The sequence below is a fragment of the Azospirillum agricola genome (genome assembly GCF_017876095.1).
Classification (GTDB): Bacteria; Pseudomonadota; Alphaproteobacteria; order Azospirillales; family Azospirillaceae; genus Azospirillum; species Azospirillum agricola.
Map to the genome: position 1 here is coordinate 1 of NZ_JAGINM010000021.1, position 56,738 is coordinate 56,738.

The following is a 56,738-nucleotide window of genomic DNA, read 5'->3' on the forward strand; positions in this document are numbered from 1 at the left end:
ACGCCTGGAACGCGCTCATCGCCGAAACCGGCCGCATCAAATCCCTCTGCTTCCCGCCTTGGCTCCAGAAGGTCATTTCATAGGAGAGGCGGTATAAGCACCTGAAATAAGCAGCCTTTAGCTCTCGGTGACTAGGCCGTGCGCCGGGCCACCGGCTTCACGGAAGCAGGCGATCGAACTCCGCCTTGATGACGCCGTAACAGGGGCAGGCCGCCGCCTCCAGCCCGTCGCGTCCGAGGATGGCGACGGTCCCGCGCGTGTAGCGGATGAACCCGGCCTTCCGGAGCATACCGGCCGCCACGGACACGCTGGGCCGCCGCACGCCGAGCATCTGCGCCGGGAATTCCTGGAGAATTCCTGGGTGAGCGGGAAATGCCTAGCCTGGACCCGGTCGTGCGTCATCAGCAGCCAGCGCGCGCACCACTCCTCGCTCGGGTGCAGGCGGGTGCACGAGGCCGAGCGGGCGACCAGATTCAACAGGGCCTGCGTGTAGCGCAGCAGCAGCGCATGGAACGCCGGCGTGTCCGGCAGCACCGTCGAAAGGGAGTATCCGGAATTTCGTGCTCGGCGGGGTTATCCTGAAGCAGAAGGAGACCCTGAATGGCCCGCCGCAAAGAGCCCGTTATCCCCGACGCGATCCTCGACCAGCTGCTGGCTGGGGCGGATGCCAAGACGGCGTTCGACCAGAACGGCTTGCTCGACCAGTTGAAGAAGGCGCTGACGGAACGGGCGCTGAAAGCGGAACTGGATCATCACCTGGCCGGTGACGAGAGTGGCAACCGGCGCAACGGCTACGGCCGCAAGACGGTGCTGACCGAGGGTGGGTCGATGGACCTGTCCATTCCACGCGACCGGACGGGAACGTTCGACCCGGCGCTGATCGCCAAGTACCAACGGCGCTTCCCCGGCTTCGACGAGAAGATCATCTCGATGTACGCGCGAGGCATGTCGACGCGGGAGATCACCGGGCATCTGCGGGAACTCTATGGCATCGAGGTCTCGGCCGACCTGATCTCCACGGTGACGGACGCGGTGATCGAGGAGGTGACGACGTGGCAGAACCGGCCCCTGGAGGCGATCTACCCGCTGGTGTTCCTGGATGCCATCCGGGTCAAGATCCGCGACGAAGGCCTGGTGCGCAACAAGGCCATCCATGTGGCCATCGGCGTGCGCGCCGACGGCGCCAAGGAGGTGCTGGGCCTGTGGATCGAGCAGAACGAAGGCGCCAAGTTCTGGCTGCGCGTGCTGAACGAGCTGAGGAACCGGGGCGTCGAGGACATCCTGCTGGCCGTGGTCGACGGGCTGAAGGGCTTTCCCGAGGCGATCGCCGCCGCCTATCCCGAAACCATCGTCCAGACCTGCATCGTCCACCTGTTGCGCCACAGCATGGAGTTCGCGTCCTGGAAGGACCGCAAGGCCATCGCCGCCGCGCTGAAGACGGTCTACGACGCCGTCGACGACAAGGCTGCCGAGGCAGCCCTGACCGCCTTCGAGGACGGACCCTGGGGTGAAAAGTACGCGGCCATCGGCAAGGCGTGGCGGCGGGCGTGGCAGGAGGTCATTCCCTTCTTCGCCTTCCCCCGCGAGGTCCGGCGCATCCTCTACACCACCAACGCCATCGAGGCCCTGAATTCGAAGCTGCGCCGGGCGGTGCGGACCAGGGGGCATTTCCCCAATGACGAGGCGGCCCTGAAGCTCCTGTTTCTCGTCTTGAACCGCGCCGAGAAAGACTGGAAGATGCCGCCGCGCGAATGGACGGCCGCCAAGGCGCAGATGGCCGTCATCTTCGGCGAGCGGTTCGCAAAGGCGATGAACGCCTGATACTCAACCCGCCCCGCCGAGCACGAAATTCCGGATACTCCCCTTTCCCTCCGCGGTGATGCCATGAACCTGGAAGACATTCTTCGCCAGATCCAGACCGATCGTCGCCAGCGTGGTCATCAGCCGCTCCTGTAAGGTGGTTTCTTCAACGACCTCAGCTTGACACCGTTTCCCGGTGAAAGGGCCGTCCACCACATCACCTCAATCTGGTGGAGGCCTACAACGGTCTGTCGCCGACGCTGCGCGGCTTCGTCGACGACCTGCGCGGCGTGCACCGCTTCACGCCGCCGGAAGGCCAGGACGCGACCGAAATCTTCGACAAGCGGAACGCCGACCGGCCGCTCGTCAGCGAACACCCGCTGGTGCGCGTCATCCCGGAAACCGGCGAGCGCGCCCTGTTCGTCAGCCCGTCCTTCCTGAAGCGGATCACCGGTCTCGCGCCGCGCGAAAGCCAGCAGATCCTCGAGTTGCTGTTCGAGCACGTCACCCGGCCGGAGTACACGGTGCGCTTCCGCTGGCAGCCGGGCAGCATCGCCTTCTGGGACAACCGCACGCCGGCCCATCTGGCCTCCCGCGACATCTTCAGCCTCGACTTCGACCGGCAACTCTACCACATCACACTGCGCGACGATGTCCCGGTGGGGGTCGACGGCCGGCCTTCCACCGCCCTCAGAGGCGATCCCATCGACGCCTACACCCCCTGACGACGCCCGCGCTCCGGCGTCCCGGCAACCAGCCAAGCCATAAAATCCGTTCAGCGGCGGTCCGTCCAACGGCGGCTGGCTGGCCGCCACCGCCCCGTTCCACGGAGTCCGCATTCCATGACCAGCCTTGCTCTACCCTCCCCGCCCGCTTCGCCCAGCCCGATCGGCGTGGCGGAGTTGCGCGCCCTTCTGACCAGCGGCGAGGAGTTCGCGCTCATCGACGCCCGGGAAACCGGCGTCTACGCCGCCGGGCACATCCTGTGGGCGGTGTCGATGCCGCTGAGCCTTCTGGAGTTCCGCATCGCCACGCTGGTGCCACGCCGGGGCACACGGATCGTCGTGACCGACGCCGATGGCAGCGGCCTCGCCACCCGCGCCGCGCGGCGCCTCGGCGAACTCGGCTACGGCGACACCGCCGTGCTGAAGGGTGGCAACGCCGCCTGGGAAGCGGAGGGGAATCTCCTCTACAGCGGCATCAACGTCGTCAGCAAGGCGTTCGGCGAGTTCGTCGAGCATGCCTACGACACCCCCCGCCTCACGGTGGCGGCGCTGCGGACGAAGCTTGCCGCCGGCGAGGATGTGGTGATCCTGGACGGCCGGACGCCACAGGAGTTCGCGAATTTCAGCCTGCCCGGCGCGCTGTCCTGCCCGAACGCCGAGCTGCCCTACCGCATCCACGACCTGCTGCGGACGCCGGAGGCCCAGGTGGTGGTCAATTACGCCGGGCGCCCCCGCAGCATCATCGGCGCCCAGACCCTGATCAACGCCGGGCTGCCCAACCCGGTGCTGGCGTTGGAGAACGGCACCATGGCGTGGCTGCTCGACGGCCATGATCTGGAGCACGGGCGCACCGACCACGCTCCTGCCCCCTCCCCGGCCGGGCTGGCGAAGGCGCGGGAGTCGGTCGCCCGGCTGACCGAACGCTTCGGCATCCGGCGGATCGACGCGGCGACGCTGGACCGTTTCGTCGCGGAGTCCGGGACACGCTCGCTGCACCTTCTCGACGTGCGGACCCTGGAGGAGTACAAGGCCGGGCACATCCCGGGTTCGCTCCCGGCGCCCGGCGGGCAGGCGGTGCAGGCGACCGACGAGTATGTCGGCACCCGCAACGGCCGCATCGTCCTGCTCGACGGACCGGACGCGGTGCGCGCCACCATCACCGCCTCCTGGCTCATCCAGATCGGCTGGGGCGAGGTGCATGTGCTGGCGGACGCCTTCGCCGACCGGCCGTTGGAAAGCGGCAAGCCGCATCCCGTCATCCTTGGCGATCCCGGTCCGGTCGCGAGCGTCACCGCCACCGAACTGCGCGGCCTGCTCGACCGTGGCGAGGCCCAGGGGGAGGTGACAATCGCCGATCTCGCGTCCAGCCTCGTCCATGGGGAGGGGCATATCCCCGGCGCGTGGTTCGCCGTCCGCGCCAACCTCGCGGCGACGGCCGGGCGGTTGCCGGGGAATGGGACCGTCGTGCTGACCTCGCCCGACGGCGAACTCGCCCGCTTCGCCGTGCGCGAACTGGCCGGGGCCACCGCGCGGCCGGTGCGGACGCTGGAGGGCGGCACCGTGGCCTGGGCGGCGGCCGGGCTGCCGCTGGAGACGGGGGAGGCGAACCGGCTCGACGACACCAACGACGTCTGGCGTTCGCCCTACAAGCTGCAGGAACGCGGCGACCGCGAGGCCGCCTTCCGCGAGTATATGCGCTGGGAGACCGACCTGATCCGCCAGCTCGGCCGCGACGACACCGTGTCCTTCAAGCGTTACGCGTGACGGACCGCCCCGCCCCTTCCGGCGCGCCGGGAAGGGGCGGCGGCGTGTCCGCTCAGAGGCGTGCGGTGGTGTCGAAGCTCTGGCCGAGATAGGCTTGGCCGATGGTGCTCGACGTCCGGTCCGAGTTCTCGTGCAGGGTCTGGAAGCGCAGGTCGCGGACGATGCGGGCGAAGGGCGAACCCTCCAGATAGGCGCTCGACCCGGCGATCTGCGAGGCGCGGTCCATCGCGATGGTGGCGTTCTCGATCGCCTGGTGCTTGGCCTCCATCGCCGCCAGTTCGGCCCGCGTCTCGTCGCCCTGCGTCCACAGCCAGGCCGCCCGGTAGATGATCCAGCGGGTCGCCTCGATGCCGACGCGCAGTTCGCCCATGCGGAGCTGGGCGTAGGGGTCCTTGGCGGTGCCGCGTTCCGGCAGATAGGCCTTGAGATAGTCGAACAGCGCCTCGGTCGCGCCGAGGAACTGGGCGGCGAATCCCAGATGGCACTTGGCCTGATAGCGGATCGACGGGTTGGCGCCCGGCGGGCCCAGCACATAGCGGTCGGCGACGAACAGGTCGCGCAGCTCCAGATGCGGGCTCACCGCGCCGCGCATGCCGATCGGGTTCCAGGTGCCCTCGACGATGTGGAAGCCCTCGGCCCCCTGCGGGACGGCGACGCCGAGATGCCCCTCGGGCGAAGGCACGTCGCGCAGGCGCAGGAACACGATGTTGTAGGCGGCGATGTCGGCCAGCGTCGCGTAGTTCTTGGTGCCGCTGATCCGGTAGCCGCCATCGACCCGGTCGGCGGTGGTCAGCAGCCCGTAAAGGCCGCGCGCCGAGCGTCCCGGCTCGCTGCCGGTGCCGTTGAGGATGGCGCCCTCCGCAACGACACGGCCGAGGATCTCGTCCTTCTGCGCCGCGCTGCCGACCAGCGACACGTAATGCGCGCCGTGGGAATGCACCTGGAGACAGTGGGCGGTCGAGTGGCAGTAGCGCGCGAGCTGCTCGATCGCCAGCAGGTAGAGCAGCGGGTCGCTGCCCTTGGCGCCGCTGTCCAGCCCGCCATAGGCGGCCGGCACGGTCAGCTTCAGGAATCCTTCGTCGGCGAGGATCTTGAGAGCGTCCAGCGGCAGGCTCGCCTCCTCGTCATGGCGCCGGGCGTTGGGCGCCAGCACCTCGCGACCGATGCGGCCGGCGGTCTCGTAAATGTCCCTCTGCGCCTTCGTGAAATTGAAATCCATCGCTTTTTCTTCCCACGGTTGAGATGCGGATTGGCCGCTCCTTGTCGCACATACTACACATCGAATCCAAAAATGAATGTCTATAAATCTAGTTGACATATGGATTAAAGGACGGAAAACTGAACGCACACAAAAAGACCGGAGAGCGAACGTGACCATTGGCTGGCCCCCGAACAGGCGCGATGTTCTTTCTGCAATGGCAACTTTTGGGGCGATTCCTTTTCTGCCGTCGTCTATAGCGTTCGCGCAAGCGCAACCAAAGGACGCATCCCTGCAGGGCACGCCGGTGCGCGGCGGGACGCTGCGGGTGGTCGTCGATCCCGATCCGCCGACGATCCTGACCGTCGACAACTCCTTCGGCGCCAGCCAGAAGGTCGGCCCCAAGATCGTCGAGGGGCTGTTCGCGCATGATTTCCAGTATGGGCTGAAGCCGCAGCTCGCGACCTCCTACAGCCTGACCCCGGACGGGCTGCGCTACACCTTCCAGCTCCGCAAGGGGGTGAAGTGGCACGACGGCGCCGACTTCACCTCGGCCGACGTCGCCTTCTCGATCTCGCTGCTGAAGGAGTTGCAGACCTTCGGTCGCATGATGTTCGCCAACCTCGTGGAGACCCGCACGCCCGATCCCCACACCGTCGAGCTGGTGCTGTCGAAACCGGCGCCCTTCCTGCTGCGCGGCCTGTCGGCGGCGGTGTCGCCGATCATCCCGCGCCACATCTACGACGACGGCACGCCCTTCGCCCGCCACCCCCGGCGCGACACGCCGATCGGCACCGGCCCCTTCGTCTTCAAGGAGTGGGTGCGCGGCAGCCACATCATCCTGGAGCGCAACCCGAACTACTGGGATCCGGGCAAGCCCTACCTCGACCGCATCATCTTCCGCTACATCGCCGACGCGGCGGCACGCACCGCCGCCATCGAGACCGGCGAGGTCGACATCGTCCCCGACAACCGCATTCCCCTGTCGGAGATCGAGCGGCTGAAGGCGCTGCCGCACCTGCAGGTCAGCAGCCTCGGCTACGATTACCTCGGCAACCACACGCAGCTCGAACTCAACCTCGACAACCCGGTCCTCCAGGATCTGCGGGTGCGCCAAGCGCTCGCCCACGCCATCGACCTCAAGGTGCTGCTGAACACCGTCTGGTACGGCTACGGCCAGATCTCGCCGACGCCGATCAACCCGCACATGGCGCCCTACCACGACCCCAGCATCAAGCCGCTGCCCTTCGACCTGAAGAAGGCGGCGGCGCTGCTCGACGAGGCCGGGCACAAGGCGGACGCCAAGGGCCGGCGCTTCGGGCTGAAGATCGTCCACAACCCCGGCGTCGGCGACCTGCGCCGCGTCTCCGACTATGTCCAGCAGGCGCTCGGCAAGATCGGCATCGAGGTGACCATTCAGGCCCAGGACTTCGCCAGCTACGTCAAGGCGGTCTACACCGACCGCAACTTCGACCTCAACGCCGGCACGCTGGCCAATCTGTTCGACCCGACGGTCGGGGTGCAGCGAATCTACTGGTCGCAGAACATCAAGAAGGGCGTCGCCTTCTCCAACGGCAGCCACTATTCCAACCCGGAGGTCGACCGGCTGCTGGAGGCGGCGAGCGTCGCCACCGACGACGCCGAGCGGATCCGGCTGTTCCACGCCTTCCAGAAGATCGCGGTCGCCGACCTGCCGCTGATCAACTTCATCGCCGTCGACCAGTTCACCGTCGCCAACACCAAGCTGCGGAACTTCGCCATCGGCGCCTACGGCGCCAGCGACACCTTCGCGGACACCTACTTCCAGTCCTGACCTCAAGACGGCCCACGGCCACGCAACGGGGTGCCCGCGCGATGAAGATCACCAAGGTCGAGACCATTCTGCTCGCCGTTCCCTGCTCCTCGAACGGCGCCATCCGGCCGAGCACCGGCCGCAGTTGGTCGGCGTTCGACGTGCTGCTGGTGCGGATCGACACCGACGCGGGCATCAGCGGCTGGGGCGAGGCCTTCGGGCGCGCCCGCGACCTGCCGCTGAAGGCGGTGATCGACGCCCACATCGCGCCCAAGCTGATCGGCCAGGACCCGACGCGGATCGAGGCGATCAAGCACGACCTCGAATTCCGCCTGCACAACACCGGGCGGATCGGCGGCATCGCCTACGGCATCGCCGCCGTCGACATCGCTCTGTGGGACATCCTCGGCAAGCGCGCCGGTCTTCCGCTGCACCAGCTGATCGGCGGGCTGGTGACGCCGGAGCTGCCCGTCTACGCCAGCTTCCTGCGTTACGGCTCGGTGGAGGGGGTGCGGGGTGCCGTGCGCAAGGCGCTGGCCGAGGGCTACCGCCACATCAAGCTCCACGAGATCGGCATCGCCGAGAACCTCGCCGCGCGGGAGGAGGCCGGGCCGGACGTCGCCATCATGCTGGACGTCAACTGCCCCTGGACCGTGTCGCAGTCGATCGACGCCGCGCGGCGGCTGGCGCCCGGCAACTTCGACTGGCTGGAGGAGCCGGTGTGGCCACCGGAGAATTATGGCGGCCTCGGCGAGATCCGCCGCAAAGGGTCATTGCGTATCGCTGCCGGCGAGAACGCCGGCAGCTTGCACGACTTCAAGGCGATGTTCGACGCTGGAGCCATCGACGTGGCGCAGCCCGACCTCGCCAAGGCCGGCGGGATCAGCGAGGCATTGCGCATTGACGCGCTGGCCGAGGCCCATGGCGTCGACGTCGTGCCACACTGCGCCACCTTCGGGCCGGGGCTGCTGGCGACCATCCATTTCAACGCCTCGCGCCGCCGCCCGCCGTTGCTGGAGCGGCTCTACTTTGCCTTCGACGAGCACCCGATCGGCGCCGTCGCCGAACCGGTCGACGGCTTCGTCAAGGTGCCGACCGGGCCGGGGCTCGGCTACGACCCCGACCCCCGCGTGATCGAGCGCTACCGTGTGGAGCCGGCGGAGTTCGCCTGGACATGAGGATGATGGGTCAAATGGCGTCGGTGCGGGGAGCCGGACTTGTACAATCCCGCGAAAGGGGCCGGCCATGACGACGCCCGGCCGTCTGACGCGGCGGTTCCTGCGCACCGCCCTCCAGGCGATTCCGACCGTGCTCGGGATCGTGATCCTGAACTTCCTGCTGCTGCAGCTGGCGCCTGGCGACGCCGCCGACGTGATGGCGGCGGAATCGGGAACCGCCACGGAGGAGACGCTGGCGGCGCTCCGCGCCCGCTTCGGGCTGGACCAGCCGCTGCTGCTCCAGCTGCTCGGTTACCTGTCCAACCTCGCCCATTTCAGCCTGGGCTATTCGCCGCGCTACAACATGCCGGTCGCCGAGCTGATCGGCCAGCGGCTGCCGGGCACGCTGCTGCTGATGGCGACCGCGTTGGCGCTCGCCTTCGTCGTCGGGCTGCTGCTCGGGCTGGTGATGGCGGCCACCGCCGGGCGCTGGCCGGACCGCGTCGTTTCGGTGCTGGCGCTGCTGTTCTACTCGATCCCCGGCTTCTGGATCGGGCTGATGCTGATCGTCCTGTTCTCGGTGACGCTCGGCTGGTTGCCCAGCGGCGGCTACCAGACCATTGGTGGACCCTCTGGCGGCGGCCCCGCCGAAGGGCTCGCGGCGCTGCTCGACCGGCTGCGCTACATGGTGCTGCCGGCGACCTCGCTCGCCCTCTTCTACGTCGCCATCTACGCCCGGCTGGCCCGCGCGGCGTTGCTGGAGGCGCAGACCCACGATTATGTGCGCACCGCGCGCGCCAAGGGACTGCCGGCCTGGACGGTGATGACCCGCCACGTTCTGCGCAACGCCCTGCTGCCGGTGACGACGATGGCCGGCATCCATCTCGGCGGCATCCTCGGCGGTGCGGTGGTGGTGGAGACGGTCTACAGCTGGCCCGGCCTCGGCCGGCTGGCCTACGAGGCGGTGATGGCCCGCGACTTCAGCATCCTGCTGGGGGTGCTGCTTCTGTCCTCCCTGCTGGTGATCGCCGCCAACCTGCTGGTGGACGTCCTCCAGGCCTGGCTCGACCCACGGATCGAGGCGTCGTGATGCCCAAGACCTCCTCCCCGGCGCTGGCCGCCGCACCGCCGCTTCCCGCAACAGCCAATCCCGCCGCCGGCACGCCCGCCGCCGCGCCGCGCTACGGACGGCGGGCCCTGCGCGCCTTCCTGCGCAACCCGACGGCGATCGCCGGGCTGGTCCTCCTCGCCCTGGTCATGCTCGGAGCGTCGCTGGCGCCCCTGTTCTACCCCGACGACCCGCTCGGCATGGTGGGGCGCCCGCTGCTGTGGCCCGGCAGGCAATGGTCTCACCCGCTCGGCACCGATTCGCTGGGCCGCGACGTCGCCGCCGGGCTGATGCACGGCGCCCGAATCTCGCTGCTGGTCGGCTTCGCCGCCACCTGCGTCGGCCTGTCGCTCGGCATCCTGGTCGGGGCCGTCGCCGGCTACCGCGGCGGCTGGCTCGACGACGCGCTGGTCCGGCTGATCGAGATCTTCCAGGCGGTGCCGAGCTTCATCCTGCTGGTCGTGCTGGTCGCCATCGCCCAGCCGTCGGTCGCGACGATCGTCGGCGCCATCGGCATCGTCACCTGGCCGACCATCGCCCGGCTGGTCCGCGCCGAGGTCCGCGCCCTGCGGAGCAAGGACTTCGTCGTCGCCGCGCGCGGCATGGGCTACGGCCACGGCCGCATCATCCTGCGCGAGATCCTGCCGAACGCCATGCCGCCGGTCATCGTCACCTCCTCGGTGATGGTCGCCTCGGCGATCCTGATGGAGGCGGCGCTGTCCTTCATGGGGCTGGGCGACCCGAACACGGTGAGCTGGGGCAGCATGATCGGCGCGGGCCGCGAGCTGCTGCGCACCGCCTGGTATCTGACCGCCCTGCCCGGCCTGCTGATCGTGGTGACGGTGCTGGCGCTCAATCTGATCGGCGACGGGCTGAACGACGCGCTGAACCCGCGCCTTGAGAAGGACTCCTGATGGACCCGCTGCTCAGCGTCCGCGACCTCTCCATCGGCTTCCGGAACGGCGCAGGTGGCCATTGGTGGCCGGTCCGCGGCTTCGATCTCACGGTGGAGGCCGGCGAGACCGTCGCCCTGGTCGGCGAATCCGGGTCCGGCAAGTCGCTGACCGCGCTCGCCCTGATGGGGTTGCTGCCGCGCTCCGCCCGCGTCGAGGCCGCCGGCATCCGTTTCGCCGGCCAGGAGCTGACGGGCCTGCCGGAGCGCGCGAAGCGGCGGCTGCGCGGCCGCGACCTCGCGATGATCTTCCAGGAGCCGATGACCTCGTTGAACCCGGTGCTGACCATCGGCCGGCAGATCGCCGAGGTGCTCCGCCTCCACCAGGGTCTGTCGGCCAAGGCGGCGCGGGCGCAGGCGATCGAGCTGCTCGACCTCGTCCGCATCCCCGAGCCGCAGCGGCGGGTCGACGACCACCCGCACCGGCTGTCCGGCGGCATGCGCCAGCGGGCGATGATCGCCATGGCCGTCGCCTGCCGCCCCAAGCTGCTGATCGCCGACGAGCCGACCACGGCGCTCGACGTCACCATCCAGGCCCAGGTCCTCGAACTGCTCGACCGGCTGCGCCGCGAGCTGTCGCTGGCCTTGCTGCTGATCACCCACGACCTCGGCGTCGTCGCGCAATGGGCCGACCGCGTCGTCGTGCTCTACGCCGGCCGCAAGGTCGAGGAGGCCGACGCCGGACCGCTGTTCTCCGACCCGCTGCATCCGTACACCCGCGGGCTGCTGGCGGCGTCGCCGCGCATGAACGCCGGCCGGCACTACCGCGACGGGCCGCTGGACGAGATCCCCGGCAGCATCGCCTCGGCCGCCGGCCAGGCGGGCTGCCCCTTCGTTCCGCGCTGCCCCGCGGCGGTGGCCGCCTGCGCCGAGGCGATGCCGCCGCTCCTCGTCCCGGCCGCGCGGCGGGCGGTCGCCTGCCCGGTCGCCGTCGGTCTCCCCCTTCCCGGCTCCCCCCTCAACTCCCCTAGCGCCGCCTCGCCGGAGTTCCACCCATGACGCTGCTGTCCGTGACCGACCTGCACGTCCATTACCCCTCGCAGGGAGCATCGTTGCGCGCGGTGGACGGCGTCTCGCTGGACGTCGCGGCGGGCGAGACCGTCGGGCTGGTCGGCGAGTCCGGCTGTGGGAAATCCTCGCTGGGCCGGGCGGTGTTGCGGCTGGGCGACCGGACCTCGGGCCGCATCCTGTTCGCCGGCGAGGATTTCGGCGCAGCCCCCGAAGGCCGCCTGCGCGCCTTCCGGCGGCGGCTTCAGATGATCTTCCAGGATCCCTACGGCTCGCTGAACCCGCGCCACAGCGTCGGCGACATCCTGCTGGCACCGCTGACCGTCCACGGGATCGGCAAGCGGGAGGAGCGGCGGCGGCGGGTCCACGACATGCTCGACCGGGTGGGGCTGCCGCGCGACGCGGCGCACCGCTTCCCGCACGAGTTCTCCGGCGGCCAGCGCCAGCGCATCGGCATCGCCCGCGCGCTGATCCTGGAGCCGGAACTGGTCGTCTGCGACGAGCCGGTGTCGGCGCTCGACCTGTCGATCCAGGCGCAGATCATCAACCTGCTGGCAGCGATGAAGCGCGAGATGAACCTGTCGCTGCTGTTCATCTCGCACGACCTGTCGGTGGTGCGCTACGTCGCCGACCGGGTGCTGGTGATGTATCTGGGTCGCGTGGTCGAATCCGGCCCCCACGACCGCCTCTGGGACCACCCACAGCACCCCTACACCCGCGCGCTGATCGACGCCGTTCCCGATCCGGCCCGCCGGCGCCACGCCAGCCCGTTGCCGGGGGATTTGCCGAGCGCCCGCAACATCCCGGCCGGCTGCCGCTTCCACGCCCGTTGCCCGATCGCGACCGACCTCTGCCGGTCGGTCGATCCGCCCCTGCGCAGCGTGGCGCCCGGCCACCAGACCGCCTGCCATCACGCCGGGCACTGACGCCCCCCCCCTCGACCGCGTGATGGAGATAAAGGCCGGCCGGCTCCTGGCTCCGGAGGGAACGTCATAGGAACGGACGCTGTTGCCGGGAAGTGCCGATGTCGGCCCCCTTACACCGGGTCCCAGGAGAAGACGTCCGACACGCGGTCGAGCGGCACCAGAGACGGGCGCAGAGCCGGCAGCAGATGGTCGGTCAGCGTCTCCACCGACCATCCCTCCGCCCGATGCAGGGCGCGCGCGGGGCGGGGCTGGCTCATCAGGAAGATCTCGTTGCGGCGGACGGCGAAAATCTGGCCGGTCACCTCGCGGGCCGCATCGCTCGCCAGGAAGACGGCGAGCGGGGCGATGCGGTCGGCGGTCATGCTGCGGCGACGCTCGGCGCGCAGGCGCTGCTCCTCCGTCGCCACCGGCACGGTGTCGCCCATGCGGGTCGCGGCGCTGGGCGAGACGCAGTTGGAGCGCACGCCGAACGCCTTCATGTCCAGCGCGATGGCCTTGGACAGCCCGACGATCCCGAGCTTCGCCGCCATGTAGTTGGCTTGGCCGAGGTTGCCGATCAGCGCCGAGTTCGAGGTCATGTGGACGAAGGCGCCGGACTGCTGCCGACGGAAATGCGGGGCGGCGGCGCGGGCGACGTTGAAGGCGCCCTTCAGATGCACCCCCAGCACCGCGTCGAAATCCGCCTCGGTCATCTTGTGGAACATGCCGTCGCGCAGGATGCCGGCGTTGTTGACCACCGCGTCGATGCGGCCGAACCGGTCCAGCGCCGTCTCGACGATGCGGTGGGCCCCGGCCCAGTCGGCGACGCTGTCGGCGCTGGCGACCGCCTCGCCGCCGGCCTCGCGGATCAGGCGGACCACCTCGTCGGCCGGGGTCTCGCCGCCGGCCTCGCCGCCCTCCGCCCCATTCACCGACACGCCGAGGTCGTTCACCACCACCCGGGCACCCCGGCGGGCGAATTCCAGCGCGATCTCGCGCCCGATGCCGCGCCCGGCCCCCGTCACCACCACCGCCTTGCCGGCCAGCATGCCCGTGTCTCCGTCCGTCGTCATTCGCCGAGCCTTCCGATGATGGCGACGCTGCACACGTTCTGGTGCGGCGCGCCGCCGAGATTGTGCGTCAGGCCCAGCCGCACGTCGGCGCGCTGGCGCGGCCCGGCGCGCCCCAGCAGTTGCAGATACAGCTCGTAGACCATCCGCAGGCCCGAGGCGCCGATCGGGTGGCCGAAGCATTTCAGCCCGCCGTCGATCTGGCAGGGCAGCGCACCGTCGGCGTCGAACACCCCGTCCAGCACATCACGCACCGCCCCGCCCTCGGGCGACAGCCCGAGATCCTCCATGGTCACCAGCTCGGTGACGGAGAAGCAGTCGTGCACCTCGGTCAGGCTGAGCTCGCGGCGCGGATCGGCGACCCCCGCCTCGGCGTAGGCGCGGGCGGCGGCGACCCGCGCGGTCGCGACGTGGCTGCCGTCCCAGCGGCCGAAGCCCATCTCCTCGCCGTTCGAGACGGCGAGTTGCAGCGCCTTGACGCTGACCGCCCCGCGCTTGCCGAGGCCGCGCGCGATCTCCGGCGTGGTGACGATGGCGCAGGCCGCCCCGTCGCTGACGCCGCAGCAGTCGAACAACCCGAGCGGGTCGGCCACCATCGGCGCGTCGAGCACCGCCTGCTCGGTGATGGGTTTGCGCAGATGGGCCTTGGGGTTCCTGGCCCCGTTGGCGTGGCTCTTGACCGAGACATGGGCCATGGCGCGCTTCAGATCCACGCGCGACAGGCCGTGCCTGGCCCGGTAGGCCTCGGCGAGCTGCGCGAAGGATCCGGGTGCGGTGTAGGAGGGCCACCACAGCGCGTTCAACGCCCCGCGCGACCGCTGGGGCAGCCCGCCATAACCGGTGTCCTTCAGCTTCTCCACCCCCAACGCCAGCGCCACGTCGCAGGCCCCCGCCGCCACGGCGTAGACGGCGCCGCGCAGCGCCTCGGTGCCGCTGGCGCAGAAATTCTCCACCCGCGTCACCGGGATGCGCGGCAGCCGCAGCGTCGTCGCCAGCGGGATGCCGCTGCGCCCGACATGCAGATCCTCGTTGGCGGTGGCGAGCCACGCCGCCTGGATGTCCTTGGTCTCCAGCCCGGAATCGGCCAGCGCCTCGGCGTAGGCCTCGGCCATCAGATCCTCGGCGCCGTCGGTCCAGCGCTCGCCGAAGCGGGTGCAGCCCATGCCGACGATGGCGACCCGGTCGCGGATTCCCGTTGCCATCGCTCACAGCCCCCCGCCGCGCACCGGCGCGGCTTTCCAGAAATAGCGGCGGAAGTTGCGGCGCGGGTCGTGGTCCTTGACCCGGAACACCATGCGCAGCGGCGCCCCCACCGACAGGTCGCCCGGCTCGACGTCGGCGTAGCCCGCCAGCAGCCGGCCACCGGCCTCGAACTGGATCAGCCCGTAATGGGCCGGCGGCGACGGACAGTAGGTCAGGTGATCGGCCGTCCAGGTGACGACGCGCGCCGGGTCGTCGGCCAGCCGGACATCCTCTTGGGCGTCCCAGGCGTTGCAGTCCGGGTTGACGCAGACCCGCGCCTTGGGGAACTGACGCGTGCCGCAGGCGGCGCAGCGCCCGCCGACCAGCCCGAGCAGCATGTCCCGCTTGCGGTACAGCACCGTCAGCGGGGTTTGCAGGTCGAGTTCGGCGCGCATGCCCTCGTCGCGCTCGACGCTGCCGGTCAGGGCGGCGAAGCGGCCGTAGCCGCTCTCCACCCGCCCGCCAGCCAGCGCCGCCTCGATGCCCCCCTCCCCCCCTGCCCCCTGCCAGGGATGGCCGGTGGCGCGGAAGACCAGAGCGTCGGCCCCCTGCCCGAAGCCGACGGCGAGGATGAGGTCGCCGGCCTTCGCCTGCTCCAGCGCGTGGGCCAGCATCAGCGGCGCGTGCGCCGCGCCGCTGTCGCCGATGCGGGTGTCCAGCCCGTCGCGCACGGCCGCCGGCGGGATGCCAAGCCGCTCGGCGGCGGTCGCGGCGATGCGCGGCTGGCCGGGGGGCAGGATGAAATGCGCGACGTCGGCGGCGGCGACCCCGGCCTCCTCCAAAGCGGAGCGCGCCGCGCGCGGGACGATGGCGAGCCAGCCCTCGTCGCGGACCCAGCGGTCCTCCCAGCCATAGTCGTGCGCGGCGTCCGAGGCCCGGTAATGATCGACGAAATCGACGCTCAGCGAGACGCCGCCGAGGAACTCGGCCAGCACATCCCCAGCGCCCAGGGTGAAGGCGGCGGCCGCGTCGCCGTATTTCGCCTCCTGCGGCGAGGCGGGCTTGGTGCGCCGGCTCTCCGCCGCGACCACCAGCCCGGCCGTCCGCCCGCGCAAGGCCACCAGCAGGGCGGAGGTGCCGGCGCGCAGCGAGCCGGTGGCGTCCAACGTCGCCACCCCCTCCCCCAGCCCGAGCGCCGCCGCGACGATGCCGGCGTTCTGCCGGTCGGCGAAGGGCAGGCTGGTGGAGGCGAGCGTCACCGCCGTCACGGAGCGCCCGTTCAGCGCGCCCCGCGCGGCGGCGACCGCCATGGTTACGGAGTCCTCGTCCCAGTCAGCGAAGCTGCGCTGCCCCTTGGCCAGCGCCTTCAGCCCCGGATGACTCCAGCCATGCTGGTCGAGCAGCGCCCGGCGGTCGAGCCGCAGGCGCGGCACATGCACGCCGAATCCGGTGATTCCGAACATCACAGCGCCCCCAGATGCACGGCCACCCGCCGGTTGGTGAAGACCGGCGCCCCGTCCGCGTCATGGCCGTCGAGATCCTGCACCAGCAGGGTCAGCGGGCCGGAGCGGCCCTCCTTGCGCTCGACGGCGGTCAGGGTCAGCCGGCAGGTCAGACGGTCGCCGGCAAGAATGGGGCGGTGCAGGCGGAATCCCTGCTCGCCCGCGCGGATGCGGCTGCGGTCGAGCCGCGCCATCCAGGGCGGGTCGCCCGGCAGGCGGAAGCTCGCCGGGAAGGTCGGCGAAGCGACCAGCCCGCGATGGCCGGCGGCGCGCGCCGCATCCTCGTCGTGGCGGATCGGGTTGCGGTCGCCCAGCGCCTCGGCGAAGCGGCGGATGGCGCCCTTCTCGACCTCGACGGTGAAGGACGGGCAGACGTGTCCGACCAGATCGGCCAGCACGGACGGCTCAGGATGCGGGGGCATCGGCGCGCTTCCATTGGCTGATCTCGCGGCCGAGGATCTCGCTCGCCAGCATGTTGCGGTGGATCTGCAGGGTTCCGCCATAGATCGAGCCGCCGCGCGTCTCGGCGTAGCGGCGGGCCAGCGGATAGTCCTTCATGTAGCCGTTGGCCCCGGCGATCTGGATGGCGTCGTCGCAGATGCGCTTGGCGGCCTCGGCGACGAACAGCTTGGCGATGGAGGTTTCGTCGCGGCGCGGCAGGCCGGTGCCGGCCCCCGCATCGGCGTTGGCCGCCGCCCGCCAGACCAGCAGGGTCGCCGCATCGAGCCGCACCCGCATGTCGGCCAGCATCCATTGGATACCCTGGAAATCGGAGATCGGCCGGTTGAATTGCCGCCGCTGCCCGGCGTAGTCGAGCGCGAAGCGGTAGGCGAAGGTGGCGTTGCCCAGCATGCGGGCGATGCTGCCCAGCCGCTCGGCGTTGTAGACGCTGATCAGCTTGCCGAAGGCGTTGCCGTCCAGCAGCACGAGGTCGCGCGGCACCCGGCAATCGTCGAAGAACAGCTCGAACTGCAACTCGTCGGCCATGTTCAGCGTGCCGGCGCTGCGGCTGAAGCCGGGGGCGTCGTGCGGCACGATGACGGCGCCGATGTCGCGCGCCTTGCCGCTGCGGCCGAAGCGGCAATAGACCACGGTGTGTTCGGTGTGCTGCACGAAGCTGACGAACTGCTTGCGGCCGTTCAGCACGACGTGGTCGCCGTCGATCTCCGCCCGCGTGGTCATGGCGGTGGCGGCGCTGCCGGCCTCCGGCTCGGTGATGCCGATTGCCACACCCAGCTCGCCCTTGGTGACGCCGGTCAGGAAGCGGTTCTTCTGCGCCTCGGTGCCGTGGTGGCGGATGGCGCCGATCGCCCCGGTGGAGGAGCGGTGGGCCAGCGCCCCCAGCTCCGGCGCCTCCTCCTGCAGGGTCTGGATGATCAGCAGCGTGTCGAGCAGCGGCAGACCGGCCCCGCCATGCTCCTCGCCGATGTCGAGGCCGAGCAGCCCATGTTCGGCCATCGCCCGGCGCAGGCGGCGCACGCCCTCGACGCTGTGGTCGGCGGTCAGCGGCAGCAGCTTGCGCCGGGCGATGTCGCGGGCGGCGTCGATCAGCTCGGTCTGGCGGGGGGAAAGTTGGAAATCCATGGCCTTACACCGGCTCCAGCGTGGCGACGACGTCGCCGACCGAGACGACCTGCCCTTCCGTCACCGCCAGGCTCAGCCTGCCGGCGCCGGGCGCCGGGACCTCGATCTCCAGCTTCATCGATTCCAGGATCATGATGAGGTCGCCGGCGCCGACGCGCGCCCCCGGCTCGGCGGTGATCTGCCAGACGGTGCCGGCGACGGCGGATTGGATGTCGATGCGGCTCATGCCTGCTTTTCTCCGATCTCGGCCAGCAGGCCGGTGTGGGTGTGGCCGGCGCGGAAGGCGTCCGACGCCAGGACTCTCCGCAGCGCCGGGATGTTGCTGTGCAGCCCCGCCACCGCGAAGCCGGCCAGCGCCTGATCCAACCGGGCGATGGCCTCGGCCCGCGTGGCGCCGTGGGCGATGACCTTGGCGAGCAGGCTGTCGTAATGGGGCGTGACGTCATTGCCTTCGGCGAAACCGGTCTCGACCCGGATGCCCGGCCCGGACGGAGGACGGAAGACCTCCAGCACCCCCGTGGAGGGCAGGAAGCGGTCGGGATCCTCGGCACAGATCCGCGCCTCGATGGCGTGGCCGTCGGGAACGACGGTCGCCGGCAGCAGGGCGTCCAGCCGTTCCCCGGCGGCGATGCGGATCTGGGTGGCGACGAGATCGACTCCGGTGATCGCCTCGGTCACGCCATGCTCGACCTGGAGGCGGGTGTTCATCTCGATGAAGCGGACGCTGCCGTCGGCGGCGAACAGCGTCTCCACCGTGCCGATGCTGTCGTAGCCGAGGCCGCCCAGCACCGCCGCGACGCGCGAGGCCAGCGCGTCGAGCACGGCGCGGTCGAGGTTGGCGGCGGTCGCCTCCTCGATCAGCTTCTGGTGGCGGCGCTGCACCGAGCAGTCGCGCTCGAACAGGGTGCGGACGGCGCCGTGGCGGTCGGCGACCACCTGAAGCTCGATGTGGCGCGGCCGTTCGACCAGCCGTTCCAGATAGATGGAGTCGCTGCCGAAGGCCCGGCGCACGGTTGAGCGCGCGCGCCGGGCCGCGGCGGCCAGCTCGCCCGGATGACGCGCCACCACCATGCCGATGCCGCCGCCGCCGGACGCCGGCTTGACGATCAACGGAAAGCCGACCCGCTCGGCGGCGGAGAACAGCGCCGCCTCGTCGTCGGCCAACGGCCCGCTGCCGCCGCCGACGGGAATGCCGTGCTCGGCCATCAGGGCGCGGGCGCTCGGCTTGTGCCCCATGCGGGCGATCCAGCCGGGCGAGGGGCCGATGAAGCGGCCGACCTCGCGCTCGACCCGCTCGGCGAAGGTCGCGTCCTCGGCGAGGAAGCCGTAGCCGGGATGCACCGCGTCGGCCCGCACGGCCAGCGCCGCCGCGATCACCGCGTCGCGGTTCAGGTAGCTGGCGCCCGCCGGGGCGGCGCCGATGTGCACCGCCTCGTCGGCCTCGGCCAGATAGGGGGCGTCGCGGTCGGCGTCGGAATAGAGCGCCACCGAACGGATGCCGAGGTCCCGCAACGCCCGGATGACGCGGGCAGCGGCGGCCCGGCGGTTGGCGACGACGACCTTGTGAAACATGCCCGTCTGGACCATGCCTGAAACGGCCCCTCGAATTGCTTTGGGTAAATGATGCAATTGCATTCATGCACAGCCCAATTTCAAAATCAACAACGGAACTAGAGATTGACACGTCATTCTGTGAAAAGCAGATTGAGGCGATTGGTGCGAAACGAACGGACGAGCCATGGATCAGGGGACCATCGCGGAGCTTGAGGCCAGACGGGCGGCGGCCCGCGCCCTGGGGGGCGAGGCGGCCATCGCCCGCCACCATGGGCGGGGGGCGCTGACCGCGCGGGAGCGCATCGACCGGCTGCTCGACCCCGGCTCCTTTCGGGAGATCGGCGCCCTGGCACGCAGCCAGCACCCCGATCTTACCGCCCGCACCCCCGCCGACGGGGTGGTCGCCGGCTGGGGCACGGTCGAGGGCCGCGTCGTCTACGTCACCTCGGAGGACGCGACCGTGCTGGCCGGCACGCGCGGGCGGGTCGGCGACGCCAAGGTCTCGCGCGTCCGCCAGCTGGCGCTGGAGCACCGCAAGCCCTTCATCGCGCTGAGCGAGGCCGGGGCGGCGCGCTTCCAGGAGGCGAGCGGCGCGGTGGCCGCCGCCATCGGCAACCGCTTCCGCGAGCATTTCGCCCTGTCCGGCAAGGTGCCGCAGATGGCGGCGATCCTCGGCGCCTGCTTCGGCGGGCCGTCCTTCACGGCGGCGCAGTCGGACTTCGTCACCATCGCCAGGGGGCGCGGCGTGCTCGGCATGTCCGGCCCGCCCGTCGTCAAGGCCGGCATCGGCCGCGAGGTGACGGTGGACGAGATCGGCGGCGCCGCCAAATCCATCGAACGGACCGGCCAAGCCGACCACGCCGGGGAAAGCGACGCCGACTGCATCGACGCGATCCGCGCCGTCCTGTCCTACTTCCCGTCCAACGCCTGGGAGGCGCCGCCGCCGGCCCCACCCGTCCCGGCGGCGGCCGACAGCGAAGAGGGCCGGGCGCGGCTGACCGCGCTGGTCCCCGACAACCACCGGCGCGGCTACGACATGCACGCGCTGCTTGGCCTGCTGGTCGATGGCGGGAGCTATTTCCAGTACCGGCCGGGCTACGCCGACAATCTGATCACCGCCTGGACGCGGATCGAGGGGCAGCCGGTCGGCGTGCTGGCGAGCAACCCGCTGGTGCTGGCCGGCGCGCTGAACGACCGCGCCGCCATCAAGGCCCGCAAGTTCGTCGAGATCTGCGACGCCTTCCACATCCCGCTGGTCTTCCTGTCGGACTGCCCCGGCTTCATCGTCGGCCCGGACATCGAGAACCAGCGCATGGTGTCGCTGGCCGGGCGGCTGCTGAACAGCGTCATCGCCGCCAGCGTGCCGATCGTCACCATCGTGCTGCGCAAGGCGATCGGGCTGGCCTATCTGGCGCTCGGCGGCAAGACGATGGAGCCCGACGCGCTGGTCGCGTGGCCGGGCGCCCGCTTCAACGTGATGGGGCCGGCGGCGGGGGTGGAAATCATCCACGGCAAGCGCATCGCCGCCTCCCCCGACCCTGACGCGCTGCGCGCCGACCTGCTGCGCCGGGCCGAAGAGGAATCGAGCGCCTACCGCGCCGCCGAGATGGGGTTGATCGACGACATCATCGCGCCATCCGAGACACGCGCCGTAATCGCCGGGGCGCTCGCCCGCGCGCGCGGCCGGCAGGAGTACGGCTTCAAGCACCGGATCGACCCATGAGCACGGCGGACCGGGACATGTGGGACGAGGAGACCGACGTCGTCGTGGTCGGCTTCGGCGGGGCGGGCGCCGCCGCCGCCATCGCCGCGCGGCAGGCCGGGGCCGAGGTGCTGGTGCTGGAGAAGATGCCCGACCCCGGCGGCCTGACCATCGTGTCGGCCGGCGGCGTGCGGATCGCCTTCGACCGCGCTGCGGCGCTCTCCTATCTGGAGGCGACCTGCGCCGGCCGCACCCCGCGCGCGCCTCTGGAGGCGCTGGCCGACGGCATGGTCGCCGCCCCGGACTGGCTGCGGGAGCTCGCCGAGCCGCTGGGGGCCACGGTGACGGTGACGCCGTCGCCCGGCAACTACCCGTTTCCCGGCTACGAAGCACTGGGCTATGCCGCCATCACCGAGGTACCGGGGCTGGAAACGCCGCCGCACGCGGCCTCCAAGCTGACCGACGGCGGGCGCCTGTTCCACGCGCTGGAGGCCGCCGCCCGCCGCAAGGGCGCACGGATCGTCACCGACGCCCCCGTCCGCCGCCTGCTGACCGGGCCGGATCGTGCCGTGACCGGGCTGCTCGCCGAGATCGATGGGCGCACGGTCCGCGTCCGCGCCCGACGCGGCGTGGTGCTCGCCTGCGGCGGCTTCGAGACGGGGGAGGCGCTGAAGCGCGACCATTTCCAGGCAATTCCCGTGCTGGCCGGCTCCTTCCTCGGCAACAGCGGCGACGGCATCGCCATGGCGCAGGACGTCGGGGCGGCGCTCTGGCACATGTGGCACTACCACGGCCCCTACGGGCTGCGGCACAGCGACCCGGCCTATCCCTACGCCTTCTACCTCAAGGCCCTGCCGATGTGGACACCCGGCCCGGCCGGACACAGCTCGGCCCTCGGCCTGCCCGCGGGGACGAAGAAGGAGCCGGCGCGCGTCGCCTGGATCCTGGTCGACCAGACCGGACGCCGCTTCATGGACGAATACCCGCCCTACCCCGGCGACACCGGGATCCGCCCGCTCGACGCCTTCGATCCCAAGACCCAGAGTTTCCCGCGCATCCCCGCCCGGCTGATCCTCGACGAGAACGGGCGGCGGCTCTACCCGATCGGCCGCTCCATCGCCAACGGCCGCGCCCCGGTCCACGAGTGGAGCGCCGACAACCTCCGCGAGATCGAGCTGGGCATCCTGCGCCGCGCCGACAACCTCGCCGAGCTGGCCGCCCAGACCGGCATCCCGGAATCGACGCTGGCCGACACGCTGGCGCGCTGGAACGCCGCCTGCCGCGAAGGGCACGACCACGACCACGGCCGGAGGCCCGACAGCATGGTCCCGATCGACACCCCGCCCTTCTACCACGCCGAGGCGTGGCCCATCGTCATCAACACCCAGGGCGGCCCGGTCCACGACCCGCTCCAGCGCGTGTTGACGCCCTTCGGCGAGCCGATCCCCCGGCTGTTCGCCGCCGGAGAGCTGGGCAGCGTCTTCGGCCACCTCTATCTCAGCGGCGGCAACCTCGCGGAATGCCTCGTCGGCGGGCGGATCGCCGGACAGCAGGCCGCCGCCCCTATCCCCGCCAATCCCATCCTTCCCGCGTCCCCGGTGCCGGCATGAACGACTTCATCGGCAAGACCCACGGCGAGGCGCTCGATCTCGTCGCCGAGCGCTTCGCGGAGCGCGAGGCCCTCATCTTTCAGGGCCGGCGCTGGAGCTACCGCCAGATGCGGGCGGAGGTCGAGGCCGCCGCCTCCCGCCTCGCCACGCTGGGGCTGGAGCCCGGCGCCCATGTCGCGCTGTGGCTGCCCAACCGGCCGGAGTTCCTGTGGTACTGGCTGGGCGCGACGCAGAGCGGGCTGGTCGCGGTGGTGCTCAACACCCGGCTGGCGCGCGAGGAGGCCGCCTACCAGATCCGCCAATCGCGCGCCCAGGCCATCCTGGTGCCGGGCGCAGGCGCCTTCCGCGACTTCCTGGCGGAGATCGCGGCGGCCGGCCCCTTCCCCGAGCTGCGCCACGTCGTCGCCCTCGACCAACCGGGGCCGGATCATCCGGGAGCGCTCGACTGGTCGGAGCCGCCGCCGCATCCTCTGCCGCCGGCCCCGCGCGCCGGCAATCCGACGGCGCCCTGCACGCTGGCCTACAGCTCCGGCACCACCGCCCTGCCCAAGGGGATCCTGCTGACCCACGTTCTGTGGCGCAAGGGGTTCGACGGGGCGGTGCGGATGGGCGTCGGGCCGGAGGACCGGCAGTATCTCGCCGTGCCGCTGTTCGGCATCATGGCGATGGTCAACGGCATCCTGACCCTGTGGACGCAAGGCGGCGCCATTATTCTGGAGGAGCGCTTCGACGCCGGGCGGTGCCTCGCCACCTTGGTGGAGGAGCGCGTCACCGGCATCCTGCTGGTGCCCGCGATGGTCAAGGCGCTGCTCGACCACCCGGACTTCCCGGCGACCCGCCACGCCCTGCGCTTCGGCGGCGCCGTCACCCGCGACCCGGCGGAGCTTGAGACGATCATCACCCGGCTCGGCGTGCGCGAGCTGGTCAACAGCTACGGCATGACCGAGACCGCCGGCGTCGCCGTCCGCACCTGGCACCACGCGACGCTGGAGGAGCGTCTGCGGGTCCAGGGCCACCCGCTGCCGGGGGTGGAGATCCGCATCGGCGACCCCGACCAGGACGGCGCGCTTCCCGCCGGGGCGGAGGGCGAAATCCAGGCGCGCGGCTACTGCATCACGCCGGGTTATTTCGACAAGCCGGAAGAGACGCGCGCCGCCTTCACCACCGACGGCTGGTTCCGCACCGGCGACCGCGGCCGGCTGGAGGCGGACGGCAGCCTGGTCTTCCTCGGGCGGCTGAAGGACGGCTACAAACACAAGGGCTTCAACGTCTCCACCGCCGAGGTCGCGCACGCCATCGCCCAGCACCCGGCGGTGGTGGAGGTCGCGGTGGTCGGCCTGCCCCACCCGGCGGACGGTGAGGTCGGCGCCGCCTTCGTCGTGCTGCGGGCACCGCTCGACGCGGCGGAGCTGGAGGCGTTCCTGGTCCCGCGCCTCAGCGGCTACAAGCGCCCGGCGCATCTCTTCGCGCTCGACCGTCTGCCGATCACCGCCGGAACCGGGAAGATCCGGACCTCGGCCCTCAAGGCCTGGGCGCTGGAGCGGCTCGCCGGCACCAGGAGCGCCGCGCCATGAGTGCCGTCCCCGATGCGGCGGACAATATGGCGGACGACGTGGCCGACAACGCTGGGCTGACCGTCACCCCCTTCCAGCGCCATCTGGGCTGGCGCGTGCTGCGCTGGGAAACCGACCTGTGCGAGCTGGTGCTCGACCTCGAACCGCAGCATCTGAACCGCACCGGGGTCGTCCATGGCGGGGTGGTGATGGCCCTGCTCGACACCGCCAGCGGGCTGGCCGCCGGCTACGCGCCCAACGCCAGCCAGCCGCGCCCGACCGTGACCATCTCGCTGACCTGCAACTTCATTGCCCCGTCACGCGCCGGCCGGCTGACTGCGCAAGGGCGGGTCGAGGGCGGCGGCGGGCGGGTGGTTTCCACCTCCGCCAGCCTGCGGGCGGAGGACGGCAGCCTGCTGGCGACGGCGGTCGGCAGCTTCCGCCGCTTCGCCCGGCCGTCCGGCGGAAACCCGGACGTCTGAAACGGACTTACACCACGGTGAAGAGCCGGCGGCGGCGCGTGCCGGCCAGTCGGGCCAGCGTCTCCATGCTCCGGCGCAACTCGTCGGCCGTCGCGTTGCCGTTGACCGAGACCCTCACCGCGCGCGGCGTGGCGTCGCCGACGGTGAAGTTGTCGGCGGGGACGACCAGGATGCCCTCCTCCCGCGCCGCCGCCGCGAAGTCGCGGGCGCTCCAGCTTTCCGGCAAATGCAGCCACAGATGGAAGGCGGCCGGGTGCCCGCTGTGGGACTGGCCGCGCAGCGCCGCCTCGGCGATGGCGTAACGCTCCCCCATCACCGCGCGGTAGGCGGCGACGACGCGGTCGGCGGTGCCGTCCTCCACCATCACCGCCAGCAGTTCCCCGGCGAAGGGCGGGATGGCGAGGTCGGCCAGATGGGCGGTGTCCTCGATCCGCTCCAGCAGGTCGGGGGCCGCCGTCAGCACGCCGACGCGCAGCGCCGGGCTGATGCATTTCGCCGGGCTGGCGATGAAGACGCTGCGTTCCGGCGCCAGCGCGGCGATGGCGGGCGGACGGTCCGCCAGCGCCGCGGCGGCGGTGTCGTCCTCGATCACCGTCAGATCGAAGGCGCGGGCGGTGGCGGCGACGCGCTGGCGCCGTTCCGCCGGCATGCGCTGGACCGTGGGATTGTGCAGCGAGGGCTGGGTGACCAGCAGGCGGGCGCGGGTCTCGCCGGCCAGCCGCTCCAGCGCGGCGGGGTCCAGCCCCTCCCCGTCCATCGGCACGCCGACCAGCCGCAGCCCCAGCAGCTCCGCCATCGTCTTGACGCCGGAATAGGTGACCGCCTCGGTCAGCACCGCGTCGCCTGGGTTGGTCAGCGCCTTCAGCGTCAGGAAGGTCGCGTGCTGGGCCCCCATCGTCACCATCACCCGGTCGGCCGGCACCTCCAGCCCGAAGCGGCGCAGCCAGCGCGCCGCCGCCTCGCGGTGCGGCCGGTGGCCGGCGACCGGCGGGTAGCGGTGCGGCGGCAGCCGCGCCACCCGCGCCGCCGCCTCGGCGAAGACCGGGGCCAGCAGGCCGTCGAGCCCGGCCACCGGCGAGCGGAAGCAGCTGAGATCCACCGGCCGCACCGCCAGCGGTTCCGGGGCCGGGAGGCGCGGTTCGGCCATGACCGGCAGGGGTGAGGCGGGCGGCACCGTCGCGATCGACCGCTCCCCCTCGCGAATGAAGGTGCCGCGCCCGACCTCGCCGGTCACGAGGCCGCGTTCGCGGGCGATGGCGTAGCCCCGGTTGACCGTGCCGGCGGTGATGCCCAGCGCGTTGGCCAGCCAGCGCTGCGGCGGCAGCCGGAAGCCCGGCGGCAGCTCCCCGCTGGCGATGGCGGATTCGATGGCGGCGGCGAGCGCCAGATAGAGCGGCCCGTCGGTCCGTTCCAGCACCGGCACCCAGGGAGCGCCACCCGGATGGGCCTCCGGCCCGCCGTTTCCCTCAGGGTCCGCAGCGTCCGGCTGGGGGTGGCGGTGGTCCGGCTTGGGCAGCATGGATGGAGAACCTTCGGGCGGGGGCAGGCGGGGCGGGCGGGGTTGGGAACCGGCGCATCCTAGCAGCGGGCGGCGCGGCGGGCCAATGCAATTCGAGCGGGAAGATCATCGCATCGGCGCAATCCCGTCGGAAAATCGATGCAATACCCCTAGCATGGCCTTTGGATCGGGTACGATAAAAATACGCTTGCACTCATTGCATCGAATGCGACACACTCTATTCAAGAGATAGGAATTTGCAGATTTTTCTGTGAAATATGCGCGGCGCCTCCGGCCTTGCGGCCGTGCCGAGGCGCCCGCCAACCGAGCCGAGACCGGCCAACGCCAAGGATGGGCCTGAGGATGGGGATGATGTCGTTCAAGACGGGGAAGTTCAGCCGGCGCGGTTTCGCCCGGACATTGGCCGGGGCCGGTTTTGGCGCGCTGCTCGCCTGGTCCGCCCTGCCGGGCACGGCGCTGGCCGCCCCGGACAAGCCGGCGGTCGACCGCGACACGGTGGTGGTCGGGCTGGAGAAGGAGTTCCAGAATCTCGACGGGCTGGTCGCGGTCAGCGGCGAGTCCCTGCGCTACGGCTGGCAGATCTACGACACGCTCTATGGCTTCGACGTCAAGGGCACGCTGGTGCCGCGGCTGGCCACCGGGCTTGAGATTTCGCCGGACGGCCTGACCTACACCTACAAGCTGCGCAGCGGCGTCAAGTTCCACGACGGCAGCGCCTTCACCGCGGCCGACGTCAAGGCGTCGATCGACCACATCCTGAAGCCGGAGAACAAGAGCACCCGGCGCCCCTACTTCGCCCCCATCGTCGCCTCGGTGGAGACGCCCGACCCGCTGACGGCGGTGATCAGGCTGAAGGTGCCGGACGGCGCCTTCGCCAACAAGATCGCCGGCTACCTCTACATCATCCCCGGCGCCTACGTCGCCAGCCTGCCCTCGGGCGAGGCCTTCGCGCAGGCGCCGGTGTCGCTCGGGCCGTACCGCATCAAGGAGTACAAGGTCGGCCAGAACCTCGTGCTGGAGCGCTTCGAGGACTACTGGGGCGAGAAGCCGGCGATCAAGACCCTGGTCTTCAAGGTGATCCCGGAGCCGAGCAGCCGCGTCAACGCGCTGCTGACCGGCGAGATCGACCTCGCCGTCGTCGTGCCGCTGCCCGACTACGACCGGCTGAAGAAGGAGCCGGGGTTGGACGTCGTTGCCAACCCGGTGGCCTCGCCGCTCTACGTCCGCCTCTACACCAACCGCCCGGAGCTGCCGATCGCCAAGCGCGAGGTGCGCCAGGCGCTGAGCTACGCCATCGACAGCAAGGCGATCATCAAGGGCGTGCTGCACGGGGTCGGCGAGCCGCTGGCGACCTTCGTGTCGAAGCACTACCCCTACGGCTCCGACCCCGACCTGAAGCCCTACCCCTACGACCCGAAGAAGGCGAAGGAGCTGCTGGCCAAGGCCGGCTACCCCAACGGCTTCGACACGCGGCTCTACAGCGGCACCGACCAACCCAAGGAGGTCGCCGAGGCGCTGGCCGCCTATTGGGCGCAGATCGGCGTGAAGACCGACATCCAGCGCGTCGATTACGCCTCCTGGGGCCGGTTGAACAACACGCACAAGTCGGACCCGATGACGGTCTCGCAGTTCACCAACGCCATCTACGACCCGATCCACCCGGTCGGCGGCGCCTTCGCCAAGGAGGGGAGCTGGTCGGACTATTACAACGCCGACGTCGAGGCCCTGCTGGACGAGGTGAACCGCACCACCGACACCGCCAAGCGCGGCGAGCTGTTCAAGAAGGTCGGCAAGATCCTGAACGAGGACGCCGCCGCCATCTTCATCTCCGAACTCTATTACGTCTTCGGCAAGAAGAAGAGCCTGGATTGGGAAATCCAGCAGGGCTCCGGCTTCCTCAGCTTCCGCAAGGTCGGCTGGAAGTAAAACCGGCACCCCGTCGCATCAAAGCCCTCTCCCCCGCTCACGCGCAAACGACGTTTGAGCTGACGCGGCAGGCGGACCTTCGGTCCGCCGAGAGCGGGGAGAGGGTTTGTCATCGATAAGCGAGGCGCAACCCATGCAATGGCACGACAAGACCTTCGCGCAGGCGCTCGATTGGGCGGCCGGGGCGCACGGCGACCGTGTGGCGGCCAAGGTGGGCGGCGCCGCGCTGACCTACACGCAACTCGCCGAGCGGGCCAGGGATCTGGCGCGCGGGCTGCTGTCGCTCGGCATCGCCAAGGACGACAAGGTCGCGCTGTGGATGCCGGACGGGCTCGACTGGCTGGTCGCCCGCTGGGCGGTGCCGCTGACCGGCGCCGTGCTGGTGCCGATCAACACGCGCTTCCGCAACGCCGACCTCCGCTACGCGCTCGGCCAGTCGGACAGCGTGGCGCTGATCCTGGCGCCGGGCTTCCGCTCGGTCAGCTATTTCGACATTCTCGAACACTCCGTCCCCGACTGGCGCGCGCAGCCGCGCGACGGCTGGCGGACCGACGCCTTCCCGCAGCTCCGCACCGTGCTGTGCGCCGGGGACGAGGTGCCGGGCAGCACCCTGTCCCTGTCGGCCGTCGAGGCGGAGGGCGCGGCGCTGCGCAGGGCCGACGACGCGCTCGACCGTGCCATCGCGGCGGTCTCCGCCGACGACGTGGCGCAGATCCTCTACACCTCGGGCACCACCTCCTTCCCGAAGGGAGCGATGGTCGCGCACGGGCCGCTGCTGCAGAACAACTGGCACGCCATCGAGCGCTACGCCTTCACAGCGGAGGACCGCTATCTGCTGACGGTGCCGCTGTTCAGCGCGACCGGCACCTCGGTGACGCTGACGCTGTTCCTGGCCGGCGCAACGCTGGTCGTCCAGGACCATTACGAGGTCGAGGAGTTCTGCCGGACGATCGAGCGCGAGCGCATCACCGCCAGCTTCTTCGTCGAGCCGATCGTCCAGGACATCAAGGCGACCCGCGCGCACGAGCGTTACGACCTCTCCAGCCTGCGCACCGGCAGCGGCGTGCCGCTGGGGCCGCAGTCGATCCGCTGGGTGATCGAGACGCTGGGCGTGTCGCAGTGGGTCAGCGTCTACGGCCTGTCGGAGACCAGCAACGCCGCCACCCGCAACCGCTGGGACGATCCCGTCGAGACCCGCGTCGCGACGGTCGGCCCGCCCTCCCCCGGCGTGCGCCTCCGCATCGTCGACATCGACGACGGCAGCCCCCTGCCGCCCGGCAAGCCCGGCGAGATCCTGATCAAGGGCTACACCGTCACCAAGGGCTATTACCGCAAGCCGGAGGAGACCGCCAAGGCGATCGATTCCGAGGGCTGGCTGCACACCGGCGACCTTGGCGAGCTGACCGGGGACGGCCGGCTGGTCTTCCGGGGCCGCATCAAGGAGATGATCAAGCCCGGCGGCCACAACGTCGCCGCGCTGGAGATCGAGGAGTTCCTGAAGACCTTCCCCGGCGTGCGCGAGGCGGTGATCGTCGGCGTCCCCGACACCCGCTTCGGCGAGGTGCCCTACGCCTTCGTCGAGCCGGAACCGGGCGAGACGGTGGAGGCAAGCGCCCTGCTGCGCTTCTGCAAGGACAACATCGCCGGCTACAAGGTGCCGCGCCACGTCGCCTTCGTCGACGCGTGGCCGCGCACCAGCACCGGCAAGACCCAGCGGCTGGCGCTGCGCGAACGCGCCGTCGCCGCGCTTGCTTCGGAGGTCGTCGCCCCGGAGACCATCGATGGTTAGCTACATCCTGCGCCGGCTCGGCGCCGGTCTGGCGACCGTGCTGCTGATGACCATCATCATCTTCATCATCGTCCGGCTGGTCGGCGACCCCGCCCACCTGATGCTGCCGCCCGAAGCAACCGAGGCCGACCGCGACCTGTTCCGCCAGCAGCTCGGCACCGCCGACCCGCTGTTCGTGCAGTATCTGCGCTTCCTCGGCGGGCTGCTGCAGGGCGACCTCGGCACCTCCTTCCGCTACGGCGTGCCGGCGCTGGGGATCGTGCTGGAACGGCTCGGCCCCAGCTTGTACCTGACGGGCACCGCGATGGCCTTTGCCGTCGGGCTGGGGGTGCCGCTCGGCATCCTGTCGGCGGTGCGGCCGGGCGGCGTCGCCGATCAGGCCGGGCGGCTGTTCGCCGTGCTCGGCCAGTCGGCGCCGCCCTTCTTCTTCGCCCTGCTGTTCATCCGCTTCTTTTCGGTGGAGCTGCATTGGCTGCCGACCGGCGGCTATGGCGGGTTCTCCCATGTGCTGCTGCCGGCGCTGGCGCTCGGCTGGTACTCGGCGGCCGGGCTGATGCGGCTGACTCAGGCCAACATGGCCGAGGTCATGGACGCCGAATACATCAAGATGGCGCGCATCAAGGGCCTGCCCGAGCGGGTCGTCATCCTGAAGCACGCGCTGAGCAACGCCTCGCTGCCGGTCATCACCTTCGCCGCCTCGCAGTTCGGCATCCTGCTGGGCGGGGCGGTGTCGATCGAGGCGGTCTTCTCCTGGCCCGGCTTCGGCAAGCTGATCGTCGATGCGATCTCCCAGCTCGACTACACCGTCGTCCAGGCGGCGGTGGTGGTCTCGGCGGCGCTGTTCATCCTGATCAACCTCGTCGTCGACCTGCTCTACGCCTTCATCGATCCGAGGATCCGCTATGGTCGCTGACGCCCTGTCGCGGAGGGAGCCGGCCGTGGCCGCGCCCCGCCGCCGGATCTCCCTGCGCGGCGCCGTCCGCCGCGCCCGGCTGGTCCTGGCGCTGTCCATCCTGGCCCTGGTGGTCGGCAGCGCGCTGCTCGCCCCGTGGATCGCGCCCTTCGATCCCAACGCCATGGATCTCGGCAACGCGCTGCAACCGCCCTCGGCCGAGCATTGGTTCGGCACCGACCAGCTCGGCCGCGACGTGTTCAGCCGCGCCATCGTCGGCGGCCAGCTCTCGCTGCTGATCGCGGCGGCGGTGGTGGCGCTGGCGGGGACGTCGGGCACGCTGCTCGGCATCGTCGCCGGCTACCGCGGCGGCTGGATCGACGGGATCATCATGCGGGTCGCCGACATCCAGTACGCGCTGCCGCCGGTGATCCTCGCCATGGTGATGGTCGGCGCCATCGGCCCCAGCACCACCAACATCGTCGCCGTCATCACGCTGGCCAACTGGGCGCGCTTCGCCCGCGTCATCCGCGCCGAGGCGCTCAGCCTGCGCCACCGCGACTTCGTGCTGCTGGCGCGGCTGGCCGGCGCCTCGCACCTGCGGATCGTGCTGGTCCACATCCTGCCGAACGTCCGCAACACGCTGCTGGTGCTGCTGACGCTGGACCTCGGCCTGATCATCATCCTGGAGGCGACCTTGAGCTTTCTCGGCCTCGGCATCCAGCCGCCCGACCCGTCCTGGGGCACCATGATCGCCGACGGGCGCGGCTATCTGGAGCGCGCGTGGTGGACCTCGATCCTGCCGGGCTGCGTGCTGATGCTGACCGTGCTGGCCGCCAACCTGCTGGGCGATTCCTTGCGCGCCGGCAACGGCTCGGAGGAGGCCCGATGAGCGAGATCCTGCGCGTCGAGAACCTCACCACCCGCCTGTCGGCCCGCGACGGTTCGGCGGCGGCGGTGGACGGGGTCAGCTTCTCGGTCCATGCCGGGCGCACCCTGGGTCTGGTCGGCGAGTCCGGCTCGGGCAAGAGCCTGACCTGCCTGTCGATCCTGCGGCTGCTGCCGCCGGCGCTGTCGCAGGCCGGCGGGTCGGTATGGTTCAAGGGCGAGAACCTGTTCGACAAGTCACCGCGCGCCATGACCGCGATCCGCGGCGGCCAGATCGGCATGATCCTCCAGGACCCGATGACCTCGATCAACCCGCTCTTCACCATCGGCGATCAGGTCGGCGAAGTGTTCCGTTACCATCGCGGCGTGTCGGGGCGGCGCAACCTGTGGGCCCGCGCGGTGGAGACGCTGCGCCGCGTCCACATCCCGGCGGCCGAGGAGCGCGTCGGCAGCTATCCCCACCAGTTCAGCGGCGGCATGCGCCAGCGGATCGCCATCGGCATGAACGTCGGCTGCGAGCCCGACCTGCTGATCGCCGACGAACCGACCACCGCGCTCGACGTCACCATCCGCCTGCAGATCCTGTCGTTGCTGCGCGAGATCCAGGCGGCGCGCGGCATGGCGATGATCCTGGTCACCCACGACCTGCACCTCGTGTCGCGCTTCTGCGACGAGGTGGCGGTGATGTATGGCGGCCGCATCGTCGAGCAGGGTCCCGTCGCCCGCGTCTTCAACGACCCCGCCCACCCCTACACCAAGGGACTGATCGGCGCGGTGCCGAAGATCGCGCGGCACGCCGAACGGCTCGCCGTCATCCCCGGCCAGCCGCCGCTGGCCGGCGAGCATGGCGCCGGCTGCCGCTTCGCCCCGCGCTGCGCCAAGGCGCAGCCGCGCTGCTTCTCCCACTACCCCGACGACCGCCGCTTCGAGGACGACCGCCGCGCCGTCGCCTGCTGGGTCCCGGAAGGGCTGCCGTCATGACCGCCATCCCCGCCGACACTCTGGCCGACACCGACGCCTTCATCCGGATCAGCGGCCTGACCAAGACCTATCACGTCCGCCCGCGCTTCCTGGCCCGTCCTCGCCCGCTGGCGGCGGTGGCCGGCGTGTCCTTCGCGGTCGAGGAGGGCGGCACCTTCGGTCTGGTCGGCGAATCCGGGTCCGGCAAATCGACCATCGCCAAGATGCTGATCGGCGCCGAGACCCAGAGCGCCGGCGACATCCGCATCGCCGACCGCCGCTTCGGCCCCCGCCTGTCGGCCGAGGACGATGCGTGGCGCCGCCGCACGCTGCAACCGGTGCTGCAGGACCCGACCAGCGCGCTGAACCCGCGCCTGCGCGTCGCCTCCATCGTCGCCGAGCCGATGCGGGTCCAGGGCACCCAGCCCGACAACGCCGCCTACGAGCGCCGCGTCCTCGAACTGTTGGAGAAGGTCGGGCTGACCGCCGCGCACGCGAACCGCCGCCCCTCCGAACTCAGCGGCGGCCAGCGCCAGCGCGTCGCCATCGCCCGCGCGCTGGCGCTGGAGCCGCGCGTGCTGGTGCTCGACGAGCCGGTGTCGGCGCTCGACGTGTCGATCCAGGCGCAGGTGCTGAACCTGCTGAAGGACCTCCAGGCCGAGCTGAAGCTGACCTACCTGCTGATCTCGCACGATCTGGCGGTGGTCGCCTACATGAGCAGCCGGATCGGCGTGCTGTATCTCGGCCAGTTCATGGAGATCGGCGACAAGGCGGACGTCATCGCCCGCCCGGCGCACCCTTACACCCAGACCCTGATCGCCGCGTCGGAGCCGGAGAACGCCGCCAGCCTCGATCTGGTGAAGGGGGAGATCCCCTCGCCGCTGGCCCCGCCGCCCGGCTGCCCCTTCCACCCGCGCTGCGGGCAGGCCGTCGCGCGCTGCCGCACCGACAAGCCGCTTCTGCGCCCGATCGGCCCCAACCATCACGTCGCCTGCCATCTGGCCGGCCAAATCGCCGGCTGACCGCCCGTTCATCCAAAAACGCCCCGGAGATCCGCACCATGGCCGACCCACAGGCCGTCCTCGACAGCCCGACCTTCCGCGACCTCGACCGCCTCGCCACCAGCGTCTTCCGCGAGCGCGGCGCCGCCTACGAGCGCGACGACGCCATGCCGGTGGAGAACCTCAAGGATCTCCATGCGCGCGGCCTGCTGCACGTCACCGTCTCCAAGGAGAATGGCGGGCTGGGCGCCAACGTGTCGAGCGAGGACACGGCGACCTTCCCGCAGCTGGTCCGCACCATCGCGCGCGGCGACAGCTCGACCGCACACTGCTTCCAGGTCCACAACCACACGGCCTGGCTGATCGAGGGCACCGGCACGCCCGAGCAGATCGAGCGCTTCCTGAAGCCGGTGACCGCCCGCTTCGGCCTGTTCTCCTCCATCGGCAGCGAGCCGGGCCGGACCAACATGTACGTCATGCAGACCAAGGCGCGGCGGGTGTCGGGCGGCTACATCGTCAACGGCGTGAAGAACTACGCCACCAACGGCCCGCTGGCCGACGGGCTGGTCACCTTCGTGGCGCTCGACGGGGTCGAGGGCTACGCCAACAACCACCAGATGGTGATCCTGGAACCGGGCATGGACGGTCTGGTCATCGACGATTCCTGGTACCAGCCCAACGGCATGCGGGCGGCGCGCAGCTCGCTGCTGACGCTGAACGACGTCTTCGTTCCCGACAGCCATGTGCTGGGCGAGCCGGGCGCCTACCCCAACGGCCGCTGGCAGGGCCGTTTCCATCTCGGATTCGCCGCCAACTATCTCGGCACGGCGGAGGGGCTGTACACGTGGTATCTCGATTACATCCGCAAGAAGGGCAAGGCCGGCGACGGCATCACCCAGCTGCGCACCGGCGAGATGCGGATCGCGCTCGACGGCGCCCGCGCCCTGTTCCATCACGCCTTGCAGTCCTGGCGGACCCGGCCGGTGGTCGAGGCCGAGCTGATCTCGATGAGCGCCAAGTCGGCCGCCGCCCACGCCGCCTTCGACCTGTCGCACAAGGTCATCCACGCCGCCGGATCGACCGCGCTGTTCGACGAGTTCCCGCTCAGCCGCTTCATCCGCGACCTGGAAACCCACGTGCTGCACGCCGGCCACGACCGCACCGCCCAGATCATCGGGCAGGGCGAGCTGGGCGAGAGCTTCGACAGCACGTTGCAACGCTGACCCGGCCGCCGCGATGACGACCGCGTTTCCCCTCCCCGGCGACCGGGCGGTGCTGAGCGCCGGCCCGGTGACCACCGCCGATCTGGTGCGCTACGCCGGGGCGTCGGGCGACTTCAACCCGATCCATTACGACCATCTCCACGCGGTGGCGTCGGGGATGGACGGGGTGATCGCCCATGGCCTCTACGTCATGGGCGTCGCCGCCCGCGTCTTCGACGGCTGGCTGGGGGCGCGGGGGGAGGTCGCCGCCTACGATGCCCGCTTCACCGCCCCGGTCAAGCCGGGCGACCGGCTGGAGGTGGCGGCGACCGTGCAGTCCGTCGCGGATGGGCAGGCCCGGGTGACGGTCGAGGGCCGCGTCGGCGACCGCAAGGTGCTGGCGGCGGAGGCGACGTTGCGGTTCGCCGCCGCGTCATGATCCGGGCGCGGGCTCAACCTCCGCCCCGATCAAGGCCGTCCACCGACGCCGTCGTCTCCACCCTGGCGCTCGGGACCGTCGCCGTCGCCACGCTGGTCCGGCAGCTGGGCGGCCTGCCGGCCGCCGGGATCGTCGCCGACGGCGCTCTCGCCCTCTATCTGGCGGTGGAGGCGCCCAAGCTGCCGCGCCTGTGCAAGATCATGGTGGCGGCCGCCCTGGCGCTCGCCGCCCTGGCGGTGGCGCGGCAGCCGGACGGGGCGGCGGCGATGGCCGGGGCCTTCGGGCGGGCGACGCTGGTCGCGGCGCTGCTGGCGGCGCTGGGATTCGTCAACGAGGCGGCGCGCACCTCGCCGCTGATCCGCCGCTGCGGCACCGCGCTGATCGCGCAGCCGTCGCAGCGGCGCTACCTGATCATGACGCTCGGCGCGCATCTGTTCGCGCTGGTGCTCGGCGTCGGCGTGCTGACCCTGCTGGGCAGCATGGTCGTGCGCAGCAACACGGCGGCCTCGGCGCGCGGCGACGCGGCGCTGGTGCGGCAGCGGCTGCGCGAGCTGTCGATGGGGCTGATGCGCGGCTTCTGCACCATGCCGATGTGGTCGCCGCTGTCGATCGGGCTGGCGGTGGTGCTGGCCGTCGTTCCGGGGGTGAGCTGGGACCGGCTGATCCCCGTCGCGGCGGCGATGTCGGTCAGCTTCCTGGCGCTCGGCTGGCTGCTCGACGGCATGAAGCTGGTGCCGGCCTTCAGCGGCGGCGCCCTGCCGCGCGAGGAGGCCGCACCGCTGGACTGGCGGCCGTTGGACTGGATGCCGATGGCGCGCTTCGCCGCACTGGCGCTGCTGATCGTCGGCGGCGCGCTCGGCGTCACCGCCCTGGCGGGGGTCGCGCTGAACGAGGGCGTCATGCTCACCGTGCCGGTCGTCGGCATCGGCTGGCTGGTCGCGCAATACGCCCGCTACGGCCTGTCCAACGCGGTCGGCTTCACGGCAGGCCGGCTGCGGCGCCGGCTGTTCGGCATGTTCCCGAACTACCGCATCGAGATCTGCCTGATCGGCGCCGGCACCATCATGGGCAGCGCGCTCGGCGCGCTGGTGCCGCCCGATCTGGTGCGCGGCGCCATCCAGTCCGCCGGGCTGGCCCCGGCCCCGCTGGCGGCGGCGCTGCTGCTGGCCATCATCGTCAGCGCCCAGACCGGCATGGGGGCGGTGGTCGGCGTGACCATCCTCGGCTCCGCCATCCCCGACCCGTCGGCGTTGCAGCTGACGCCGCTGATGCTGGCGGTGACCTTCCTGTGCGCCTGGGCGCTGTCGTCGGGATCGGCGGTCTACGGTACGACGCTGGTCATCCTGTCGCGCATGACCGGGCAGCCCGGTGGCATCATGGCCTTCCGCTGGAACGGCGCCTTCACCGTGCTGGGCTATCTGCTGTCGGTGGCGTGGCTGCTGGCGCTGGCCGGTTTCCCCTGACCCGATCCTTCACCGTCAATCCGGAGAGAGTGACCATGACGAACGGAACTGCGAACGACTTTGGCGCCGATTTCGAGGGCCGCGTGGCCTGGGTGGTCGGCGCCTCGGGCGCGCTGGGCGGCGCCACGGCGCGGGGGCTGGCCCGGCGCGGCGCCACGGTGGTGCTGTCGGGCCGCAACGCCGACACGCTGGCGGCGCTGGCCGGCGAGATCGGTGGTGGAGCGGAGGCGCTGCCGATCGACATCGGCTCCGACCCCTCGGTGCGGGCGGCGGCGGACTCCATCGCGGCCAAGCACGGGCGGATCGACTATCTGGTCAACAGCAGCTCGGTGTCGGTGTTCGGCGACTTCCTGTCGCTGACCGACGAGGACTGGCTGGCCGTCTTCAACGCCAAGCATCTCGGCTATGTCCGCACGCTGCGCGCCACCATCCCGCACATGATCGCCGCCAGGTTCGGGCGGATCGTCAACGTCTCGGGGCGCGGCGGCCAGCATCCCAGCCGCATCCACCTGCCGGGCGGCAGCGCCAACGCGGCGGTCGATCTGCTGACCAAGGGCCTGTCGAAGATCTACGCGGAGCACAACATCCGCATCAACGCCGTCTCCCCCGGCCCGATCCGCTCGCCGCGGCTGGACGCCATGCAGGGGGCCGGACGCCCGGCCAAGGGGCCGGTGCTGGGCGACGGCCAGCCGGACGACGTGGCCGACGCGGTGCTCTACCTGCTGTCGGAGCGGTCCCGCTTCATCACCGGCGCCGCCCTCCAAGTGGACGGCGGCGGGCCGGGGCTGGGCTGACGGGAACGGGCGTCTGACGGAAAAGGATGGAGGCGCGGGTCAGCGGCCTAACGCCGGAACCCGCGCATCGCGATGTTGACCTCCCGCCCGGCCTCCAGCGCCTCGGCGAAGGGCAGATCGGCGACGCGGCGGAACAGCGCCTTGGTCGCCGCCATCGCCTCCGCCGGGGCGGCTGCCCAGGCGGTGGCGATCGCCAGCGCCGCGTCGCGCACGGCGTCGGGCTCCACCACCCGGTTGACGAGGCCGAGCGCCAGCGCCTCCTCCGCGCCGAGAAAGGCGCCCAGGCTCAGCAGCTCGAACGCCCGCTTGGGCCCGAGCTGGCGTTGCAGCCCGGTCATCACCAGCGCCGGCACCAGCCCGTGGCGCAGCTCGGGGTAGCCGAAGCGCAGGTCGCTCCCCGCCACCACCATGTCACAGGCGATGGCCAGCCCGGCTCCGCCGCCGACCGCCGCCCCGCGCGCGGCGGCGACCACCGGCTTCGGCATGCTGGCGAGCAGGGCGTGGACGTCACGGGTCAGGGTGGCGCGCTCGGCGACCAGCGCCTCGTTGGCCGGGGTCAGATCGGCCATCTCGCTTGTGTCGGCTCCGGCGCAGAAGGCGCGCCCTTCGCCGGTCAGCAGCACGGCGCGCACCGAGGGATCGGCCGCCGCGTCCTCCAGCGCCGTCAGCAGGGCGCGGGTCAGCGCGGTGTCGAGCGCGTTCAGCCGCTCCGACCGGTTCAGGCTGACGAGGCGGACGGCTCCCGCCGTCGCGGTCAGGACCAAAGACGCGGCCATCACACCGGCTCCGCGACGGCGTGGGCGTACTCCTCGCCGGTCAGGTCGTCGGCGGTCGGGGCGAGCATGCGCTCCAGATGCCGCTCGCGGTCGGCGAGGAACAGGTCGCGCCCGAGGGCCGACACCAGCCGGGGGACGTTGTGGCGCAGGCTGGGGATGTCGCCGACCGGCCGCCCCTGGCTGACCATGCCGGAATAGCCGTGATAGTGGATGTCGGCCAGCCAGGGCGCCTGCCCCGGCTCCGTCTCGACGAAGCGGAAGCCGGGATCGAGGTAGGGGCTGGCACCCAGCGCCGCGTCCTCGTCGCCCGGCTCCGGGGTGAAGCGGTCGCCCCAGCGGGCGATGCGGTCGGCGAAGCCGGCGAGTTCCGGCACCCGCGACAGGTCGGCGGCGTAGCCGGTTCCGGCGATGACGAAATCGACCAGCAGGCTCCGCCCGTCCTCCGTCGCGATCCGCACGGCGTCACCGCCCAGACTGTCCACCGCGCGCCAGCCGGCGCCGAGATGCAGGCGGAAGTTGGCGAAGCGCGCCGCCCGCCGCACCGTCGAGGCCGGCGGGAAGCTGGCGCGCGCCCGGTAGAGTCGCATCACCCGCCAGCGCTCGGCGTCGGACAGCGCGTGGAAATGCTCGGCCGCCGCCGGGTAGCCGAAATTCTTCATGCGGGTGCCGCGCGTCAGGTCGGCGTTGCGCCCGAACAGGTGAACCTCCGCGGCCCCCGCCTCCAGCGCCGCACCCGCCGCGTCGAAGGCCGAGGCGGCGGCCCCGAGAATGGCGACGCGGCGCCCGCGAAGGGTCTCGAAGTCGATGGCCTCGGCGGTGTGGGCGTAGAGCCTGCGCGGCAGCGCGTCGGCGATCACCGGCGGCACGAAGGGACCGCCGCCGCCGGCGAAACCGGTCGCCAGCACCAGCTTGCGCACCGTTTCCGTGCTGGCGACGCCGTCCCGCTCCAGATGCAGGCGCAAGCCCCCGTCGAGCGGCTCGACGCGGCGCAGCCGGGTGCCGTTGCGGACGGGAATCCCCGCCGCCGCGCGGAACCAGTCGAGATAATCGGCCCACAGCAGGCGCGGAACGTTGCCCAGCGCCGCGTAGGCGTCGGCGCCATACAGCGCCTCGTGCCACGCCTGGAAGGTCAGGGCCGGGATGCCGATCTCCGGCCCCGGCGGGGCCTTGGCGGTGCGCAGCGTCTCCATACGGGCGACGCTGCGCCAGACGCCCTCGCCCCCCGGTGGCGCGGCGTCGATCACCGTGGTGCGCCGGATGCCGGCGCGGCGCAGGGCGAAGGCGATGGACAGGCCGCTCTGCCCGCCACCGATCACCGCGACGTCGTGGTCGATGCCGGGCCGCGCCGGCACCCAGTTCGCCGGCTCCTCCCCGAGCAGGGCGAGCGAGCGCCGGGCCTCGGCGGCGAGCGCGGCGAGCGCGTTTGCGTGGGATCCAGTCATGTGAGTTCCGGTCATCGGGCCGCCGTCACTCCATCTTCGCGCCGGAGGCGTCGGCCACCTTCTTCCAGCGGGCGTTCTCGCTGACGATGAAGCGGCTGAACTCCTCCGGGCTGTTGGCGATCAGGTCGAGGCCGAGCGTCTTCAGCTTCTCCAGCGTTTCCGGCCGCTTGAGGATCGTGACGATCTCGCGGTTCAGCCTGTGGACGATCTCCGGCGGCGTGCCGGCCGGGGCGAGGATGCCGTGCCAGGCCGACGCCTCCAGCCCCTCCAGCCCCGGCGTCTCCGACAAGGCGGGAACGCCCGGCAGCAGGTCGGTTTTCTGGCTGACCGCGATGGCCCGCAGTTGGCCCGACCGCACATGGCCGATCGAGGAGGAGATGTTGTCGAAGGCGAAATCCACCTGCCCGCCGATCAGATCGACCAGCATCGGCCCGGCGCCCTTGTAGGGGACGTCGGTCCAGCTCGTCCTGAAGGTCAGCTTGAGCTGTTCGCCCAGCAGGTGGTGGATGGTGCCGAGCCCGCCCAGCCCGAGATTCAGCGTGCCCGGCTTCTGTTTGTCGAGCGCGATCAGGTCGGCCAGCGAGTGGACCGGCAGCTTGGGGTTGACCTCCAGGATCAGCGGCCCGCCGGCCACGGTGACGATCGGGGCGAAGTCCTTCGTCGGGTCGAAGGGCCGCTTCTCCAGCAGGTTCGGCGCCACCGCCAGCATGGCCGAGTTGCCGACCAGGATGGTGTAGCCGTCCGGCTTGGCCTTGGCGACCAGATCATGGCCGAGCAGCCCGTTGGCGCCCGGCTTGTTCTCCACCACCACCGGGCTGCCGAGCGCCTCGGCCAGCGGCTGGGCGACCAGCCGGGCGACGATGTCGGTCTGCCCGCCCGGCGGGTAGGGGGCGATCAGCTTGATCGGCTGGCTCGGGTAGTCGGCGGCCCAGGCAGAGGATGCTGCGGAGACGGCGGACAGCGCCGACAGCGCCAGCGCGCCGGCCAGGGACAGAAGGCGGTTCATGGACAGGGCTCCGGAAGGGCGGTCAGGCGGCGTGATGGGCCGCGTGATGGGCGGCCGGCTGCGAGGCCGCCGCGCGGTCGCGGAAACGGAAATCGGGGTCGATGCCGACCTGATGGATCAGGTCGATCTCCCACTCCAGATAGGCGCGCATCGCTGCCTCCGGATCGGGCTGCAGGCGGGGCGGCAGCCAGACGTCGTCGGTGTCGTCGGCGTGGCGCGCCTCGCTGTCGAGCGGCAGGCCGGCGGCGGTCCAGGCCCGCGTGCCGCCGTCGAGCGCCAGCGCCTTGACCCCCTGCGCGCGCAGCTCGGCGGCGGCGAAGCGGGCGATGGCACCGTCCGGGCTGGTCAGCACCAGGGCGTCGGCCTTGGGCAGGCGGCCGAGGCTGGCGGCCAACCGTGCCCGCGTCGCGAACCATGCGCCGGGCAGATGGCCGCGCCGGTATTCGCTGCTGAGGCCGAGATCGACCAGCGTGACGCCGCCGCGGTCGATCCATTCGGCCAGCGCCTCGGGTGCGATCAGGCTGTCCGCCGGCTCGTCGAGCGCCTCCAGCCCCAGCACCCGCGCCGGACGCGGGCCAAGCTCCAGCACGCCGTCCGGCGAAGGAGCGTCGAGCACCGCCACGTCCCAGCCCATGCGGGCCAGCCAGGAGGCGGTGAGGCGGGCACGCACGAGGCTGCCGTCGTCGGCCAGCACGATGCGGGCGCCCAGCGTCGCGACGTGCCGGTCGGTCTCCTGCACCAGCTGCCCGCCGGGAACCGAGACGAAGCCGGGCCGGTGGCCGCGCTCATACTCCTCGGGCTGGCGGATGTCGATGCGGTGCAGGGTGCGGGTGGCGTCGGCGTCCCAGGCCGCCAGCGTGGCGGCGTCGACGGTCGGCACGCCGTGCCGCTCGGCGACCGCCGCCGCCGCCGCGACGCTCCAGTCCCGCGCGGCGGCGCTGGCCGGGGCGGAGCGGCGGCGCGCGCCCTTCTCCACCGCCAGCCCGCCCAGCGTCCAGCCCATGGTGCCGTTCCGCAGCGAGACCACGCGGTTGGGCAGCCCCGCCGCGATCAGCGCCTGGGCGCCGATGATGCTGCGGGTCCGCCCGCCGCAGCTCGCCACCACCAGCGTGTCGGGCGAGGGCACGAGGTCGCGCACCGCGTCGACGATCTCCGCCCCCGGCACGCTGATGGCGCCGGGGATGGTCTGGGCGCGGAACTCCGGGAAGGAACGGGTGTCGAGCACCACCAGATCCTCGCCGGCCCGCTGCTTGGCGTGCAGCGTCGCCACGTCGATCCAGGGGGTGCCGTCGTGATGCTCGACCAGCTCGGCGAAGGCCTTGCTGGGGACATGGGCGCCGCTGTAGACCGGGAAGCCCGCCGCCACCCAGGCCTCGGTGCCGCCGGTCAGCACCGACACGTCGCCGTAGCCCAGCGCGGCCAGCCTTGCGGCGGCCCTGGGCGCCAGCGTGCCGTCGCCATCCACCACCACCAGCCGCACGGAGCGGCGCGGCAGCAGCGTGTCGGCGATCACCTCCAGCCGGCTGAGCGGCAGCGAGGCGGCGTAGAGCAGATGGCCGGAGCCGGTGAAGGCCCCCTCCTCGCGCGCGTCGACGATGGCGAGTTCCCCGCCATCGTGCAGGAGGCGGCGCAGGGCGGCGGGGTCGATGCCGGGAATGGCGGTGCCAATCGTGGTGGCGGTCGTGGCGGTGATCGTGACGGCGGTCGTGGTCATGGCGAATGGGTCCCTCAGGCGGCGCGGCGTTGGGCGAGCTTGGCCTCGACGGCGGTGCCCTTGAAGAAGTCGGGGTTGGCGTCGGTGTAGAAGCGGTGCGGGTTGGTGAAGACCAGATCCTGGAAATCGCGCTCGGTCAGCGCGCCGCGCTCGACCAGCTCCCAGGTCTCGGCCAGCACGCGGGTCAGGTCGGGCACGTCCCAATGGCCGGCGTCCGACGCCCAGAAGGCGTTCAGCCGCACGCCGCCGGGGTTGACCTTCGTGTTGAAGGCGTGGGCGACGGTGGCGTCGTCGGCCTCGGCGCCGAAATAGAAGTTCGGCACGAAGCGGTCGAGGATGTCCGGCATGCTCCCGACCCCGGCGGCGGCGAACTCGTCGAGCGGGACGTCCTGCTGCGGGTGGAGCAGGATGCCGGTCGGGCCGGACAGCGCGGTCCGCACCAGCGCCGCGTCATCATAGTCCCGGCCGCGCAGCAGGTCGCCACCATGCTCGCGGAACAGCCGGGCCAGCAGGGCGTGGTCGATGGCGGCGGGGTCGTAGTTGGCGATGGCGTCCTTGTTGCGCTTCTCCCAATGGCCGACGATGTCGGCGAGCAGCGACACCCCCCAGCCAGCCCCGCCCTCCAGGAAGCCGAAGCGCAAGGTGGGGAAACGGCGGGTGACGCCGCCGAAGAACAGCGACTTGGCGAAGGCGTGGGCGGCATCGGCGAAATGGCCGATGTGGTTGTACATGAAGTTCGACGGGGTCGAGCGCGCGGTCCAGCCCTGGCCGCTGGCGTGGGTGGTCGGCGCCACCTTCAGCTCCACCAGCTTGGCCCAGAAGGGGTCGTAGTCGTGGGCGCTGTCGAGCCCCAGCGTGTCAAGCCAGAAGGCGTGGCGGGCGATGTCGGGATGCTCCGCCGCCGGGTAGCGGCGCGCGAGATCGGCGATCGGCCGGCGGACATAGCCGGGGATCAGCGCCGCCTTCAGCCCCAGCGTGCCGACCGCGTGCTCCAACTCCTCGATGCCCTCCTCGGGCGTGTGGAGCGGAATGGCGGCGACGGGAGTCACGCGGTCGGCGTAGGGCCGGTAGACCTCGGCGTTGTAGTTGTTCATCGCGCGGGTCACGGCGCGGCGCAGGTCGCTGTCGCCGATGGCGACGGCCATCGTCACGGCGTTGGGGTAGAGCACCGCGAAGTCGGTGCCCGATTCCTCCAGCCGTTCGTGCAGCAGCTCCGGCAGGGCGACGGTGGCGAGATCGAGCGTGTTCTTCGTCGGCAGGCTCCACCAGGGCGGCCGGACGGAGCGGCGGTCGCGGCGCTCCTCCGCCGTCTGGCCGTACCAATCGGACGCGCCGAAGCCGCGCACCCCGTGCCCGCCGCCGACGATGCGGCGGAAGCCGTCCACCGCCGTCGACCCGCCGACCGCGTCGATGTGCTCCTCCAGCAGCGGCGCGAATTCCAGGGTGTGCAGATCCGTGTCGATCACGGGATGGGACAGGCCCTGCCGGATCGCGGCGGAGGCCGAGGGCTTGCGGCGGCGGTGCTCGGCGAGGAAGCCGGGGCGGGTGGAACGGTCGCTGGCGGTCATGGCGGAACACAACTCCTTTGGCGCCGGATGCGGAGGGGAATGGGCGGGGTGGCGGGCGGGACGGCGGCGATCGGGCGCGCGTCCGCCGGGCCACGCGGAAGCGGGCTAGGATTGATCCGATTGTGTTGTTTCCTATTTCCTGAGTCAATTTACAAAACATACAACTGTTTATTATTGTTCTTATCATACCCCTGTTTGCACCGAAGCGCGGTGGCGGATATGGGCGCCCGGAATTCACCATACTATTGTTTTGCAACAATTTTCCCGAAACCCACCGAAGAGCGCAGCAAAGACACTGTTTTTATGTTGTATATATTTATTGTCTATAAAATCAGTTGACTGAATCCCCGCCTCCGTGTTTGCCTGTTGAACATTGCGTCGATGCCTGCATCGGACCGCCCTGACCGCGTCCCACGGCCTTGCCGCTCCAGCCCAGTGGACCCCCATGGATTTCAATCTCACGCCCAAGCAGCGCGAGGTGTATGAACGGACCGGCCAACTGGCCCGCCGGAACTTCGCCCCGCGCGCCGCCGCCTACGACCGCGACGCCGTCTGGCCGAAGGAGAATTTCGACGATTTCCGCGCCAACAACCTGCTGACCCTGACCATTGCCGAGGAACGCGGCGGCTGGGGCAGCGGCGCGCTCGGCAGCGACCCGCTGCTCTATCTGCTGGTCATCGAGCAGACGGCGCGGGAGTGCCTGTCGACCGCGCAATGCATCCACATCCATTCGCACGGCTCGCATCTGCTGGACCGCGTCGGCACCCCCGACCAGAAACGGCGCATCCTGGGCGCGGTGGTGCGCGACGGCGCCCTGCTGAACGCCACCGGCAGCGAGCCGGGGCGCACCGGACGCGGCGTCTACAACCTGCTGACCAAGGCGCGCCGGGTCGAGGGCGGCTACATCGTCAACGGCCGCAAGAACTACGCGACGCTGGGCGACGCGGCCGACTGGAACATCGTCTTCGGCGTTCTGGAGGACGCGCCCGGCGCGCAGGGCCATCTCGGCTTCGCCATCCCCAAGGGGACGCCGGGCTTCACCGTGGTCGAGGGCTCGTGGGAGCCGCTCGGGATGCGCGGCGCCTCCAGCCCCGATCTGGTCCTGGAGGAGGTCTTCGTTCCCGACGATCTCGTGATCGGGACGCCCGGCTTCTTCCCCCGCGACCGCTGGCAGGCGAAGTTCCATCTGGGCTTCGCCGCGCAGTATCTCGGCGGCGCCCAGGGGCTGTTCGACCGTCTGGTCGAGTATCTTCCCAAGCGCGGCACGGCGGGCGACCCCTACGCGCAGCTGCGCACCGGCGAGATCCGCATCGGCATCGAGGCGACCCGCTGGCTGATCTACCGCGCGGCGTGGCTGTGGACGCAGGGCGACCCGCTCGAAGCGGAGCTGGCCTCCATCCTCGCCAAGCACAAGGCGCTGGAGAACGCGGTGGTGGCGCTGGACAAGGCGGCGCAGATCCTGGGATCGAGCGCCTTTGCCGGCGGCAGCGATTTCTCCCGCCTCTACCGTGACCTGCGCGTCCAGACCCTGCACGAGAACCCCGACCGCACGGCGGCGATCCTCGGCCAGTGCCATCTGGGCCAACCCTACGACACCACCGCGCGCCTCTGACCAGGGCGGCGCCCGACCGCGGAGCCTGCGCCATGCCACGCAACGGGACCCGATTCGACTGCAAGAACCTCCAGGCCGGCGCGCTGTTCGCCGGCGCCGGCGCCGGCTTCGCCGCCGTGGCGTCCGGCTACCCGCTGGGGACCGCCGCCCGGATGGGGCCGGGCTGGTTCCCGCTGGTGCTCGGCCTGCTGCTGGTGGCGCTCGGCGCGCTGGTGGCGCTGGCCGGCGGCGCCGGAGCGGAGCGGCCCGCCTCCGACCAGCCCGCCGCCAGCCCGCGCGATGAAGCGGCGTCCGCCATCGGCTGGCGGCCGCTGCTGCACGTGACGCTGAGCGTCACCGCCTTCGCCCTGCTGATCGAGCCGGCCGGGCTGGTCGCCGCGTCGGTGGCGCTGGTCCTGCTCAGCGCCAGCGGCGGCTGGGAGTTCCGCTGGACCGAGGCCACCGCTCTGGCCGGATCGCTGGCGGCGCTGGTGGTCGGGCTGTTCGCCTACGCGCTGCACATCCCGATCAACGTCTGGCCGGTTTGACGGAAAGTCCCTGATGGATCTCTTCGACAACCTCGTCCTGGGTTTCCAGATCTGCCTGACCTGGAGCAACCTCGGCTACTGCCTGCTCGGCGTCGTCATCGGCACGCTCATCGGCGTGCTGCCGGGCGTCGGACCGGTGATGACCATCGCGCTGCTGCTGCCGGTCACCTTCGGGCTGGCGCCGTCCTCCGCGCTGATCATGCTGGCCGGCATCTATTACGGCGCGCAGTATGGCGGCTCGACCTCGGCGATCCTGCTGAACCTGCCGGGCGAAACCTCCTCCGTCGTCACCTGCCTGGACGGCCACCAGCTGGCCCGCCGGGGCCGCGCGGGCGCGGCGCTGGGCGTCGCGGCGCTGGGCTCCTTCTTCGGCGGCTGCGCTGCGACCCTGCTGATCGTGCTGTTCGCCCCGGCGCTCGCCGCCGTGGGGCTGAAATTCGGGCCGGCCGAGTATTTCTCGCTGATGGTGCTGGGGCTGGTCGCGGCGGTGGTGCTGGCGCACGGCTCGCTCTTGAAAGCGGTGGCAATGACCGTGCTCGGCCTGCTGCTCGGGCTGGTCGGTATGGACGTGAACTCCTCCTTCGTGCGCTTCGGCTTCGGGTTGCCGGAGCTGTCGGACGGGCTGGGCTTCGTCGTGGTCGCCACCGGCCTGTTCGGCTTCGCCGAGATCGTCGCCAACCTGACCGCCCGCGAATCGCGCAGCGTCGCGACGTCGGACGTCCACCATCTGTGGCCGACGCGGGCCGACTGGCGCGCCTCGACGGCGCCGGTGCTGCGCGGGACGGCGCTGGGCTCGCTGCTCGGCATCCTGCCGGGCGGCGGGGCGGCGATGGCGTCCTTTGCCGCCTATACGTTGGAAAAGCGCCTGTCGCGCCACCCCGAACGCTTCGGCCACGGCGCCATCGAGGGCGTCGCCGGGCCGGAGACCGCCAACAACGCCGCCGCCCAGACCTCCTTCATCCCGCTGCTGACGCTGGGGCTGCCGTCCAACCCGGTGATGGCGCTGATGGTCGGCGCCATGATGATCCACGGCATCACGCCGGGGCCGCAGGTGGCGACGCAGAATCCCGACCTGTTCTGGGGCACCATCGTCAGCATGTGGATCGGCAACCTGATGCTGGTGGTGCTGAATCTGCCGCTGATCGGGCTGTGGGTGCGGTTGCTGCGCGTGCCCTACCGGCTGCTCTACCCGGCGATTCTGCTGTTCGGCGCCATCGGCGTCTACAGCCTGAACAACAGCGTCACCGACCTGCTGCTGGCGGCGGGCTTCGGCGCGCTCGGCTACCTGCTGATCCGGCTGGAGTGCGAGCCGGCGCCGCTGTTGCTCGGCCTCGTGCTCGGCCCGCTGATGGAGGAGAATCTGCGCCGCGCCCTGCTGCTGTCGCGCGGCGACGCCACGGTCTTCCTGACCAAGCCGATCAGCCTCGCCCTCCTGCTGCTGGCCGTCGCCCTGCTGGTGCTGGTGATCTCGCCCGCCATCCGGCGGACGCGCGACGTCGCCTTCCAGGAATAAGGCCACCCTCCCCCTCCCGGCCCCTCTTCCCGGACAAGGAACTGCCCTGGTGTCCCGAACCGCCCCCCTCGCCTCCACGGCACCGGCGCCGGCCGAACCGCTCAGCGCCGCCATCGCCCGCCACGCCATCGCCACCCCCTTCGACCGGCTGCCGGACTCGGCGACGTCCGCCGCGATCGCGGTGGCGCTCGACACGCTGGCGGTCGCCTGGGCCGGCACCACCGCCCCCGGCGCCGTCGAGACGCGCGACCACGCGCTCGACCAGGGCGGCAAGCCGGAGGCCGAGATCTGGGGCCACGGCGCCCGGCTGCCGGCCGCGTCCGCCGCTTTCGTCAACGGCGTCGCCGCGGCGGCGCTCGACTACGACACGGTGAACATCGCCGCCGTCGTCCATTCCGACATCGTCGTGCTGCCGGCGGTGCTGGCGGTGGCGCAGCGCGAGCACGCCTCGGGCCGCGCCTTCCTCGCCGCGCTGACACTCGGCAACGACATCGCCGGCCGGCTGGCGCGCACGACGACGGCGCATTCCGGCTGGTTCTACACCTCGATCCACGGGATCTTCGCCGCCGCCGCCGCCTCGGCCCGCCTGCTCGGCCTCGGCGAGCGGCAGACCGTCGACGCGCTGGGCATCGCACTGTCCAGCGTCGGCGGCACCCAGCAGCCGATGGCCGAGCGCAGCCTGACCAAGCGCCTGCAATCGGCCTTCGCGGCGGAGGCCGGGGTGCGCGCCGCCCTGCTCGCCCAGCGCGGCATCGGCGGCCCGGCCGGGTCGATCGACGGCCGCTTCGGCCTCTACGCGCTGTACGAGGCGGGTGACCCGGCGCCGTTCCGCGACGGGCTGGGCGAGCGCTTCGAGAACGGCGGCTTCACCTTCAAGAAGTTCCCGACCTGCGCCTGCGGCCACGCCCCGACGCAGGCGGCCCTGGATCTCGCCGCCGACCACGCCATCGACCCCGACGAGATCACGGCGATCCGCATCGCGCTGACGCCCTATTCGCACCGGCTGGTCGGCGCGCCCTTCGCGCCCGATCCCAACCCGCAGGTCACGGCCCAGTTCAGCGTGCAGTATCAGGTCGCCTCCGCCCTGCTGCGCCGCCGGCTGGGGCTGGCCGAGCTGGAGGAGACCGCCGTCCGCGATCCCCGCATCGCGGCGCTGGTCGCCCGCAGCAGCGTCGAGATCCGCGACGAGCCCGGCGTCGACCGCCTGCTGCCCGCCGAGGTCACCGTGGTCACCGCCCGGCGCGGCGCCTTCACCCGCAAGGTCGCCCTCCTGCCCGGCTCGCCCGAGGCGCCGCTGAGCGACGCCGAGCGGCGCGCGAAGTTCGCCGACGCCACCGGCCGCGGGCTGCGCCCGCTCGACCCGGCGGCGCGCGACCGGCTGCACCGGCGGCTGACCGGCATCGCCCGCCTCGGCGACGTGGCGGATCTCTTCACCGGACTTCAGGATTCGCAATTTCAGGATCCGCAGGGGGACCGCGCATGACCCTCGTCACCCGCATCGACCGGCCCGGCGCCGCCCCTCCGCCTGGTGTATCCGACGGGGAATGGGCCGCCCGGCTCGACCTCGCCGCCGCCTACCGGCTGGCCGGGCGCTTCGGCTGGCACGATCTGCTGGGCAACCATCTCTCGGTCCGCGTGCCGGGGACCGCCGACCAGTATCTCGTCAACCCCTGGGGCTTCTTCTTCGAGGAGATCACCGCCTCCACGCTGGTCAAGGTCGACATCCGGGGCAACGTACTGTCCGACAGCCCGCACGGCCTGAACCCGGCGGCGGACGTCATCCACGCGGCGGTCTACGCGGCGCGGCCCGACATCGCCTCGGTGATGCACCTGCATTCCGTCGCCGGCACCGGTGTCGCGAGCCAGACCGGCGGGCTGCTGCCGATCTCGCAGAGCGCCCTGCTGATCATGCACCGCGTCCGCTACCACGACTTCGAAGGCGCCGCGATCGATCCGGGGGAGCGCGCCCGTCTGGTCGAGGCGCTGGGCGACGGCAGCGTCCTGTTCCTGCGCAACCACGGCACGCTGACCGCCGGCCGCACGCTGGGCGAGGCCTTCGCGCTGCTGGCGCGGGTCGAGCGCGCCTGCGCGATCCAGCTGGCGGCGCAGAGCGGCGGCGCGATCAACCCGCTGCCCGACGCCGTGATCGCCCGCACCATCGCCCAGGGCCGCGCGATCTACCGCGACGACGGCCCGTCGCCCGGCGCCCAGGTCGAATGGGCGGCCTTCCGCCGCAAGATCGACCGCGAGGATCCCGGCTATGCCCAATGAGGACCACCAGCGCATGACCGACTCCACCGCCCCCGTTCCGCCGTCGCTGTTCCCGACGCCCCTGTTCCCGACATCCCTGTCCCGGCGCGCCGTGCTGGGCGGCACCGCCGCCGCCGGGCTGCTGCTGACCGCGCCGCCGGGCCTGCGCGCCGCCGGGCGGACCGAGCCGGCCGTCGACCGCGACACGCTGGTCGTCGCCCTGCAGCGGAACTTCTCGAACCTCAACGCGCTGGTGGCGATCACCAGCGATTCCAACCGCTATCTGCTGCAGATCTACGACACGCTCTACGGCTTCGACGCCAGCGGCACTCTGGTGCCGCGCGTCGCCACCTCCTACGCCTCGTCGGAGGACGGCCTGACCCACACCTACCGCCTGCGCCCCGGCGTGAAATTCCACCATGGCGGCGAGCTGACCTCGGCCGACGTGAAGTTCTCGCTGGAGCATGTCCTCGACCCGGCCAGCAAGAGCACCCGGCGGCCGCAATTCGCGCCGATCATCGCGTCGGTCGAGACCCCCGACCCGCTGACCGTGGTGTTCCGCCTGAAGGCGCCCGATGGCGCCTTCCCCAACAAGATCGCCGGCTATCTGCCGCTGGTGCCCAAGGAGTACGGCTCGTCCCAGCCGGCGGCCGATGTCTTCGCGCGCAGCCCGATCTCGGTCGGCCCCTACCGGGTCAAGGCGTTCAGCGACGGCGAGAGCCTGGAGCTGGAGCGCTTCGAGGAGTATTGGGACGCCAAGCCCGGCATCAAGCGCCTGTTGTTCAAGGTGATCCCCGAGCCGGACAGCCGCACCAACGCGCTGCTGGCCGGCGAGGTCGATCTGGCGGCCGGGGTTCCGGCCCAGAACGTCGCGCGGCTGCGCGGCGTCGCCGGGCTGGACGTGATCGCCAGCCCGCTCGGCTCGCCGCTGATGGTCAACCTCTACTCCAACCAGCCGGGCCAGCCGCTGGCCAAGCGCGCGGTGCGCCAGGCGCTGAGCTATGCGCTCGACACGCCGTCGATCATCCGCAACGTGCTGCACGGCATCGGCGACCCGCTGGCGACGATCATCTCCAAACACTACCCCTACGGCGCCGACCCGGCCTTGCAGCCCTACCCCTACGACCCGAAGAAGGCGCGGGCGCTGCTGGCCGAGGCCGGCTACCCGACCGGCTTCGAGACCAAGCTCTACAGCGGCAACGACCACCCCAAGGAGATCGCCGAGGCGCTGGCCGCCTATTGGGGCCAGATCGGCGTCAAGACCAGCATCCAGCGCATCGACTACGCCACCTGGGCGCAGTTGAACAACACGCGCAAGACCAACCCGATGACCATCCAGCAGATGGCCAACGCCATCTACGACCCGATCCACCCGCTGGGCGGCACCTACGGGCGCGACGGCACCTGGAGCAACTACGACAACGCCGAGGTCCAGGACCTGATCGAGCAGGCCGGACCGCTGCGTGGGGCCGAGGCGCGCGGTGCCCTCTTCCGCAAGATCGGCCGCCTGCTGAACGAGGACGCCGCCGGCATCTACATCAGCGAGCTTTACGACGTCTTCGCCAAGAAGAACGGCCTCTCCTGGGACGCGCAGAGCGGCATCGGCCTGCTGAACTTCCGCAAGGTCGCCTGGGCGTAGGAACGTCTCCCCGCCCGCCCTCCGTCAGCACAGCCGAGGATCGCCCCACCATGTCCAAGCGCACCGGCACACTCAGCCTGGGAGCCTTTCTCCTCTTCACCGGCCATCACGTCGCGGGATGGCGCCACGCCAGCGCGTCGGACGGCACGACCCTCGCCGACTTCGTCCAGCTCGCCCGCCTCGCCGAGGCGGCGAAGTTCGACGCCCTGTTCCTCGCCGACGGCGTCGCCGCCCGGCTCGACGAGGCGGGGGCCGCTGGCCACAAGGCCCACAACGGCTTCTACCCGTTCGAGCCGATCACCCTGCTGTCGGCGTTGGCCGGGGCGACCACGCGCATCGGGCTGGTGGCGACGGCGTCGACCAGCTTTTCCGATCCCTTCAATCTCGCCCGCCAGTTCGCCTCGCTCGACCGGCTCAGCGACGGGCGGGCGGGCTGGAACCTCGTCACCTCCGGCGATCTCGGCAGCGCCTACAATTTCGGCCACGCCGCGCCGGTCGCCCACGCCGACCGCTACGCCCGAGCCGAGGAGTTCATCGACGTCGCCACCGCGCTCTGGGATTCGGTGGAGGACGACGCCTTCCGCCGCGACCGTGCCAGCGGCGACTATGTGGACCGCGCCAAGCTCCACCGCATCGATCATGCGGGACGGCACTTCGCGGTGCGCGGCCCGCTGAACATCCCGCGCCCGCCGCAGGGCCGTCCGGTGGTGGTGCAGGCCGGCTCCTCCGAACCGGGCAAGGAGCTGGCGGCGCGCACCGCCGAAGCGGTCTTCACCGCGCAGCAGACGCTGGCCGACGCGGTCGGCTTTTACACCGATTTGAAGGGCCGCCTCGCCAAGCACGGCCGCACGCCCGACGACCTGAAGATCCTGCCCGGCGTCCTCCCGGTGGTCGGCCGCAGCGAATCCGAAGCCCGCGAGAAGTTCGAGGCGCTGCAGGAGCTGGTGCAGCCCGTCGTCGGCCTCGGGCTGCTGCGCGAATACGGCGCCGACATCGATTTCTCGCAGTTCGACCTCGACGGCCCGCTGCCCGAGCTGCCGGAGACCGAGGGCGGCAAGAGCCGGCAGGCGCTGCTGATCGATCTGGCCCGGCGGGAGAATCTGAGCCTCCGCGCCCTCTACCTGCGCATCGCCGGAGCGCGCGGCCACTGGCAACTGGTCGGCACGCCGACGCAGATCGCCGACCAGCTGGAAGAGCGTTTCACGAACCACGGGGCCGATGGCTTCAACATCATGGCGCCGACGCTGCCGGGCGGGCTGGTCGATTTCATCGAGCTGGTCGTTCCCGAGCTGCGCCGGCGCGGCCTGTTCCGCACGGAGTATCAGGGCACCACCCTGCGCGACCATCTCGGCCTGAAACGCCCGCAGAGCCGCTACGCCGCCCCCCTCGCCACGGCGGCGGAGTAGAAGACGTTGCCCAGCGGCGTGGCGATCCGCCGCCAGCGGGCCTGCTGCTCAGGGCGGCGGGTGCGGATCCGGCATGGCCGTGCCTTTCGGGACAGGGGGGAGGGGAATGGGCCATTGAATCGGGGCGTGGCGCCGTTCAGCCGGAGGGCGGGGTTTCCTCCGTCCCGCACTCTCCCCGCAGCCAGTCGCGGAAGGCGCGGACACGGGGGTCGCCGGCCCTGTCGGGGACGCAGAGAAGGTAATAGGCGAAGCGCACGCCCTGGCTCCGGCAGGAGGGCCGATCCTGGCCGAAAGGCTGGACCAGCCGGCCGGCGCGCAGATCGGCGTCGGCCAGCCGCGCCTTCGCCAGCGCCACCCCCTGCCCGGCCAGCGCCGCCTCCAGCACCAGGCTCGATTGATCGAAGCGCAGGCCCTGCGCCGGGTTCACGTCGTTGATCCCGGCGGCACGCAGCCACATACGCCAGTCCGGACAGCTGGCGTCGCCGTCGGGGCTGTCGTCGTGCAGAAGGGTGTGGTGGCGCAGGGTCTCCAGCCGGTCGGGTGGGTGCGATGCCGCCATCAGCGTCGGGCTGCACACCGGGATCACCGCCTCGGTCAGCAGCCGCTCGACCGCGACGCCCGGATAGACGCCGCCGCCGTAGCGGATCGCGCAATCCACCCCGTCGGCGGACAGATCCGCCAACGCCATCGACGCAACGATGCGCACGTCCTGGCCGGGATGGGCGGCCTTGTAGCGCTCCAGGCGCGGCACCAGCCATTTGGTGGCGAAGGAGGGCGGGACCGACACCGTCAGCGGCGTCCCCGGATCGGGCGCCGACAGGTCGGCCACCGATTGCACGATCCGCCCGAACCCCTCGCGCAGGCCGGGCAGCAGCGCGCTGCCGTCCTCGGTCAGCCGCAGGACGCGGCCCTGGCGCAGGAAGAGCGGCCGGCCGAGGTGGGATTCCAACAGGCGGATCTGCTGGCCGACCGCCGCCGGCGTGACGTTCAGCTCCTGCGCCGCCCGCGCGAAGTTGAGGTGCTGGGCGGCGACCAGGAAGGTGCGCAGCGAGGACAGCGGCGGCAGCCGCGTCAGGCTCGGCCGGGGCGCCGGGCGCGACGACGGGCGTGGCGGGGACAAGGGAGAGGATGAATCGGGCATCCGCGTCATTCCCCGCCGCTGGCCGTTCCCTCAAGAACCCACTCCTCGCCGGCCACCGGTTCGAGGGTGAGCAGGCGCTCGGCCACCGCGTTGGCGCGCGGCGCGATCTCCGAGGCGCCGACCACCTCGCCCAGCGTCCCCCGCGTCGGCGGGCCGACGACGAACAGCGCCGGGGAGGGGCGGGCATCGGCGGCGACGGCGCGCGCGTCGGGATCGACGGCGATGCCGATTCCCAGCGCATCCCCCTGGATCAGCCCCGCCGCCGCCAGCGCCGCGAGCAGCGGGTTGCGCCGCAGGGCGGCCCCATGCCCCGCCCCGGTGCAGTTGACCAGCGCGTCGAAGCGCTCGACCGTCACCACGTCGGAACCGCGCCGGCGGTGGCCGATCTCCAGCCCGTCCGGCCGCGCGGCGGCGTGAACCAGCGCGCCGGCCCGCACCGTCAGGGCGCCGACCGCCCGCTTCTCCGCCACCAGACGGTCGATCTGCGGCGCCGACTGGAAGCGGTGGACATCCCAATAGGGGCGCAGGTGACGGCGGAAGCGGTGCTTCTCCTCCAGCGGCAGGGCGGCCCACAAGGCGCCGTTCTGCACGCGCACGGCGTCGAGCACGTCGGTCCAGGGCCGGTTCGCAGCGGCGGCCTCGCGCAGCGTCGCGCGGACTCGGCGCAGCAGGACGCTGACCCGTCGTGGCGGATCCGTGGCGAAGTCGCCGAAGGAGTCGGCGAAGCCGAACGGCCTCGGGCGCGGGACCAGCCCGTGGCGCGACAGCGCGACGATCGGGCCGCGATGCCCGCGCGCGTCGAGCGTCGCCACCGCGTCGCCCATCGACAGACCGCTGCCGACGATCAGAACCCGGCCATCGGGCGGAACGTCCGCCGCCGCACCGGGCGCCCAGGGATCGACCGTCACGCGCGCATCGCCGGCCAGCGCCGCCAGCGGCCCCGGCAGCTCCGGCGGCGGATTGCCGGTGCACAGCACCAGTGCGTCGGCGCAAAGCGTGGTGCCATCGGCCAGCCGCACCGCATAGCCCGACCCGTCATGAACCGCCGAGACGGCTTGCGTCCTCCGGTGCCGCAGCCGGAGCGGCCCCGGCCGGTCGAACAGCCCGCGCACCCGCTCGTCGAGATAGCGCCCGAAAGCCTCACGGCGCGGGTAGAGACAGCCGTCGGCCAGCGCATCGGGATCGGCCGCATCCTCGCCGCGCTCCGTGTACCAGCGGTGGAAGTCCTCCGACGCCTCGCCCTCCACCGACATGCGGGTGGTGGGCACGTTGACGCGGTGCCGGGGATCCGTCGCCGAATAGGTCAGGCCGGCGCCGAGCAGCGAGCGCGGCTCGACCAGATCGACCTGGATCGGCCGCTCCGACCGGGCGAGCCGCAACGCGACGGTGACCCCCGACACCCCGCCCCCGACGATCGTCACACGCAGCATCGGCGTCACTCCCCACGATGGACGACGCGGCCGCCGAGGCTCAGGACATCCGCGTCAAGGGCGGGCGCGTCAAGGGCGGGCGAGGCGGGGTTGGACAGGCTGGGATCGAAAGAAAGCGGCCCAGGCGCTCTGGCCATCGGTGGAACTCCGGAAGTGATCTTGGGGAAACAGGCGGATCGAACGCTCAGCTCCCGGCCTCGCCGTGCAGGTCGGAGAAGACATAGTCCTTCCACGAGGCGGGCTTGTTCTTGATGGACCCGACCCGGTGCATGAAGTCGGCGATGACGCCGGTGTTGTAGGGCACGAAGGAATGGGTGATGTCCGGATTGTTCAACAGCGCCAGCACGTCGGCTTCGCTCAGCTTGCTCCGCTCCTCGGCCAGATAGGCGCGGGCGGCGAGAGTCTTGTCGCGCTCGATCACGCCGAAGGCCTCGCGCAGCGCCCCCAGGAAGGCGGCGACAACCTTGGGGTTCTCGTCGTGGAACTTGGCAGTGCCATAGGCCAGCACCAACGTCGCCGGCCCGATCACATCGCGGGAGTTCAGGATGCGGTGGACGTTCGGATAGGCGAGCTGCTGCGACCCGTAGGTGGGCGTGGTGACGTGGCCGGTGATCTCGGTCTTGCCGGACACCAGCGCCGCCGTCGCCTCGGGCGGGCTCAGCGTGGTGGTGAAGGGCTCCAGGTCGTAATGGTGGCCAAGGCCGAACTCCTTCTCGGCGGCGATCTGGAGGATGACCGAGTTGATGGAGATCCGCGTCGCCGGCACGGCGATGCGGTCCTTCTCGGTCAGGTCGCGGATGGTCTTGACCCCGGGGTTGTTGCTGTTCAGCCAATAGGCCGAGGAATCGAGACCGGCCAGCGCCTTGACGTCCAGCGAGCCGCGCGTCTTGTCCCAGATGGTCAGCAGCGGCGCGATGCCGGCGGCGACGATGTGGGCGTTGCCCGACAGCAGCGCGTCGTTGGTCGCCGCACCGCCGTTCAGCACGGTCCAGCTCACCGCCAGCTTGCCGGCCCCCTGGGCCTCGGCGTGCTTCTCGATCAGGCGCTGGTTCTTGGCGACCAGCAGCGGCAGATAGCCCAGCCCGTACTGGATGGCGATCTTCAGTTCGCCGATCTCCGCCCGCGCGGCGGCCGGCAGCGTGGACAGGCCCAGCGCGGCCGCCAGCAGCAGGCCGAACGCGCGCTTGGGCAAC

Annotated in this window: 48 protein-coding genes; 30 read left to right on the top strand and 18 right to left on the bottom strand. The window is 71.3% G+C overall.

Annotated features, from left to right (window positions below):
* Positions 1-157: 157 nt before the first annotated feature.
* A complete protein-coding gene (locus J2847_RS25695; protein ID WP_325169483.1) occupies positions 158-355 on the bottom strand; it encodes a helix-turn-helix domain-containing protein in 198 nt (65 codons plus the stop codon).
* A 245-nt stretch (positions 356-600) separates the two neighbouring features.
* On the opposite strand from J2847_RS25695, the gene J2847_RS25700 reads away from it, so the two are divergent.
* From J2847_RS25700 to J2847_RS25710, 3 genes are all read left to right on the top strand, one after another.
* On the top strand, positions 601-1,821 hold the full coding sequence (locus J2847_RS25700) for an IS256 family transposase (RefSeq protein ID WP_209781633.1): 1,221 nt from the start codon (positions 601-603) through the stop codon (positions 1,819-1,821).
* A gap of 209 nt (positions 1,822-2,030) precedes the next feature.
* Positions 2,031-2,525 (top strand): TauD/TfdA dioxygenase family protein, encoded by a 495-nt coding sequence (locus tag J2847_RS25705; RefSeq protein WP_209781634.1) that lies wholly within the window; start codon positions 2,031-2,033, stop codon positions 2,523-2,525.
* A gap of 117 nt (positions 2,526-2,642) precedes the next feature.
* The gene (locus tag J2847_RS25710; RefSeq protein WP_209781635.1) at positions 2,643-4,289 is read left to right on the top strand and encodes a rhodanese-like domain-containing protein; all 1,647 of its coding nucleotides are present in this window, start codon (positions 2,643-2,645) and stop codon (positions 4,287-4,289) included.
* Between the two features lie 52 nt (positions 4,290-4,341).
* Here the strand turns inward: J2847_RS25710 and J2847_RS25715 are convergent, their stop codons facing one another.
* On the bottom strand, positions 4,342-5,508 hold the full coding sequence (locus J2847_RS25715) for an acyl-CoA dehydrogenase family protein (protein ID WP_209781636.1): 1,167 nt from the start codon (positions 5,506-5,508) through the stop codon (positions 4,342-4,344).
* Between the two features lie 286 nt (positions 5,509-5,794).
* On the opposite strand from J2847_RS25715, the gene J2847_RS25720 reads away from it, so the two are divergent.
* The 6 genes from J2847_RS25720 (at position 5,795) to J2847_RS25745 (ending at position 12,430) form a co-directional block, all read left to right on the top strand.
* A complete protein-coding gene (locus J2847_RS25720) occupies positions 5,795-7,300 on the top strand; it encodes an ABC transporter substrate-binding protein (protein ID WP_209781637.1) in 1,506 nt (501 codons plus the stop codon).
* A gap of 41 nt (positions 7,301-7,341) precedes the next feature.
* Positions 7,342-8,457, top strand: coding sequence for a mandelate racemase/muconate lactonizing enzyme family protein (locus J2847_RS25725; protein WP_209781638.1), 1,116 nt, complete (start codon positions 7,342-7,344; stop codon positions 8,455-8,457).
* Between the two features lie 67 nt (positions 8,458-8,524).
* Entirely contained in the window at positions 8,525-9,526 is a 1,002-nt protein-coding gene (locus J2847_RS25730; protein ID WP_209781639.1) for an ABC transporter permease, read from the top strand.
* On the top strand, positions 9,526-10,458 hold the full coding sequence (locus J2847_RS25735) for an ABC transporter permease (RefSeq protein WP_209781640.1): 933 nt from the start codon (positions 9,526-9,528) through the stop codon (positions 10,456-10,458). Before J2847_RS25730 ends, J2847_RS25735 begins: the two co-directional genes overlap by 1 nt.
* Positions 10,458-11,495 (top strand): ABC transporter ATP-binding protein, encoded by a 1,038-nt coding sequence (locus J2847_RS25740; protein WP_209781641.1) that lies wholly within the window; start codon positions 10,458-10,460, stop codon positions 11,493-11,495. The genes J2847_RS25735 and J2847_RS25740 overlap by 1 nt, the downstream gene beginning before the upstream one ends.
* Positions 11,492-12,430 (top strand): ABC transporter ATP-binding protein, encoded by a 939-nt coding sequence (locus J2847_RS25745; RefSeq protein ID WP_209781642.1) that lies wholly within the window; start codon positions 11,492-11,494, stop codon positions 12,428-12,430. Before J2847_RS25740 ends, J2847_RS25745 begins: the two co-directional genes overlap by 4 nt.
* Before the next feature lie 110 nt (positions 12,431-12,540).
* Here the strand turns inward: J2847_RS25745 and J2847_RS25750 are convergent, their stop codons facing one another.
* The 7 genes from J2847_RS25750 to J2847_RS25780 are packed head-to-tail and all read right to left on the bottom strand — an operon-like array spanning position 12,541 to position 19,319.
* Complete coding sequence (locus tag J2847_RS25750; protein WP_209781643.1) at positions 12,541-13,482, bottom strand: SDR family oxidoreductase; 942 nt, start codon at positions 13,480-13,482, stop codon at positions 12,541-12,543.
* Complete coding sequence (locus J2847_RS25755; RefSeq protein WP_209781644.1) at positions 13,479-14,681, bottom strand: acetyl-CoA acetyltransferase; 1,203 nt, start codon at positions 14,679-14,681, stop codon at positions 13,479-13,481. Before J2847_RS25755 ends, J2847_RS25750 begins: the two co-directional genes overlap by 4 nt.
* A gap of 3 nt (positions 14,682-14,684) precedes the next feature.
* On the bottom strand, positions 14,685-16,124 hold the full coding sequence (locus tag J2847_RS25760; RefSeq protein ID WP_211114855.1) for a 3-oxoacyl-[acyl-carrier-protein] synthase III C-terminal domain-containing protein: 1,440 nt from the start codon (positions 16,122-16,124) through the stop codon (positions 14,685-14,687).
* Positions 16,124-16,585: an FAS1-like dehydratase domain-containing protein gene (locus J2847_RS25765; protein ID WP_209781646.1), complete on the bottom strand. Its 462-nt coding sequence runs from the start codon at positions 16,583-16,585 to the stop codon at positions 16,124-16,126. The genes J2847_RS25760 and J2847_RS25765 overlap by 1 nt, the downstream gene beginning before the upstream one ends.
* Positions 16,569-17,747 carry an acyl-CoA dehydrogenase family protein gene (locus J2847_RS25770; RefSeq protein WP_209781647.1) on the bottom strand — a complete coding sequence of 393 codons (1,179 nt, stop codon included), beginning with the start codon at positions 17,745-17,747 and terminating at the stop codon, positions 16,569-16,571. The genes J2847_RS25765 and J2847_RS25770 overlap by 17 nt, the downstream gene beginning before the upstream one ends.
* Before the next feature lie 4 nt (positions 17,748-17,751).
* A complete protein-coding gene (locus J2847_RS25775; protein WP_209781648.1) occupies positions 17,752-17,973 on the bottom strand; it encodes an acyl-CoA carboxylase biotin carboxyl carrier protein subunit in 222 nt (73 codons plus the stop codon).
* Positions 17,970-19,319: an acetyl-CoA carboxylase biotin carboxylase subunit gene (locus J2847_RS25780; RefSeq protein WP_209781649.1), complete on the bottom strand. Its 1,350-nt coding sequence runs from the start codon at positions 19,317-19,319 to the stop codon at positions 17,970-17,972. The genes J2847_RS25775 and J2847_RS25780 overlap by 4 nt, the downstream gene beginning before the upstream one ends.
* Before the next feature lie 166 nt (positions 19,320-19,485).
* On the opposite strand from J2847_RS25780, the gene J2847_RS25785 reads away from it, so the two are divergent.
* From J2847_RS25785 to J2847_RS25800, 4 genes are read left to right on the top strand one after another with little or no spacing between them, the layout of a single operon-like run.
* Entirely contained in the window at positions 19,486-21,024 is a 1,539-nt protein-coding gene (locus J2847_RS25785; protein ID WP_209781650.1) for an acyl-CoA carboxylase subunit beta, read from the top strand.
* Positions 21,021-22,613 (top strand): FAD-dependent oxidoreductase, encoded by a 1,593-nt coding sequence (locus J2847_RS25790; RefSeq protein ID WP_209781651.1) that lies wholly within the window; start codon positions 21,021-21,023, stop codon positions 22,611-22,613. The genes J2847_RS25785 and J2847_RS25790 overlap by 4 nt, the downstream gene beginning before the upstream one ends.
* Positions 22,610-24,187, top strand: a complete 1,578-nt coding sequence (locus J2847_RS25795) for a class I adenylate-forming enzyme family protein (RefSeq protein ID WP_209781652.1) — start codon at positions 22,610-22,612, stop codon at positions 24,185-24,187. Before J2847_RS25790 ends, J2847_RS25795 begins: the two co-directional genes overlap by 4 nt.
* Positions 24,184-24,648, top strand: a complete 465-nt coding sequence (locus tag J2847_RS25800; RefSeq protein WP_209781653.1) for a PaaI family thioesterase — start codon at positions 24,184-24,186, stop codon at positions 24,646-24,648. Before J2847_RS25795 ends, J2847_RS25800 begins: the two co-directional genes overlap by 4 nt.
* Positions 24,649-24,655: 7 nt before the next feature.
* Here J2847_RS25800 and J2847_RS25805 read toward each other — a convergent pair whose 3' ends face one another.
* Positions 24,656-26,167, bottom strand: a complete 1,512-nt coding sequence (locus tag J2847_RS25805; RefSeq protein ID WP_209781654.1) for an aminotransferase-like domain-containing protein — start codon at positions 26,165-26,167, stop codon at positions 24,656-24,658.
* 342 nt (positions 26,168-26,509) lie between these two features.
* Between J2847_RS25805 and J2847_RS25810 the strand changes: the two genes are divergently transcribed.
* The 10 genes from J2847_RS25810 to J2847_RS25855 all read left to right on the top strand — a co-directional run bounded on the left by J2847_RS25810 (position 26,510) and on the right by J2847_RS25855 (position 37,521).
* Positions 26,510-28,093 (top strand): ABC transporter substrate-binding protein, encoded by a 1,584-nt coding sequence (locus J2847_RS25810; protein WP_209781655.1) that lies wholly within the window; start codon positions 26,510-26,512, stop codon positions 28,091-28,093.
* Positions 28,094-28,226: 133 nt separating this feature from the next.
* Positions 28,227-29,882 carry an AMP-binding protein gene (locus tag J2847_RS25815; RefSeq protein ID WP_209781656.1) on the top strand — a complete coding sequence of 552 codons (1,656 nt, stop codon included), beginning with the start codon at positions 28,227-28,229 and terminating at the stop codon, positions 29,880-29,882.
* A complete protein-coding gene (locus tag J2847_RS25820) occupies positions 29,875-30,795 on the top strand; it encodes an ABC transporter permease (protein WP_209781657.1) in 921 nt (306 codons plus the stop codon). The genes J2847_RS25815 and J2847_RS25820 overlap by 8 nt, the downstream gene beginning before the upstream one ends.
* A gap of 25 nt (positions 30,796-30,820) precedes the next feature.
* The gene (locus tag J2847_RS25825) at positions 30,821-31,666 is read left to right on the top strand and encodes an ABC transporter permease (RefSeq protein WP_209781658.1); all 846 of its coding nucleotides are present in this window, start codon (positions 30,821-30,823) and stop codon (positions 31,664-31,666) included.
* Complete coding sequence (locus tag J2847_RS25830; RefSeq protein WP_209781659.1) at positions 31,663-32,643, top strand: ABC transporter ATP-binding protein; 981 nt, start codon at positions 31,663-31,665, stop codon at positions 32,641-32,643. The genes J2847_RS25825 and J2847_RS25830 overlap by 4 nt, the downstream gene beginning before the upstream one ends.
* Entirely contained in the window at positions 32,640-33,644 is a 1,005-nt protein-coding gene (locus tag J2847_RS25835) for an ABC transporter ATP-binding protein (protein ID WP_233474787.1), read from the top strand. Before J2847_RS25830 ends, J2847_RS25835 begins: the two co-directional genes overlap by 4 nt.
* A gap of 38 nt (positions 33,645-33,682) precedes the next feature.
* Positions 33,683-34,846, top strand: coding sequence for an acyl-CoA dehydrogenase family protein (locus J2847_RS25840; protein WP_209781660.1), 1,164 nt, complete (start codon positions 33,683-33,685; stop codon positions 34,844-34,846).
* 13 nt (positions 34,847-34,859) lie between these two features.
* Positions 34,860-35,264: a MaoC/PaaZ C-terminal domain-containing protein gene (locus J2847_RS25845; protein WP_209781661.1), complete on the top strand. Its 405-nt coding sequence runs from the start codon at positions 34,860-34,862 to the stop codon at positions 35,262-35,264.
* Complete coding sequence (locus tag J2847_RS25850; protein WP_209781662.1) at positions 35,261-36,727, top strand: hypothetical protein; 1,467 nt, start codon at positions 35,261-35,263, stop codon at positions 36,725-36,727. The genes J2847_RS25845 and J2847_RS25850 overlap by 4 nt, the downstream gene beginning before the upstream one ends.
* A gap of 35 nt (positions 36,728-36,762) precedes the next feature.
* Entirely contained in the window at positions 36,763-37,521 is a 759-nt protein-coding gene (locus J2847_RS25855; RefSeq protein WP_209781663.1) for an SDR family NAD(P)-dependent oxidoreductase, read from the top strand.
* Between the two features lie 47 nt (positions 37,522-37,568).
* Here J2847_RS25855 and J2847_RS25860 read toward each other — a convergent pair whose 3' ends face one another.
* From J2847_RS25860 to J2847_RS25880, 5 genes are read right to left on the bottom strand one after another with little or no spacing between them, the layout of a single operon-like run.
* The gene (locus J2847_RS25860; protein WP_209781664.1) at positions 37,569-38,297 is read right to left on the bottom strand and encodes an enoyl-CoA hydratase/isomerase family protein; all 729 of its coding nucleotides are present in this window, start codon (positions 38,295-38,297) and stop codon (positions 37,569-37,571) included.
* Positions 38,297-39,739: a flavin-containing monooxygenase gene (locus tag J2847_RS25865; RefSeq protein ID WP_209781665.1), complete on the bottom strand. Its 1,443-nt coding sequence runs from the start codon at positions 39,737-39,739 to the stop codon at positions 38,297-38,299. The genes J2847_RS25860 and J2847_RS25865 overlap by 1 nt, the downstream gene beginning before the upstream one ends.
* Before the next feature lie 25 nt (positions 39,740-39,764).
* Positions 39,765-40,745 carry a Bug family tripartite tricarboxylate transporter substrate binding protein gene (locus J2847_RS25870; RefSeq protein WP_209781666.1) on the bottom strand — a complete coding sequence of 327 codons (981 nt, stop codon included), beginning with the start codon at positions 40,743-40,745 and terminating at the stop codon, positions 39,765-39,767.
* Positions 40,746-40,767: 22 nt separating this feature from the next.
* Positions 40,768-42,459, bottom strand: a complete 1,692-nt coding sequence (locus J2847_RS25875; protein WP_209781667.1) for a rhodanese-like domain-containing protein — start codon at positions 42,457-42,459, stop codon at positions 40,768-40,770.
* A 14-nt stretch (positions 42,460-42,473) separates the two neighbouring features.
* The gene (locus J2847_RS25880) at positions 42,474-44,027 is read right to left on the bottom strand and encodes an amidohydrolase family protein (RefSeq protein WP_209781668.1); all 1,554 of its coding nucleotides are present in this window, start codon (positions 44,025-44,027) and stop codon (positions 42,474-42,476) included.
* Between the two features lie 445 nt (positions 44,028-44,472).
* Between J2847_RS25880 and J2847_RS25885 the strand changes: the two genes are divergently transcribed.
* Genes J2847_RS25885 through J2847_RS25915 form a run of 7 tightly spaced genes read left to right on the top strand, consistent with a single transcriptional unit; the run spans position 44,473 to position 52,974 of the window.
* Positions 44,473-45,639, top strand: coding sequence for an acyl-CoA dehydrogenase family protein (locus J2847_RS25885; RefSeq protein WP_209781669.1), 1,167 nt, complete (start codon positions 44,473-44,475; stop codon positions 45,637-45,639).
* A gap of 32 nt (positions 45,640-45,671) precedes the next feature.
* Positions 45,672-46,166: a tripartite tricarboxylate transporter TctB family protein gene (locus tag J2847_RS25890; protein WP_209781670.1), complete on the top strand. Its 495-nt coding sequence runs from the start codon at positions 45,672-45,674 to the stop codon at positions 46,164-46,166.
* 13 nt (positions 46,167-46,179) lie between these two features.
* The gene (locus J2847_RS25895; RefSeq protein WP_233474788.1) at positions 46,180-47,679 is read left to right on the top strand and encodes a tripartite tricarboxylate transporter permease; all 1,500 of its coding nucleotides are present in this window, start codon (positions 46,180-46,182) and stop codon (positions 47,677-47,679) included.
* 49 nt (positions 47,680-47,728) lie between these two features.
* On the top strand, positions 47,729-49,162 hold the full coding sequence (locus J2847_RS25900; protein WP_209781671.1) for an MmgE/PrpD family protein: 1,434 nt from the start codon (positions 47,729-47,731) through the stop codon (positions 49,160-49,162).
* Entirely contained in the window at positions 49,159-49,950 is a 792-nt protein-coding gene (locus J2847_RS25905) for a class II aldolase/adducin family protein (RefSeq protein WP_209781672.1), read from the top strand. Before J2847_RS25900 ends, J2847_RS25905 begins: the two co-directional genes overlap by 4 nt.
* Positions 49,951-49,963: 13 nt before the next feature.
* Positions 49,964-51,568, top strand: a complete 1,605-nt coding sequence (locus J2847_RS25910; RefSeq protein WP_209781673.1) for an ABC transporter substrate-binding protein — start codon at positions 49,964-49,966, stop codon at positions 51,566-51,568.
* 50 nt (positions 51,569-51,618) lie between these two features.
* The gene (locus tag J2847_RS25915; protein WP_209781674.1) at positions 51,619-52,974 is read left to right on the top strand and encodes an LLM class flavin-dependent oxidoreductase; all 1,356 of its coding nucleotides are present in this window, start codon (positions 51,619-51,621) and stop codon (positions 52,972-52,974) included.
* Between the two features lie 136 nt (positions 52,975-53,110).
* On the opposite strand, the gene gcvA is transcribed toward J2847_RS25915, so the two are convergent.
* From gcvA to J2847_RS25930, 3 genes are all read right to left on the bottom strand, one after another.
* The gene (gene gcvA / locus J2847_RS25920) at positions 53,111-54,115 is read right to left on the bottom strand and encodes a transcriptional regulator GcvA (RefSeq protein WP_209781675.1); all 1,005 of its coding nucleotides are present in this window, start codon (positions 54,113-54,115) and stop codon (positions 53,111-53,113) included.
* 5 nt (positions 54,116-54,120) lie between these two features.
* Positions 54,121-55,545: an FAD/NAD(P)-binding protein gene (locus J2847_RS25925; protein WP_209781676.1), complete on the bottom strand. Its 1,425-nt coding sequence runs from the start codon at positions 55,543-55,545 to the stop codon at positions 54,121-54,123.
* 184 nt (positions 55,546-55,729) lie between these two features.
* A complete protein-coding gene (locus J2847_RS25930) occupies positions 55,730-56,737 on the bottom strand; it encodes an ABC transporter substrate-binding protein (protein WP_233474789.1) in 1,008 nt (335 codons plus the stop codon).
* Position 56,738: the final 1 nt, after the last annotated feature.

Excerpts from the sequence above, each read along its gene's own strand:
- J2847_RS25710 (WP_209781635.1), top strand. The coding sequence starts at position 2,643 with ATGACCAGCCTTGCTCTACCCTCCCCGCCCGCTTCGCCCAGCCCGATC.
- J2847_RS25770 (WP_209781647.1), bottom strand. The coding sequence starts at position 17,747 with ATGGATTTCCAACTTTCCCCCCGCCAGACCGAGCTGATCGACGCCGCC.
- J2847_RS25890 (WP_209781670.1), top strand. The coding sequence starts at position 45,672 with ATGCCACGCAACGGGACCCGATTCGACTGCAAGAACCTCCAGGCCGGC.
- J2847_RS25835 (WP_233474787.1), top strand. The coding sequence starts at position 32,640 with ATGACCGCCATCCCCGCCGACACTCTGGCCGACACCGACGCCTTCATC.
- J2847_RS25820 (WP_209781657.1), top strand. The coding sequence starts at position 29,875 with ATGGTTAGCTACATCCTGCGCCGGCTCGGCGCCGGTCTGGCGACCGTG.
- J2847_RS25885 (WP_209781669.1), top strand. The coding sequence starts at position 44,473 with ATGGATTTCAATCTCACGCCCAAGCAGCGCGAGGTGTATGAACGGACC.
- J2847_RS25860 (WP_209781664.1), bottom strand. The coding sequence starts at position 38,297 with ATGGCCGCGTCTTTGGTCCTGACCGCGACGGCGGGAGCCGTCCGCCTC.
- J2847_RS25790 (WP_209781651.1), top strand. The coding sequence starts at position 21,021 with ATGAGCACGGCGGACCGGGACATGTGGGACGAGGAGACCGACGTCGTC.
- gcvA (WP_209781675.1), bottom strand. The coding sequence starts at position 54,115 with ATGCCCGATTCATCCTCTCCCTTGTCCCCGCCACGCCCGTCGTCGCGC.
- J2847_RS25760 (WP_211114855.1), bottom strand. The coding sequence starts at position 16,124 with ATGTTCGGAATCACCGGATTCGGCGTGCATGTGCCGCGCCTGCGGCTC.
- J2847_RS25850 (WP_209781662.1), top strand. The coding sequence starts at position 35,261 with ATGATCCGGGCGCGGGCTCAACCTCCGCCCCGATCAAGGCCGTCCACC.
- J2847_RS25870 (WP_209781666.1), bottom strand. The coding sequence starts at position 40,745 with ATGAACCGCCTTCTGTCCCTGGCCGGCGCGCTGGCGCTGTCGGCGCTG.
- J2847_RS25840 (WP_209781660.1), top strand. The coding sequence starts at position 33,683 with ATGGCCGACCCACAGGCCGTCCTCGACAGCCCGACCTTCCGCGACCTC.
- J2847_RS25800 (WP_209781653.1), top strand. The coding sequence starts at position 24,184 with ATGAGTGCCGTCCCCGATGCGGCGGACAATATGGCGGACGACGTGGCC.
- J2847_RS25775 (WP_209781648.1), bottom strand. The coding sequence starts at position 17,973 with ATGAGCCGCATCGACATCCAATCCGCCGTCGCCGGCACCGTCTGGCAG.
- J2847_RS25795 (WP_209781652.1), top strand. The coding sequence starts at position 22,610 with ATGAACGACTTCATCGGCAAGACCCACGGCGAGGCGCTCGATCTCGTC.
- J2847_RS25875 (WP_209781667.1), bottom strand. The coding sequence starts at position 42,459 with ATGACCACGACCGCCGTCACGATCACCGCCACGACCGCCACCACGATT.
- J2847_RS25755 (WP_209781644.1), bottom strand. The coding sequence starts at position 14,681 with ATGGCAACGGGAATCCGCGACCGGGTCGCCATCGTCGGCATGGGCTGC.
- J2847_RS25855 (WP_209781663.1), top strand. The coding sequence starts at position 36,763 with ATGACGAACGGAACTGCGAACGACTTTGGCGCCGATTTCGAGGGCCGC.
- J2847_RS25740 (WP_209781641.1), top strand. The coding sequence starts at position 10,458 with ATGGACCCGCTGCTCAGCGTCCGCGACCTCTCCATCGGCTTCCGGAAC.
- J2847_RS25805 (WP_209781654.1), bottom strand. The coding sequence starts at position 26,167 with ATGCTGCCCAAGCCGGACCACCGCCACCCCCAGCCGGACGCTGCGGAC.
- J2847_RS25715 (WP_209781636.1), bottom strand. The coding sequence starts at position 5,508 with ATGGATTTCAATTTCACGAAGGCGCAGAGGGACATTTACGAGACCGCC.
- J2847_RS25925 (WP_209781676.1), bottom strand. The coding sequence starts at position 55,545 with ATGCTGCGTGTGACGATCGTCGGGGGCGGGGTGTCGGGGGTCACCGTC.
- J2847_RS25845 (WP_209781661.1), top strand. The coding sequence starts at position 34,860 with ATGACGACCGCGTTTCCCCTCCCCGGCGACCGGGCGGTGCTGAGCGCC.
- J2847_RS25785 (WP_209781650.1), top strand. The coding sequence starts at position 19,486 with ATGGATCAGGGGACCATCGCGGAGCTTGAGGCCAGACGGGCGGCGGCC.
- J2847_RS25905 (WP_209781672.1), top strand. The coding sequence starts at position 49,159 with ATGACCCTCGTCACCCGCATCGACCGGCCCGGCGCCGCCCCTCCGCCT.
- J2847_RS25735 (WP_209781640.1), top strand. The coding sequence starts at position 9,526 with ATGCCCAAGACCTCCTCCCCGGCGCTGGCCGCCGCACCGCCGCTTCCC.
- J2847_RS25865 (WP_209781665.1), bottom strand. The coding sequence starts at position 39,739 with ATGACTGGATCCCACGCAAACGCGCTCGCCGCGCTCGCCGCCGAGGCC.
- J2847_RS25830 (WP_209781659.1), top strand. The coding sequence starts at position 31,663 with ATGAGCGAGATCCTGCGCGTCGAGAACCTCACCACCCGCCTGTCGGCC.
- J2847_RS25780 (WP_209781649.1), bottom strand. The coding sequence starts at position 19,319 with ATGTTTCACAAGGTCGTCGTCGCCAACCGCCGGGCCGCCGCTGCCCGC.
- J2847_RS25725 (WP_209781638.1), top strand. The coding sequence starts at position 7,342 with ATGAAGATCACCAAGGTCGAGACCATTCTGCTCGCCGTTCCCTGCTCC.
- J2847_RS25765 (WP_209781646.1), bottom strand. The coding sequence starts at position 16,585 with ATGCCCCCGCATCCTGAGCCGTCCGTGCTGGCCGATCTGGTCGGACAC.
- J2847_RS25895 (WP_233474788.1), top strand. The coding sequence starts at position 46,180 with ATGGATCTCTTCGACAACCTCGTCCTGGGTTTCCAGATCTGCCTGACC.
- J2847_RS25730 (WP_209781639.1), top strand. The coding sequence starts at position 8,525 with ATGACGACGCCCGGCCGTCTGACGCGGCGGTTCCTGCGCACCGCCCTC.
- J2847_RS25915 (WP_209781674.1), top strand. The coding sequence starts at position 51,619 with ATGTCCAAGCGCACCGGCACACTCAGCCTGGGAGCCTTTCTCCTCTTC.
- J2847_RS25750 (WP_209781643.1), bottom strand. The coding sequence starts at position 13,482 with ATGACGACGGACGGAGACACGGGCATGCTGGCCGGCAAGGCGGTGGTG.
- J2847_RS25700 (WP_209781633.1), top strand. The coding sequence starts at position 601 with ATGGCCCGCCGCAAAGAGCCCGTTATCCCCGACGCGATCCTCGACCAG.
- J2847_RS25810 (WP_209781655.1), top strand. The coding sequence starts at position 26,510 with ATGGGGATGATGTCGTTCAAGACGGGGAAGTTCAGCCGGCGCGGTTTC.
- J2847_RS25880 (WP_209781668.1), bottom strand. The coding sequence starts at position 44,027 with ATGACCGCCAGCGACCGTTCCACCCGCCCCGGCTTCCTCGCCGAGCAC.
- J2847_RS25910 (WP_209781673.1), top strand. The coding sequence starts at position 49,964 with ATGACCGACTCCACCGCCCCCGTTCCGCCGTCGCTGTTCCCGACGCCC.
- J2847_RS25745 (WP_209781642.1), top strand. The coding sequence starts at position 11,492 with ATGACGCTGCTGTCCGTGACCGACCTGCACGTCCATTACCCCTCGCAG.
- J2847_RS25815 (WP_209781656.1), top strand. The coding sequence starts at position 28,227 with ATGCAATGGCACGACAAGACCTTCGCGCAGGCGCTCGATTGGGCGGCC.